This is a genomic window from Aeromonas sp. S18(2024) (assembly GCF_041402525.1).
In the GTDB taxonomy this organism is placed as follows: Bacteria; Pseudomonadota; Gammaproteobacteria; order Enterobacterales; family Aeromonadaceae; genus Aeromonas; species Aeromonas enteropelogenes.
In genome coordinates this window covers 623,804-668,225 of sequence record NZ_JBGLQV010000002.1, presented here as the reverse complement: position 1 = coordinate 668,225, position 44,422 = coordinate 623,804, and the positions used below count along the sequence as shown (strand labels likewise).

34 protein-coding genes and 1 rRNA gene (1 of these 35 only partly in view) are annotated in these 44,422 nt (G+C 60.9%); 18 read left to right on the top strand and 17 right to left on the bottom strand.

The window, feature by feature from the left end; genetic code table 11:
- The first annotated feature begins 126 nt into the window (after positions 1–126).
- The 3 genes from rrf (at position 127) to ACB034_RS06235 (ending at position 3,222) form a co-directional block, all read left to right on the top strand.
- A 5S ribosomal RNA gene (gene rrf, locus ACB034_RS06245) occupies positions 127–241 on the top strand.
- A gap of 190 nt (positions 242–431) precedes the next feature.
- Entirely contained in the window at positions 432–935 is a 504-nt protein-coding gene (locus ACB034_RS06240; protein ID WP_371172356.1) for an NUDIX domain-containing protein, read from the top strand.
- A gap of 127 nt (positions 936–1,062) precedes the next feature.
- Positions 1,063–3,222, top strand: coding sequence for an AsmA family protein (locus ACB034_RS06235; RefSeq protein WP_371172355.1), 2,160 nt, complete (start codon positions 1,063–1,065; stop codon positions 3,220–3,222).
- 109 nt (positions 3,223–3,331) lie between these two features.
- Here the strand turns inward: ACB034_RS06235 and glnE are convergent, their stop codons facing one another.
- From glnE to ACB034_RS06205, 6 genes are all read right to left on the bottom strand, one after another.
- A complete protein-coding gene (gene glnE, locus ACB034_RS06230) occupies positions 3,332–6,211 on the bottom strand; it encodes a bifunctional [glutamate--ammonia ligase]-adenylyl-L-tyrosine phosphorylase/[glutamate--ammonia-ligase] adenylyltransferase (RefSeq protein WP_371172354.1) in 2,880 nt (959 codons plus the stop codon).
- Positions 6,212–6,355: 144 nt separating this feature from the next.
- Positions 6,356–6,802, bottom strand: coding sequence for a GNAT family N-acetyltransferase (locus ACB034_RS06225; RefSeq protein WP_216993785.1), 447 nt, complete (start codon positions 6,800–6,802; stop codon positions 6,356–6,358).
- A gap of 155 nt (positions 6,803–6,957) precedes the next feature.
- The gene (locus ACB034_RS06220; protein ID WP_216993786.1) at positions 6,958–8,313 is read right to left on the bottom strand and encodes an NCS2 family permease; all 1,356 of its coding nucleotides are present in this window, start codon (positions 8,311–8,313) and stop codon (positions 6,958–6,960) included.
- Positions 8,314–8,578: 265 nt separating this feature from the next.
- Positions 8,579–8,914, bottom strand: coding sequence for a hypothetical protein (locus ACB034_RS06215; RefSeq protein WP_026456972.1), 336 nt, complete (start codon positions 8,912–8,914; stop codon positions 8,579–8,581).
- A gap of 93 nt (positions 8,915–9,007) precedes the next feature.
- The gene (gene ettA, locus ACB034_RS06210) at positions 9,008–10,675 is read right to left on the bottom strand and encodes an energy-dependent translational throttle protein EttA (RefSeq protein ID WP_026456971.1); all 1,668 of its coding nucleotides are present in this window, start codon (positions 10,673–10,675) and stop codon (positions 9,008–9,010) included.
- Between the two features lie 313 nt (positions 10,676–10,988).
- Positions 10,989–11,837, bottom strand: coding sequence for a lytic transglycosylase domain-containing protein (locus ACB034_RS06205; RefSeq protein WP_371172353.1), 849 nt, complete (start codon positions 11,835–11,837; stop codon positions 10,989–10,991).
- A 356-nt stretch (positions 11,838–12,193) separates the two neighbouring features.
- Here ACB034_RS06205 and ACB034_RS06200 point away from each other — a divergent pair, with 356 nt between their 5' ends.
- The 3 genes from ACB034_RS06200 to ACB034_RS06190 are packed head-to-tail and all read left to right on the top strand — an operon-like array spanning position 12,194 to position 14,992.
- Positions 12,194–12,934 carry a glycosyltransferase family 2 protein gene (locus tag ACB034_RS06200; RefSeq protein WP_223378947.1) on the top strand — a complete coding sequence of 247 codons (741 nt, stop codon included), beginning with the start codon at positions 12,194–12,196 and terminating at the stop codon, positions 12,932–12,934.
- A complete protein-coding gene (locus ACB034_RS06195; RefSeq protein WP_042028163.1) occupies positions 12,934–13,296 on the top strand; it encodes a lipid-A-disaccharide synthase N-terminal domain-containing protein in 363 nt (120 codons plus the stop codon). Before ACB034_RS06200 ends, ACB034_RS06195 begins: the two co-directional genes overlap by 1 nt.
- Positions 13,286–14,992, top strand: a complete 1,707-nt coding sequence (locus ACB034_RS06190; RefSeq protein WP_371172352.1) for an ArnT family glycosyltransferase — start codon at positions 13,286–13,288, stop codon at positions 14,990–14,992. The genes ACB034_RS06195 and ACB034_RS06190 overlap by 11 nt, the downstream gene beginning before the upstream one ends.
- 59 nt (positions 14,993–15,051) lie before the next feature.
- On the opposite strand, the gene ACB034_RS06185 is transcribed toward ACB034_RS06190, so the two are convergent.
- Both ACB034_RS06185 and ACB034_RS06180 read right to left on the bottom strand, forming a co-directional pair.
- Positions 15,052–16,062, bottom strand: coding sequence for an NAD-dependent epimerase (locus ACB034_RS06185; protein WP_371172351.1), 1,011 nt, complete (start codon positions 16,060–16,062; stop codon positions 15,052–15,054).
- Positions 16,059–17,420, bottom strand: coding sequence for a UDP-glucose/GDP-mannose dehydrogenase family protein (locus ACB034_RS06180; protein WP_268855183.1), 1,362 nt, complete (start codon positions 17,418–17,420; stop codon positions 16,059–16,061). The genes ACB034_RS06185 and ACB034_RS06180 overlap by 4 nt, the downstream gene beginning before the upstream one ends.
- A gap of 312 nt (positions 17,421–17,732) precedes the next feature.
- Between ACB034_RS06180 and ACB034_RS06175 the strand changes: the two genes are divergently transcribed.
- Positions 17,733–18,344 (top strand): YitT family protein, encoded by a 612-nt coding sequence (locus ACB034_RS06175; protein ID WP_371172350.1) that lies wholly within the window; start codon positions 17,733–17,735, stop codon positions 18,342–18,344.
- 69 nt (positions 18,345–18,413) lie between these two features.
- Here the strand turns inward: ACB034_RS06175 and ACB034_RS06170 are convergent, their stop codons facing one another.
- The 5 genes from ACB034_RS06170 to ACB034_RS06150 all read right to left on the bottom strand — a co-directional run bounded on the left by ACB034_RS06170 (position 18,414) and on the right by ACB034_RS06150 (position 24,577).
- Positions 18,414–19,415 carry an ABC transporter ATP-binding protein gene (locus ACB034_RS06170; protein ID WP_371172349.1) on the bottom strand — a complete coding sequence of 334 codons (1,002 nt, stop codon included), beginning with the start codon at positions 19,413–19,415 and terminating at the stop codon, positions 18,414–18,416.
- Positions 19,412–20,470, bottom strand: coding sequence for an ABC transporter ATP-binding protein (locus tag ACB034_RS06165; protein ID WP_371172348.1), 1,059 nt, complete (start codon positions 20,468–20,470; stop codon positions 19,412–19,414). The genes ACB034_RS06170 and ACB034_RS06165 overlap by 4 nt, the downstream gene beginning before the upstream one ends.
- Before the next feature lie 25 nt (positions 20,471–20,495).
- Positions 20,496–22,313: an extracellular solute-binding protein gene (locus tag ACB034_RS06160; protein WP_371172347.1), complete on the bottom strand. Its 1,818-nt coding sequence runs from the start codon at positions 22,311–22,313 to the stop codon at positions 20,496–20,498.
- 94 nt (positions 22,314–22,407) lie between these two features.
- Positions 22,408–23,451, bottom strand: a complete 1,044-nt coding sequence (locus ACB034_RS06155; RefSeq protein WP_342010292.1) for an ABC transporter permease subunit — start codon at positions 23,449–23,451, stop codon at positions 22,408–22,410.
- Between the two features lie 100 nt (positions 23,452–23,551).
- Positions 23,552–24,577, bottom strand: coding sequence for an ABC transporter permease subunit (locus tag ACB034_RS06150; protein WP_047438175.1), 1,026 nt, complete (start codon positions 24,575–24,577; stop codon positions 23,552–23,554).
- A gap of 739 nt (positions 24,578–25,316) precedes the next feature.
- Here ACB034_RS06150 and ACB034_RS06145 point away from each other — a divergent pair.
- From ACB034_RS06145 to ACB034_RS06110, 8 genes are all read left to right on the top strand, one after another.
- Positions 25,317–27,878, top strand: a complete 2,562-nt coding sequence (locus tag ACB034_RS06145) for a TonB-dependent receptor (RefSeq protein ID WP_042073331.1) — start codon at positions 25,317–25,319, stop codon at positions 27,876–27,878.
- A gap of 108 nt (positions 27,879–27,986) precedes the next feature.
- Positions 27,987–28,751, top strand: coding sequence for a DUF3450 domain-containing protein (locus ACB034_RS06140; protein ID WP_371172346.1), 765 nt, complete (start codon positions 27,987–27,989; stop codon positions 28,749–28,751).
- Positions 28,748–30,121, top strand: coding sequence for a MotA/TolQ/ExbB proton channel family protein (locus ACB034_RS06135; RefSeq protein ID WP_371172345.1), 1,374 nt, complete (start codon positions 28,748–28,750; stop codon positions 30,119–30,121). The genes ACB034_RS06140 and ACB034_RS06135 overlap by 4 nt, the downstream gene beginning before the upstream one ends.
- 10 nt (positions 30,122–30,131) lie before the next feature.
- Positions 30,132–30,659 carry a MotA/TolQ/ExbB proton channel family protein gene (locus ACB034_RS06130; RefSeq protein WP_042073327.1) on the top strand — a complete coding sequence of 176 codons (528 nt, stop codon included), beginning with the start codon at positions 30,132–30,134 and terminating at the stop codon, positions 30,657–30,659.
- 67 nt (positions 30,660–30,726) lie between these two features.
- Complete coding sequence (locus ACB034_RS06125) at positions 30,727–31,134, top strand: biopolymer transporter ExbD (protein WP_026457093.1); 408 nt, start codon at positions 30,727–30,729, stop codon at positions 31,132–31,134.
- Between the two features lie 16 nt (positions 31,135–31,150).
- Entirely contained in the window at positions 31,151–31,786 is a 636-nt protein-coding gene (locus ACB034_RS06120) for an energy transducer TonB (RefSeq protein ID WP_026457092.1), read from the top strand.
- Between the two features lie 11 nt (positions 31,787–31,797).
- Entirely contained in the window at positions 31,798–33,039 is a 1,242-nt protein-coding gene (locus ACB034_RS06115) for a lipopolysaccharide assembly protein LapB (protein ID WP_201940649.1), read from the top strand.
- 447 nt (positions 33,040–33,486) lie between these two features.
- Complete coding sequence (locus tag ACB034_RS06110) at positions 33,487–34,407, top strand: L,D-transpeptidase family protein (protein ID WP_225634154.1); 921 nt, start codon at positions 33,487–33,489, stop codon at positions 34,405–34,407.
- Positions 34,408–34,508: 101 nt separating this feature from the next.
- On the opposite strand, the gene sppA is transcribed toward ACB034_RS06110, so the two are convergent.
- Positions 34,509–36,353: a signal peptide peptidase SppA gene (gene sppA / locus ACB034_RS06105; protein WP_371172344.1), complete on the bottom strand. Its 1,845-nt coding sequence runs from the start codon at positions 36,351–36,353 to the stop codon at positions 34,509–34,511.
- A gap of 207 nt (positions 36,354–36,560) precedes the next feature.
- Here sppA and ACB034_RS06100 point away from each other — a divergent pair, with 207 nt between their 5' ends.
- Together ACB034_RS06100 and ACB034_RS06095 are read left to right on the top strand one after the other, a co-directional pair.
- Positions 36,561–38,600: an FAD-dependent oxidoreductase gene (locus ACB034_RS06100; protein WP_026457243.1), complete on the top strand. Its 2,040-nt coding sequence runs from the start codon at positions 36,561–36,563 to the stop codon at positions 38,598–38,600.
- Positions 38,601–38,706: 106 nt separating this feature from the next.
- The gene (locus tag ACB034_RS06095; protein ID WP_026457242.1) at positions 38,707–39,255 is read left to right on the top strand and encodes an NAD(P)H nitroreductase; all 549 of its coding nucleotides are present in this window, start codon (positions 38,707–38,709) and stop codon (positions 39,253–39,255) included.
- Between the two features lie 520 nt (positions 39,256–39,775).
- Here ACB034_RS06095 and prmA read toward each other — a convergent pair.
- A complete protein-coding gene (gene prmA, locus ACB034_RS06090) occupies positions 39,776–40,654 on the bottom strand; it encodes a 50S ribosomal protein L11 methyltransferase (RefSeq protein ID WP_371172343.1) in 879 nt (292 codons plus the stop codon).
- A gap of 525 nt (positions 40,655–41,179) precedes the next feature.
- Positions 41,180–42,190 carry a zinc-binding alcohol dehydrogenase family protein gene (locus ACB034_RS06085; protein WP_371172342.1) on the bottom strand — a complete coding sequence of 337 codons (1,011 nt, stop codon included), beginning with the start codon at positions 42,188–42,190 and terminating at the stop codon, positions 41,180–41,182.
- Positions 42,191–42,290: 100 nt separating this feature from the next.
- On the opposite strand from ACB034_RS06085, the gene ACB034_RS06080 reads away from it, so the two are divergent.
- Positions 42,291–43,163: a LysR family transcriptional regulator gene (locus ACB034_RS06080; protein WP_371172341.1), complete on the top strand. Its 873-nt coding sequence runs from the start codon at positions 42,291–42,293 to the stop codon at positions 43,161–43,163.
- Position 43,164: 1 nt separating this feature from the next.
- On the opposite strand, the gene ACB034_RS06075 is transcribed toward ACB034_RS06080, so the two are convergent.
- On the bottom strand, positions 43,165–44,422 hold the 3' portion of the coding sequence (locus ACB034_RS06075) for a PTS transporter subunit EIIC (protein WP_042028143.1). The gene runs 173 nt beyond the window's last position; only the last 1,258 of its 1,431 coding nucleotides appear in the window; its start codon lies off the right edge, out of view — the gene reads right to left on this strand; its stop codon occupies positions 43,165–43,167.

The window sequence follows — 44,422 nt, the reverse complement described above, 5'->3', positions numbered from 1 at the left end:
CTTAACCATACAACACCCAAGAAGTGTTTCTGGCCTTGTAGCGAATGAACGAACTACGAATTCAGTGATAGCGACTAGCCATGAGCAACATCGTTATTCACGTCAGCTTTCTGGATTAAGAATTTGCCTGGCGGCCATAGCGCCGTGGAACCACCTGATCCCATGCCGAACTCAGAAGTGAAACGCGGTAGCGCCGATGGTAGTGTGGCATTCGCCATGCGAGAGTAGGACACTGCCAGGCACCCAACACGAAAACCCCGCTCACTGAGCGGGGTTTTTTATTGCGTGAAATTCAACGTTTTGTTTGTATTTTGGCCAGCTCTAACCTCTGTTATTCCCTTCTTCCCCCCTCTCCACCTGAACCTTGCCATGTTGTTCATACAGCCCTATCTGGAGCGTACAATAGGGTTTTATCCAAATGGAGACGTTCCATGTTTTGCCCCCGATGCGGTAAAGAGAGCCTGCTTGCCAAGAGCAACAAGGAGTTCCGTTGTGACTGTGGCTTCCACTTCTTTCAGAATGTGGCTGCGGCCGTGATGGTCGCCCTGTGTTGGCAAGATGAAGTGCTGGTTGCAGTGAGGGCTCGCAACCCTGGCAAGGGGCTGCTGGATCTGCCGGGCGGATTTGTCGATCCCGGCGAGTCGCTGGAAGCTGCCCTCGTTCGCGAGTTGCAGGAGGAGCTGGGCCTGGATGTTTCAGCTTGCCCCGTTCGTTATCTGGGCTCGTTTGCCAATACCTATCCCTATGACGGCATCACCTATCACACCTGCGATACCGCATTTGCCATCAATCTAACCGAGAAGCCCGATCTTAGTGCTGCGGACGACGTGGCCGATTGTCAGTGGGTGAAACTCGGCGCTCTTACCCCTTCCTGTTTTGCATTCGCGTCAACTCGCATCGCCATTACCCTGCTGACACAGCAATTATCTTCATAATTCAGAATTGCTTGTGTCGGGTGCGACTATCCCTGTCTCCTGATTTGGCTGTTTTGGGAGACTGTCCCCATCTGCGGGGTTTCGGGTGATATAGTCTCACTCAAGATCCGTATTCAAGGAGTTTGTCGTGAAGAAGATCATCTACATCCTGTTGGGGTTGGTGCTGGCCGCAGTGATCGCGATTACTGCGCTGATCAGCCTGATCGATCCCAACCAGTTCAAACCCCAGCTGACGGAGCAGGTAAGAAAGGTCACTGGTCGTGAGTTGGTGATGGCGGGGAATATCGACTGGCGCTTCTGGCCGAGTCTTGGCCTGTCACTCGAAAAAGTGGCTCTGCGCAATCCGGCAGGCTTTGCCGAGCCTGATCTGATCCGCTTCGAGCAGGGGAGTGCATCAGTTGCCCTGTTGCCGCTGCTTTCCCATCGGTTGGAGATAGGCGAGGTGACGCTGGCTGGTGCCCATCTGTTTATCCAGACGAAAGCGGATGGCAGTTCCAACCTGAGCGGCCTGCTCTCGGACAAGTCATCTGCCGAGCCTGCAACGGCGGAAGATGCCAAGGCGCCGGCCCGTGAACCTCAGGGGGCGCCAGCAGAGAGCAAGCCCTGGCAGATCAAGCTGAAAGGGGTGGTACTTGAACAGGCCAGTGCCCTGGTGCAGGACGATCGCAACGGTATTGTTTCTCGCCTCGACAGGCTCGATCTCGATCTCGGCCAGCTGGCCATGGGTCAGTGGGTGCCGGTCACCTTCGCCGCCAAAGGGGCTCAAGGCCAGCTGGCCTTTGATCTGAAGGGACAGGGGGAGGTCAAGCTGGCACAAAATGCGTTGGCCAGCGAATTGAAAGGGGTGGTTGTGGGCGGATCGCTCAAGCAGCCCTCCCGGCAGCTGGATAACTTCACCCTGAAGGCCGATCGCCTGGCGCTGGGGGAGTGGAGCAGCCTTGCTCTGAGCCTGCAAGGTGCCCAGGGAGAAGGCGAGCAACCGGCGCTGGCCGGTTCGCTCGAGGGAACGCTCAAGGCCAGGGTTGACCAGGATCTTAAACTGGCTGAGGTCTCCGATGTGGTGCTCAGTGCCACATTGAATGGCAATACGCTGCCGCACCCACAGATGAACCTCAAGCTGGCCGGGTTTGCCCGTGCCGAACTGGAGGCTAAGAAAGTCACCCTGAGCAAGCTGGTGATGAGTGCCGATGATACCCTGCTGACTGGCGAAGGTGCGGTGCAGCTTGGGGCTGTGCCCAAAGTGGAATTCGATCTCAAGGGGGAGAAGCTGGATCTCGACAGCTGGCTTGGCACATCGGCAAGCGCTGCGGCGCCGGCTCCTACCACACCGGCGAGTGCCGGCAACAAGGCGGCAGAACCAACCAAGGTGACTCGCGCTCTTTCGGCAGTTGAACCTAATCTGGATGTCCTCAAGGCAATCGATGCCATTGGACGGTTGCAGCTGGGCAGCTTGCGGGTGAGAGGGCTGGATCTGAGCCAGCTCGATATGCAGTTGGCGCTGGCGAACGGTCAGCTTACCCTCAAGCAGTTCAGCGCCGGCGTAGCTGGCGGCAAGGTGACGGCGAGTGGCGTGCTCGATGCGCGTCAGCAGCCAGCCCGTTACCAGGTGAGCAAACGGGTGCAGGGAGTAAATGTGCACTCGCTATTGCAGACCCTGGCGCAGAATGACTTGCTGGAAGGGCGGGGCGATCTCGATGTGCAGGTGCAGGGACAAGGCCTGTCAGAGCAGGCACTACGCAGTCGGATGCAGGGCAAGATAACCCTGGCGTTGCACGATGGGGCCCTGCATGGCATCAACCTGGCAGAGATGATCCGCGAGGCGCGGGCTACCTTGACCGGCAAGGGGACGGATCAGGTCAAAGAGGGACGCAAGACCGACTTCAGTGCCCTGACAGCCAGCTTCCAACTGGCAAACGGGGTGGCGCGCAGCGACGATATCCAGCTATTTGCCCCCGCACTGCGGGTTCATGGCCAGGGGCAAACGGCACTGGTGCCCGAGACACTCGACTTCCTGTTCCTGACCTCCATCGTCGAGAGCAGCAAGGGGCAGGGCGGCAAGGGAGTCGATGAGCTGAAGGACATCACCATACCGGTGCGCATCGGTGGCCAGTGGCAGGCACCGACCTATCGGCTGGACGTGAAGGCGCTGCTCAGCAACAACAAGATCCTCGAGGAGAAGGCACGCAAGGAAGCCGAGCGCGGCCTCAAGAAGCTGCTGGGTGACAAGGCCGACAACGAAGGGGTTAAGGGAGTGGCCGATCAACTGCTCAAAGGGTTGTTCAAATAACCCGTCGCTTCTCGTCCCTCTAATACAAAGAGCCCGCATTGTGCGGGCTCTTTTACTATATGCAAGTTGGGAAGAGTCGTGGGCTAGCCTCGAGACCGATGATCCTTTCTTATTCTTTTTCACTGAGCAGCTGTTGCCAGACTGCCAGCACATGGCTGCGTTCACTCTGCAGACGATCGTCGCCCACCTTGCGGGAGACCTCGGAGAGGTTGAGGCGATGGCCGAGGTTGCGGATCTCCAGATAGGCGTGCTTGAGCCCTTCCGCCTGCTCCAGGGTCAGCACCCCCGCCAGCACGCACTCGTCGAAGATGCGCACGTTATCGGACCAGCGGGTGAGCGCCTCGGGCTCGCCACAGGCGTGGGCCAGCACCAGATACTGGGCGATAAACTCGATGTCCACCATGCCGCCGGGGGATTGCTTGAGATCGAACTCGCCAGCACCGGCCTTGAGCAGGTGGTCCCGCATCTTCTGGCGCATCTCGCGCACCTCGCGGGCCAGGGTCGGCAGCTCCCGCTCTTTGGCCAGCACGGCGCGGCGGATGCGGGCAAACTCGGCGATCACCGCCTCATCGCCATAGATGGGACGGGCCCGCACCAGCGCCTGATGCTCCCAGGTCCAGGCCTCGTTTTGCTGGTATTGCTCATAGGCGGAGAGTGACGAAACCAGCAGCCCGGAGTCGCCGGAGGGGCGCAGCCGCATGTCGATCTCATACAGGATGCCGGACGGGGTGCGGGTGCTGAACAGGTGCAGGATCCGCTGGGCCAGACGCAGGTAGAACTGGCGGCTGTCGATGGGCTTGCGCCCGTCGGTGTAGCCGTTGGGGTCACCGCCGTGCAGGAACACCAGATCGAGATCCGAACCGTAGCCGAGTTCGATACCGCCCAGCTTGCCGTAGGCCACCACGGCAAAGCCGCGCTGGCCGCTCACCGCCACCTCGGGTGGCACCCCGTAGCGCTCGCTCATCTGGGCCCAGGCCTGATTGACCACCTCCTCGGTGATCGCCTCCGCCAGCCAGGTGAGGTGGTCACTCACCTTCATCAGCGGCAGGGCGCCGGCGATGTCGGCCGCCACGATACGCAGCAGCTGCACCTGCTTGAACTGGCGCAGCGCCTCCATCTGCTGCTCCACGTCCTCTTCGGGGATACGCAGCAGGAACTGGCGCAACTGGGGCTTGTACTGATCGAGCGGGGTGGGGTGATAGAGGTGCTGGGGATCCAGCAGCTCGTCCAGCAAAATCGGGTAGCGGGCCAGCTGCTCGCTCACCAGATGGCTGGCGTCGCACAGCCGCACCAGCTGGCGCAGGGCGCCCGGATTTTCCGCCAGCAGTTGCAGATAGGCGCTGCGGGTGAAGATGCGGGTCAACAGCTCGCACACCCGCTCGAACAGGCGGGCGGGTTGCTCACTGGCCACCACCAGCCGCAGCAGCTCCGGCATCAGCCAGTCCAGCGCGATGCGCCCCTGCGGCCCCACCTGCCGGCGCTTGTACTCCTCCTTGAAGCGCAGCAGGGCGGTGCAGAGGGGGGCGGGCTCGGCCACGCCCTGTGCGGTCAGCAGTTTCTCCAGCTCGGCTGCGTCGAGCTCGGTGCGCCACAGATCGAGCCAGAGCTGCTCCAGATGGGCGGGTGCCTCTTTCTCTTCCCCCACCACGGCGGCAAACTGCTGATGGACGGCGGCCATCTCCTCGTCCAGATGAGCCATGAAGGCGCCCCAGTCGGTAAAGTCGAGAGCGGCGACGAGCCGCTGGCGATCCCGCTCTTCGGTGGGCAGGGTCTGGGTCTGCTGATCGCCGATCTCCTGCAATATGTTCTCGACCCGGCGCAGGAAACGATAGGCCTCCAGCAGGCGGTCGCAGTGGTCGGCTTCGAGGGCGCCGCACCGGGCAATGGCGGCCAGCGCTTCCGGCAGATGGCGCACCCGCAGCGCAGGTTCACGACCGCCGCGAATAAGCTGCAGCGCCTGGGCGATAAACTCCACTTCGCGAATGCCGCCGGCCCCCAGCTTGATGTTGCCCTCGAGCCCCTTGCGGCGGACCTCGGCGGCGATCATCGCCTTCATCTGACGCAGGCCGTCTATGACGCCAAAGTCGATATAGCGGCGAAACACGAAGGGGCGCAGCATCTCGGCGAGATCGACCGCATGTTCGCACTGGGGTCCCAGTACCCGCGCCTTGACCATGGCGTAGCGCTCCCAGTTGCGGCCGTGGTGCTGGTAGTAATCCTCCATGGCGGCAAAGGAGATGGCGAGCGGCCCGGCGTCGCCAAAGGGGCGCAGCCGCATGTCGACCCGGAACACCTGGCCATCCTGGGTCGGTTGATGCAGGGCGTTGATGATGCGCTGGCCCAGCTTGATAAAGAACTGCTGGTTGGCGAGCTCCCGCCGCCCGCCGACCGTGTAGCCGTTCTCGGGGAAAGTGAAGATAAGGTCAATGTCGGAGCTGAAGTTGAGCTCGCCGCCCCCCAGTTTGCCCATGCCGAGGATCAGCAGCGGCTGCGGGTTGCCATCCCCGTCCATCGGGGTGCCCAGCTCGCTGCACTGCTTGGCGTAGAGCCAGTCACGGGCTGCGCAGATCAGGGCGTCGGCCAGTTTGGTGAGGTGGATAAAGCTCTCTTCAACCTCGGCATGCCCCAGCAGTTCGCGCCAGGCGATGACCAGCATGCGACTGCGGCGGAACTGACGCAGGGTGCGCTTGAGCGCCTCCTCGTCAACGACTTCAGCCAGCAGAGCAGTCAGATCGCGCTGGTAGGCCGGCCAGCGCTCGGTCTGCTCCAGCTCTCCCGAGGCGAGGATCTGCGCCAGCAGCTCGGGTTGTTTGATCAGTGAGTCGGCGACAAAATCGGAGAGACCGAGCAGGGTGAGCAGGACCTGCCGGGTTGCCTCGGGCAGGTCGCCGTAGTCTGGCGCCAGTTCGAGCAGTCGCTGCCATTGGCGCTGGGCCTGCGCTTGTAGCAAGGGGGAAAGAGCGGAGAAAGAGGGAGAGTGCTGGGCCACGGTTGCCATCCTTGTGGTTGACGAAGCTGCTGGGTGAAAACGCTGGCTGCCAATCTAGCACTGTCGCGCCCCCACGTCACAGCGCAGGGGCGAGAAGCATGATCCGGCGAAAATAATCAGCCGCCAGCAGAGGGAGCCCGAGATTCAGGTACGCAGGTAGATCTCGGGGTCGTAGATCTCCATCAGGCTGGCTGGTGCACTGGCGGGCACGAAGCCAAAACTGCCATAGAGGCCGTGGGCATCCCGGGTCGACAGGCTCAGACGCCGCAGCCCCTGCAGCTCGGGGTGGGCGAGGACGGCCGCTACCAGCGCCTTGCTGTAGCCCTGACCGCGATGCTCGGGCAGCACGAACACATCGGAGAGATAGCCGAAGGTGGCCTTGTCGGTGATGACCCGGGCGAAGGCCACCTGCTGGCCGCCGAGGTAGCCACCAAAACAGAGGGAGTGATTGATGGCGCGCAGCACAGTGGTCAGCGGAATGCCGGGGCTCCAGTAAGCCTCTTCTGACAAAAAACGGTGGATCAAGGGGACGTCGAGGCGTCCCTTGTCGTCGCTGACTTCGAAGGTGGATCGGGGGGATGAGTGATGCATCCTGGCTCCTTGCTGGATGGTGAACATGTTCCGTATGGAGCAACCATGTTAACAACTTTGCGCCGACGGCACAGCGTCTCCATGAGTGGCTGTGCGGTGGTAATAAAAATGGGCTCCCTGTCGGGAGCCCATTTGGTTAACCGGTTCGGTCGTTATCAGTGGCTGTCGACCCAGACGAACTTGAGCACAAACAGCAGGGCGACCACCAGCACGCAGGGGTTGATCTCGCGCCAGCGGCCGGTGCCCGCCTTCATCACGCAGTAGGAGATAAAGCCCACGGCGATCCCTTCGGTGATGGAGAAACTGAACGGCATCATGACGGCGGTCATGAAGGCCGGGACCGCTTCGGTCAAGTCTTCCCACTTCACCCGGGTCAGCTCGGAGCACATCAGCACGCCCACATAGATAAGGGCACCGGCGGCGGCATAAGCCGGCACCATGGCGGCGATGGGGGAGAAGAAGATAGCCAGCAGGAACAGGATGCCGGCTACGATGGCGGTCAGGCCGGTACGGCCACCGACCGCGACGCCGGAGCTGCTCTCGATATACGCCGTTACGGAGGAGGTGCCCATAAAGGCGCCGCCGACCGAGCTCACGCTATCGACCATCAGAGCCTGCTTCATACGCGGGAAGTGACCCTTGTCATCGGCCAGCTTGGCGCGGTTGGTGACGCCAATCAGGGTGCCGGAGGAGTCAAACAGGTTGACCAGCATGAAAGAGAAGATGACGCCGGCCAGACCGATATCCAGTGAGCCCATCAGATCGAGCTGGCCGAACACGGGATCAATGCTGGGGGGCATGGCGATGAAACCCTTGAAGGTCACGTCGCCAAACAGCCAGCCCAGGGTGGTGGTGACCACGATGGCGATCAGCACGGCGGAGTGCACGCCGCGGGCGGAGAAGATGCAGATGAGGAAGAAACCCAGCAGCCCCAGCAGGCAGGGCAGGGAGGTGAGGTTGCCCACAGTCACCATGGTAGCGGGGCTGGCGACCACGATCCCTGCGTTGTGCAGGCCGAGCAGGGCGATCAGAAGGCCGATACCGGCAGTGATGCCGACCCGCAGGGTGAGCGGAATGTTGGCGATGAGCCAGTAGCGCACCCGCAGCAGGGTGAGGATCAATAGACCCATGGCGCCCCAGAAGATGGTACCCATACCGACCTGCCAGGAGTAACCCATGCCGGCTACTACCACGAAGGCGAAGAAGGCGTTGAGTCCCATGGCGGGAGCCAGAGCGATGGGCAGGTTGGCCAGCAGGCCCATCAGGATGCTGCCGATACCGGCGATAAGGCAGGTGGTAACGAACACCGCCTGGGTGTCCATGCCGGCCGCGGAGAGGATCTGCGGGTTGACGAACACGATATAGACCATGGTCAGGAAGGTGGTGATCCCGGCGATGACCTCGGTGCGGGCTGTGGTGCCATGGCCTTGCAGGGCAAACAGGCGCTCAAGCAATCCTTGCCCGGCGATCTGATTGGTCGCCTGCCCTGTGGCGTTGTGTGGTTGGTTCATGTGAATTCCAATAGGTGACGTGAAATAAGCAGCAAGGGAGCCGGTGGACCCATTCATGCGGGGTAAATGCCCCCAGCAGATGGTGGCTAAATGACCAGACTCGACTTGATACCGTGACGGCGCGCACATTTTTACACAGGCGGGGGCGTTTACAAACCCCGGATCTGCGAGGCGGATCAATGAATAGAGTAAAAATTCAAACGTTTGCTATTTGAGCAATAAAAAAGGTCCTCGATAGAGAACCTTTCTTTGTCAAAACCGAGGTTCAGAGAGTCTTGAAGTAGCGTTCCACCAGTTGGGCAAGCACGGAGTCGAGCCGCTCCTGCACTTCCCCCAGCTCCCGATCGAAACGGCGCAGAAACAGGCTGGCCTGCTCCTCGCTCAGCTTGCGACCGGCGATGAAGAACTCCTGTTCTGGCAACTGCTTGTCATAACGGGGAAGCAGTACCCAGCTCACCAGTTCGGGCTCTACGGCCTCGAAGATCTTGGCGGCGGCGGCACAGAAGGTTTCGATGTGCGCCTTGCCATCCGGCCCGAGGCAGCCGGGTTCGACCCGGATCTGAATGGTGAGCTTCTTCTCTGTGGTGGGCTGGGTCGTCATTTCGCAAAATCCATGCAAGGTCGTTCGTTCTGGATTGTAAGCCATAAGGCACAAGAAAGGGGAGCCGAGGCTCCCCTTGTCGCATTTGCCGGTTTACTTGGCGATACGCTTGTATTTCGCACGGTGCGGCTGGATGGCCTCGGCGCCGTAGGTCTTCTTCTTCCACTCTTCGTATTCGGTGAAGTTGCCCTCGAAGAATTCGATCTTGCCCTCGTCCTGGTAGTCCAGGATGTGGGTGGCGATCCGGTCGAGGAACCAGCGGTCGTGGGAGATGACCATGGCACAACCCGGGAACTCCAGCAGGGCGTTCTCCAGGGCACGCAAGGTTTCGATATCCAGATCGTTGGTCGGTTCGTCGAGCAGCAGCACGTTGCCGCCGGTCTGCAGCAGCTTGGCCAGATGCAGACGACCGCGTTCACCACCGGAGAGCTCGCCGACCCGCTTCTGCTGATCGGAGCCCTTGAAGTTGAAGCGGCCGATGTAGGCGCGGCTCGGGAACTCATAGCTACCGATGCGCAGGATGTCCTGACCGTCGGCGACCTCTTCGAACACCGTCTTCTTGTCATCCATGCTGTCACGGAACTGATCGACCGAGGCCAGTACCACGGTATCGCCCAGGGTGATGGAGCCGGAATCCGGCTGCTCCTGGCCCGACATCATGCGGAACAGGGTCGACTTACCGGCACCGTTCGGGCCGATGATGCCGACGATGGCCCCCTTGGGAATGGCAAACGACAGATCGTCGATCAGTACGCGATCCCCGTAGGATTTGCGCAGGTTGGCCACTTCCACCACCTTGTCGCCGAGGCGCGGTCCGGGCGGAATGAACAGCTCGTTGGTCTCGTTGCGCTTCTGGTAGTCGTTGGTGTTGAGCTCCTCGAAGCGAGCCATACGGGCCTTGGATTTGGCCTGACGACCTTTCGGGTTCTGGCGAACCCACTCCAGTTCCTTCTCGATGGACTTGCGACGGGCCGCTTCGGCACTCGCTTCCTGGGCCAGACGGGCATCTTTCTGCTCCAGCCAGGAGGAGTAGTTGCCTTCCCACGGAATACCCTCGCCACGGTCCAGCTCCAGGATCCAGCCAGCCACGTTGTCGAGGAAGTAACGGTCGTGGGTGATGGCCACGACGGTACCCTCGTAGTCGTGCAGGAAGCGCTCCAGCCAGGCCACGGATTCGGCGTCCAGGTGGTTGGTCGGTTCGTCCAGCAGCAGCATGTCCGGTTTTTCCAGCAGCAGGCGGCACAGGGCCACGCGGCGACGCTCACCACCGGAGAGGTGCTTGATCTGGGCATCCCATGCCGGCAGACGCAGGGCATCGGCCGCGCGCTCCAGCTGGTTTTCCAGGTTGTGGCCGCCCTGGGCCTGGATGATGGCTTCCAGTTCGCCCTGCTCGCGGGCCAGCTTGTCAAAATCCGCATCCGGATCGGCGTAGGCCGCATAGACCTCGTCGAGGCGGGCCATGGCGCGTTTCACTTCGCCGACGGCCTCTTCCACCGCTTCGCGCACGGTCTGCTCCGGCTCCAGCTTCGGTTCCTGGGGCAGGTAGCCGATCTTGATGCCGGGCTGCGGGCGGGCTTCCCCTTCGATCTCGGTATCCAGCCCGGCCATGATGCGCAGCAGGGTGGATTTACCGGCGCCATTCAGACCCAAAACGCCGATCTTGGCGCCCGGGAAGAAACTCAGGGAGATGTTCTTGAGGATATGACGCTTGGGCGGCACTACCTTGCCGACCCGGTTCATGGTGTAAATAAATTGAGCCATTGGCTAATTCTCTTCTTTTTCAGCGAGTTAATGTTTTTGCATCAACAGGCTGAGGTCGTGGTGGGGCCAGGTCGGCACAGGCCAACCGGGTTCCAAAAAACCCGTCGATTGTAAACCAACGAACAAGGGGGGGCAAAGCGGGCGACCGGTTGCTCATCCTCCGTCAAGAAGGGGTGGGCGAGATGAGATAGAGGGGAGGGGCGAATGGGGCTGTGACCGGCAAAATCCCCGGAAAAATCGTCTTAATTTTTCCTTAAGTTAGTGACGATAGGGTGGGACCGGGCTGGTTTTTTGATGTGTTGCCGACCCCTTGTCAGCGTAGGGATGGCTTGGTTTCTGCCGTTTGCTGGTGCCCTGAATAGTAGAGCACCCGCTGCACGTAATCCTGGGTCTCCTGATAGGGGGGGATGCCGCCGTAGCGGGCCACCGCCTTCTCGCCGGCATTGTAGGCGGCACTGATCCTGATCCAGTCCGGGCCGAACTGTTTCTCCAGCCATTTCAGGTACACCATGGCGCCGCGGATGTTTTGTTCCGCATCGAACGGGCGGGTGACACCGAAACGCTGCTGGGTCGCGGGGATGAGTTGCATGACCCCTTGCGCCTGTTTGGGAGAGACGGCAAAGCGGTCGAGGTTGGATTCGGCGATGGCGATGGCCAGGGCCAGCTTGGGATCGACCTGATGGCGCTCGGCGGCCTGCCGGACCATGTTGGCCAGTTTCTGCTTGCTCGCAGATTGTCGGGCCAGATATTTGTCCTGATCGAAGGGGGTAGCGGGCTGTACCCAGGGAACACCGGCAGGGCTGCTGCCCACACCGCAGTTGCCCAGAGGGGCATTGCCTACACGAGTGTTGTAATAGCGAGCGGCTTGCTGGTTGCCAAGACGCATGGCCATGGCGAGATAGGCGTTGGCCTGCCTTGCACTGCGGATACCTTGTGGCCCGCGGGCCAGCAGGCGGCCGATGCGAAAATAGGCCTCCGGATTGCCCAGTCTGGCGGCATTGCAATAGTAGGCAATGGCTTGTCTCGGGTTGCTGCGCTCGATGGCTGCGCCCTGGCGGATGGCACTCATCGCCTTGGGCGCCTGGCGAAATGATTCGGCCTGGGCCGATGCCGTGATCAGCAAGAGCAGGAGACTCCACCCCCAGGTGCCGAATCTCTGCATGACGAGTTCCTCATATTCTTCGTATTCGGAAGATATAGGTTCTACAAAGGAAGGTTGCCAGCCAGATGATGGAACATGTGGTTATGTGTTCGCCCGTTAGAGATGAAAACGGTATGGAACTTTATGTCAGGAAGCCAACCCCCTTCCTGCCGACATGAGCAGACACAGAGAGTTTATCCCCGGGGTATGACGGATGGTTTTGTCTACGTTAGTTGATGCATAAATCAATTCCAGGATGATAGACTGGCTTCACATTAACGTAACATCCTGTATTTATTTGGGATAATTACCATCCCCATTTTTTCATGATGCGATCAAGTGGACTGATTGCGTCTCTCTATAGTCGGGAAGCTCATATGGGTTATTCAATCGATGTATCAGTCGTCGTGCCAGCCAAAGATGAACGGGACAATCTGGCTCCCCTTATCGGCGAAATCGATGCCGCGCTTGGCGGGAAGTACGATTACGAATTGGTCTACGTGGATGACGGGAGCGAAGACGACAGCTACGCCATCCTGTGCGAGCTGAAGACGCGTTTTCCCAGGTTGCGGGTGGTGCGTCACGAGCGGGCCGTCGGCCAGAGCATGGCGGTGCTCAGTGGCGTGCGTCATGGCCGTGGCGAGTGGCTGGTGGTGCTCGATGGGGATGGCCAGAATGATCCCGCCGACATTCCCGCCATGCTGGAAGAGGCCAAGCGCCGTTTTGCAGCAGACCGGAAGGAGGTGGGGCTCATCGGCCATCGCGTCAATCGCCGCGATGACTGGGTGAAGCGACTCTCTTCCAAACTGGCCAACGGTTTTCGCGACCTCTTGCTGCGCGACGGCATCCCGGATACCGGCTGTGGACTCAAGGTGGTGCGGCGCGACTGGTATCTGCGTCTGCCCGGCTTCAACCATATGCACCGCTATATTCCGGCTCTGATCCAGGCACAGGGCGGTCGCATGTCCCCCTGGCCGGTCAATCACAGGCCCAGACAGGCGGGGGTATCCAAATACGGAGTCTGGAATCGCCTCTGGGTCGGGCTGGTGGACGTGGTCGGCGTCTGGTGGCTGCAGCGGCGATCCAAGGTCGTCGAGGTAAGGGAGATGCTCGATTGATGGACGCCCTGCTCTCGCTCCCCCTGCACTGGCTCGACTGGACCGGCCTGCATGTGACCGGCTGGAAGCTCATCGGCTACACGGGGGCGCTCATGTTCGGGGGGCGCTGGCTGGTGCAATTCATTGCCTCCAGGCGGGCCGGTCGGCCTGTGATCCCCCGCCTGTTCTGGTACATGAGTGTGCTCGGCAGCCTGATGACGCTGAGCTACTTCCTCTTCTCCCCCAAGCAGGACTCCGTCGGCGTACTGCAAAATCTCTTCCCCACCTTTACTGCCCTCTACAGCCTCTATCTGGATATTCAGCATCGCGGCTGGAAGCGGGACAAACTCATCCATGACAGCGAGATCCGCCATGGTAAATGATCGTACCCTGCTCAATCAGAGCTCCCTTGGCTGGCTGCTGCTGATAGCCCTGGTCGTGCTTGGCACAGGACTCGGGCTGCGCGATCCCTGGCCGGCCGACGAACCCCGCTTCGCCCTGGTGGCCAAGGAGATGGTGGAGAGCGGCCAGTGGCTGTTCCCGATGCGCGGCGGCGAGATTTATCCGGACAAGCCTCCCATGTTCATGTGGGGGATCGCCATCGCCTATCTGCTGACCGGTTCCATCAAGGTGGCCTTTCTGCTGCCCTCATTGCTGGCGGGTCTGCTGACCCTGGTGCTGGTATGGGATCTGGGCCGCCGGCTGTGGACGCCCCAGGTCGGTTTTCTGGCCGGTTTGCTGCTGCTCTTTACCGTCCAGTTCACCCTGCAGGCCAAGACGGCCCAGATCGATGCGCTGGTCACCTTCTTCATCACCCTGGGCCTTTACAGTTTTATACGCTTCCTGTTGTGTGGCGGGGGCTGGCGCTGGTACTGGCTCGGCTGGTTTGCCGCCGGCCTTGGCATCATCACCAAGGGGGTGGGCCTGTTGGCACTGCTGGTGCTGATCCCGGCGATCTGGACCCATTGGGATAAAATTCGCACGGCATCCCGCAGTGACTGGTTCAAGGGACTGGCGGGGCCGCTGTGCATGCTGCTGGCCATTGGCCTGTGGTTGGTGCCCATGCTGATTGCCGTGGCCCAGAGCGGCGACCCCATACTGCAGGCGTATCGGGACAACATACTGCTGCGCCAGACGGTGACCCGTTATGCCAACTCCTGGCATCACGTCAAACCCTTCTGGTACTACCTCACCTCGGTGATCCCGCCGTTCTGGCTGCCGCTCACCCTGCTGCTGCCCTGGCTGGTGGTGGAGTGGCGCAGAGCCATTGGGGGGCGGGACAAACGCATCATATTGCTGCTCGGTTACCTGGTGCTGGTGGTGATCTTCTTCTCGGTTTCACCCGGCAAGCGCGGCGTCTATGTGACGCCTGGCACGCCGGCTTTGGCACTGTTGAGCGCCCCCTTCATCGCAGCCCTGCTGGCCAGGCGCTGGCCAGGCCGCCTGCTGTCAGGGCTTGGCTGGTTGCTGGGCATCGTCTGCCTCGGTGGGGCGGTTGCGCTGGAGTTCAGTGCCAAGCTGGCCAGCCGGGTGAGCGAACTGGGGCCGGCCCCCTGGCTCCCCCTGCTGGTGATGGGGGGCGTGTTGTTGCTCGTCAACGCCTTGCTGCGCCGAGCACCGCTCACCGCCATTCTGGCCACCCTTGCCTGTGGCTGGCTCATCTACTCCACCTGGATCTGTACGCGCCTCAACGACATGCGCACGCCGCAAACCGTGATGGCGCTGGCAGCGGAGCGGGTACCGGCGGGCAACGAGTTGCTGTTGACCGGTTTCAAGGAGCAGCACCTGCTGTTTACCCGGCAGCCGCTGCGACACTACAGCTACCAGATGCCGGATGATGCGCAGGCCCGCGAGGCGGCGGCCTGGGTGGCTGCCGCGCCCGGACGCTGGGTGCTGGGTGCGGCCGATCTGCTGGAGCGCTGTTTTGACCCCGCACGCATGGAGAATCTCGGCAATCGTCACCGCACCAACTGGTTGCTGACCAATGCCGAGGCCATCAAGCCTGCCTGTCAGGGGCTCAGACCCGAGATAGAACCATTTAGCTATGTGCCAGGCCCCAAGGAGGGGAACCTGAACTAGACAAGAGGGGCTGCCATTTGGCAGCCCCTCTTTCGTTGTCAGGCCAGATAGCGGCTCGCTCAGACCCCGTAGTACCCCTTGTACCACCCGACGAAACGGGTGACCCCTTGCGTCAGCCCCACTTTGGGCCGGTAGCCGGTTGCCTCGAACAGCGCCTCGGTATCGGCCCAGGTGGCGAGTACATCGCCAGGCTGCATGGGGCAGAGGTTGCGAATGGCCTGCTTGCCGAGGGCTGTTTCGATGGCCTCCACGAAGTCGACCAGACGCACCGGGCTGCCGTTGCCGATGTTGAACAGCCGATAGGGGGCCGAGCTTGACTCGGTCTGCCCGTGCCAGGCGGGGTTCGCCACCGGGGGGCGATCCGCGATCCGTATCACCCCCTCGACGATGTCGTCGATATAGGTGAAGTCCCGGCTGAGCTGGCCCTGGTTGTAGATGTCGATGGGTTCATCGTTCAGGATGGCCCGCACGAACTTGAACAGGGCCATGTCGGGGCGCCCCCAGGGGCCGTAAACGGTGAAGAAACGCAGCCCTGTGGTCGGTAAACCGTAGAGGTGGGAGTAGGAGTGGGCCATCAGCTCATTGGCCTTCTTGCTCGCCGCATAGAGGGAGACGGGATGATCCACCCCGTCCGAGGTCTTGAACGGCATCTGCTCGTTGAGGCCGTAAACCGAGCTGGAGGAGGCATAGACCAGGTGCCCGACCCCATGATGGCGGCACCCCTCGAGGATGGTGAGGGTCCCGTTGAGATTGCTGTCGGCATAGGCGAAGGGGTTGTCCAGCGAGTAGCGTACCCCGGCCTGGGCGCCAAGATGGATCACCCGATCGAACTGCTCCCGGACACTCTCGCGGGCAAAGAACGCCGCCATGGCTTGCCTGTCCGCGAGATCGCCGCGCTCGAAGCGAAAACCGGGCAGCGGCAGGAGCTGCGCCAGCCGCGCCTCTTTCAGGCTCACCTCGTAGTAGTCATTGAGATTGTCGAGGCCGACGACCTGATGCCCTTCGTGACAGAGCCTTTGCGCCACATGAAAACCGATAAAGCCGGCGGCGCCGGTGACCAGGTACTTCATTGTGCTTTCTCCAGCGCGTGCGCTTTTTCCAGGCTGTCGCCACGGCCGATGGCGTAATAGGTGAAGCCACGCTGGTGCAGGCGGGCCGGATCATAGAGGTTGCGGCCATCGAGGATGACGGGTTGTTTCAGTGTGCGCTTGATAAGCTCGAAGTCGGGGGCACGGAACTGTTGCCACTCGGTGCAGATGAGCAGGGCATCGGCGCCCTTGAGAGCCGCCTCCTGGGTGCCGCACAGGGTCAGATCGTCGCGCAGGCCGTAGAGGTGCTGGGCCTCTTTCATCGCCTCGGGGTCAAACGCCTGCACCTTGCCGCCGGCGGCCCAGATGGCCTCCATCAACACCCGGCTCGGCGCTTCGCGCATGTCATCGGTATTGGGTTTAAAAGCCAGCCCCCACAGGGCGAAGGTGTGCCCCGTCAGGTCGTTGCCAAAGTGCTTAAGCAGGCGCTCGATGAGTTTGTGTTTCTGCCTGTCGTTGACCTTCTCCACCGAGCGCAGCAGGGGCACGTCGCAGCCACTTTCGCTGGCGGTATGGATCAGCGCTTTCACATCCTTGGGGAAGCAGGATCCGCCGTAGCCGCAACCCGGGTAGATGAAGTGGTAGCCGATGCGCGGGTCGGCGCCGATCCCCTTGCGCACCTCCTCGATGTCGGCACCGAGGCGCTCCGCCAGCCCGGCCATCTCGTTCATGAAGGAGATCTTGGTGGCCAGCATGGCGTTGGCGGCGTACTTGGTGAGCTCGGCGCTGCGGGCATCCATCTGGATGATGCGATCATGGTTGCGGTTGAAGGGGGCGTAGAGCTCCTCCAGCAGGGACATGGCGTGATCCGAGTCGGTGCCGATGATGATGCGATCCGGGCGCAGGCAGTCGGCCACCGCCGCCCCCTCCTTGAGAAACTCGGGGTTGGAGACCACCTCGATGGGCAGAGCAACACCCCGCTCCTTGAGGATGCCGTCGATATGCTGGCGCACCCTGGCGGCCGTGCCGACCGGCACCGTGCTCTTGTTGATCACCACCTTGCCCGCCTGCATCAGACGGCCTATGGTGCCGGCCACCGCCAGCACGTGCTGAAGATCGGCAGAACCGTCTTCGTCAGGCGGGGTGCCGACCGCGATGAAGATGAGCTCGGCAAAGGCCACCCCTTCGGCCACGTCCGTGGTGAAGTGCAGGCGGCCAGCCTGATGGTTGGCCTGCACCATGGGCGCCAGTCCGGGTTCGAAGATGGGGATGATCCCCTCCTTGAGGCGTGCGACCTTGCTGTCGTCCACATCCACACAGGTGACCTGATGGCCCATCTCGGCGAGCACGGCGGCCTGAACCAGTCCCACATAACCAATCCCGAATACGACGACTCTCATCTGCGCTTTGCTCCTCGATGCAGGCAGTGACAAGCCATCCATTCTAGAGGGATCCGTTTTTTTGGGCAGTGAGTTTAGTCGTTTTTTTCAGGCTCGATTCAGTTTGGACTTACCACTGCTTTGTCTTGTTTTGGTGCAAGGATTGTAACGTTGTGCTGACGAACACCATTTTGGTGCGTTCAGGCCGCGTCTTGTGATCCGGGTCACTGAAGCCGGACACTGTCGCCCATAACGAAGCCTTGCCAACAAGGCTCGCAGCCGGTCAGCCGGCGACAGACACTCTTTACATTACTTCGCTTGGATACACAGGTTATGGACAACACCTTGATTCGCAACGCGCATCCCGTCTATGAGGATGTGCTGGCCCTGCTGACCGCGGCGGGCTTCGTCTCCCTCGGCATCTTTCTGTTCCATCAGGTTGGTCTGCTCACCGGCGGTACCGCCGGGCTGGCGCTGCTGCTGCAACAGGTGACCGGCGTCAGCTTCGGCCTGCTGTTCTTCTGCATCAACCTCCCTTTCTACGTCCTGGCCTGGCTGCGTATGGGGCCGCGTTTTACTCTCAACACCTTCGCCTCGGTGGCGGCGGTCTCCTTCATGACCGATCACCTCAACGGCGTGCTGCAGATCGGCAAGATAGAGCCCCTCTATGCGGCGCTCATCGGTGGTACCCTGATCGGCATGGGGCTGCTCATCATGTTTCGCCACAAGTCGAGCCTGGGTGGCTTCAACATACTGGCGCTGTTTGTTCAGGATCGCTTCGGTATCCGGGCCGGCAAGCTACAGATGGGGCTGGATTGCTCCATCGTCGTGACCTCCTTCTTCGTGGTGCAACCCTGGATCCTGGCGCTCTCCATCGTCGCGGCCGTTATCTGTAATCTTGTGTTGACACTCAACCACAAGCCGGGGCGCTACCAGATCGCCTGATTGGGAATGACATCAGCCATGAAACGAGGCGGCCACAGGGCCGCCTCGTTCGCTTCTGCCTTGCCTGCGTCAGCTGGCCTGATCCAGCGAGGGATCGCCGCTGGCGGAGAGCGGCGTGTGGCAGGCCACCTGGTGGGCACCGTCACCGCACAGTGCCAGTTTCGGCGCCGTGCTTCTGCACAGCTCGCTGGCATAAGGGCAGCGCTGGTGGAAGTGGCAGCCGCTCGGGGGCGAGATGGGCGAGGGCACGTCGCCGGTCAGCAGGATGCGCTGGCTGCGCCGACGGGGATCCGGCACCGGAATGGCCGAGATGAGCGCCCTGGTATAGGGGTGGCGCGGCGCCAGATAGAGTGACTGCGCCTCTGCCAGTTCGACGATCCTGCCCAGATACATGACGGCGACCCGATCCGAGATGTGTTTCACCACCGACAGGTCGTGGGCGATGAAGATGATGGCGAGGTTCATCTCCTGCTGCAAAGTGAGCAGCAGGTTGACGATCTGCGACTGCACCGAGACATCGAGGGCCGACACTGCCTCGTCACACACCAGCAGCTTGGGTTTGAGGGCGATGGCCCGGGCAATCCCGATGCGCTGGCGCTGGCCGCCGGAAAATTCGTGGGGGTAGCGATCCATTGCGCTGCCTGGCAAACCGACTTTCTCAAGCAGCTCCAGCACCCACTCGCGGCGCTGGGTAGTGTTGCCCTTGCCGTGGATGATGAAGGGCTCTTCCAGGATCTGGCCCACAGTGTGGCGGCTGTTGAGGGATTCTGCAGGATCCTGAAACACTATCTGCATCTCCTGGCGCAGGGATCGCATCTCCCTGGGGGAGAGGTGGGTGATATCCCGCCCCTCGAAGGTGATGGTGCCGGCGCTCGGCTCGAACAGCTTGAGCAGGGTGCGTCCCAGGGTGGACTTGCCACAGCCGGATTCGCCCACCAGTCCCAGCGTCTCCCCCTGTTTCAGGTCGAAGCTGATGCCATCCACCGCGTGGACCGTATATTGCTTGCGCAAAAATCCTCCCCCCAGCCGAAAGTGCTGTTTCAGATCCCGCACCGATAAAAGCGTGCTCATACGGTCAACTCCTTCCAGTAATGGCAGGCCACCCTGTGGTGGGGATTGAGCTGCTCGACCGCCGGAATGGCGCTGACGCAAAGATCGGTGGCGTGGGGGCAGCGATTGGAGAAACGACAGCCGGCTGGCATCTCGTCAAGGGCGGGCACCTGGCCCCTGATGGTTTTGAGCAGGCTCTTGGGGGCATCTTCGAGACGGGGGAGCGAGGCCATCAGGCCATGGGTATAGGGGTGGCGTGGCTGGTCAAACAGCTCGAACACGTCTGCCTGCTCCACCGCACGGCCGGCGTACATCACCACCACTTCATCGCACAGCTCCGCCACCACCCCGAGATCGTGGGTGATGAAGATGATGGCCATGCCGGTCTGGGCCTGCAACTCCTTCATCAGCTCCAGGATCTGGGCCTGGATGGTGACATCGAGCGCCGTGGTCGGCTCATCGCAGATAAGCAGGGAAGGCTCGCAGGCCAGCGCCATGGCGATCATCACCCGCTGGCGCATGCCGCCGGAGAGGTTGTGGGGATAAACGGCAAAGCGCTGGGCCGGTTCCGGGATCCCCACCTTCTGCAGCATGGCGATGGCCGCCTCCCTGCGCTGGGCCTTGTTGTAGTCGGGGCGGTGGAGACGAAACACCTCCATCAGCTGATCCCCGACCGTCTGCACTGGGTTGAGCGCCGTCATCGGCTCCTGAAAGATCATCGAGATGCGGTTGCCACGCACCCTGTACATCTGATCCGGCGCCAGAGTGAGCAGCTCCTCCCCCTGAAAGCGGATGGAGCCCGCCACCACCTGGCCGTGGGGCTTGGGCAGCAGTCCCATGATGGCGAGCGAGGTGACGCTCTTGCCGCAGCCGGACTCGCCGACGATCCCCAGGGTCTGGCCCGGAGCAACCTGGAAGCTGACCCCGTCGAGCACCTTGATCTTGCCGTCGTCGACGGCGAACTCCACCTCGAGATCGCGCACCTCAAGAATCGGGGTCTTGTTCTGGCCGTTCTCAACGGCACCCTCCACCACCTTATCCCGAACGTCAAGAATGGAGGCCTGTGTGTTGGGCATGACTGCTGCTCCCTTCTCTGCGGCATCAATGACGAGCATAGGTCTTGTCGGTCTGCGTAATGGGGGTCAGCGCCTCCCCTGCCTCCCTGGCTTTCTGGGTCTCTTCCTTCACCTTGGGATCGAGCCAGAGCAGGCCGCCACTGCTGTGGGGATAGCCATCCATGGGCCAGTAGAGCAGATCAGGTGTGTTTCGGGTGGCCGGCACCTCGGGCAGCATCACATAACGCCAGCTGCTGGCCCGCACATAGTTGAGCTGGACCCCGGGCACGAAGATGGCGAGATCATAGATGCGCTGCTGGATCTGGCGGGAGATCTCCGCACGCTTGCCCATGTCGAATTCGACGTTATAGGCGTCGATAAGGTTATCCAGCTCCTTGTCGGCCACGTTGAACAGGTTGTTGGTCTGCGGCTTGTTGGCGTTGGCCGAGTGGAACGACTCCCAATATTGCGGATAGAGACCCCCGCCAGCCCAGCCCATCCAGGCCGCCTCGTGTTTCTTCTCCAGCATCACCTTGAAGCCGGTGGCACCATCCACCAGGTTGAGCTCCAGATCCAGCCCCGCCTTCTTGGCCTCTTCCTTCAGCACGGTCAGCCGCTTGGAGTGCTCCTGACTGGTGTAGGTGACGGCCAGGGTCAGCCGCTCCCCCTTGTCGTTTTGCAGGATGCCGTCCGGCCCCGGCTTGCTATAGCCCCCCTTGGCGAAGTAGTCGCGTGCCTTGGCGATGTCATAGGTCCGCTCCGGCAGCGTCATGTTGGTAAATTCGCCAAAGCCCGAGCCGAAGGTGGTGGCCCGGTTGTAGTCGCCCCGCAGCACGGTTTCGATCATCTTGTCGATGTTGAAGGCGTGCTGGATGCCGAGCCGCACATTGATGTCCGCCAGCTTGGGCGTGCTGATGTTGAGGTGAACTCCCTGCCCGCCCTGCTTGGTGTCGGTCATGGCCATCACCTTTTGCACGTACCCCTTCTTGTACTCGGGGGTGACGGCCTTCTCGTGCCACCAGTTCGGCAGGATCATCTCGAAGGTGTCTATCTCCCCTTTCAGGAAGTGGCGAAAGGCGATATTGCGATCCCGGATCACCTGCACCTTGATGGTGTCGAGGTTGAATCTGTGCTGGTTGTAGCGATCGTCCTTTGCCCACCACTCCTTCTGCTTGCTGAAGGTGATGGATTTACCCTTCTTCACGTCGGTCATCACGTAAGGGCCCGTGGTGGGCACCACGGCCCAGTTGTACTGCTTCACCCAATTGGGGCCGAGCTTGTAGTAGTGCTTGGGCTGGGGCCACAGCTCTGTGGTGTTGAGGAGATCCAGCCTGGCCTTGCGGCTGCCCGCCTTCACCAGGATGGTGTGGTCGTCGATCTTCTCCACCGCCACCACCTCGGTGGTGTAGTAGTTGTTGAACCAGGGGCCCTTGATGTCCTTGGAACGCATCATCTCGTAGCCGAAGGTGTAGTCATCGGCGGTGACGGGCTTGCCGTCCGACCATTTGGCGCGCGGATCCAGCTTGAAGTAGACGGTCTGGCTGTCCGGCGCGATGGCCCAGGCGCTCGCGAGGGACGGGATGGGGTTGCCGGTATTGGGGTGGAAGCTGATGAGCCTCAGCTGGTTGTCCAAGATGAAGGAGCGAAACGCGCCGTTGGAGTCGGGCCCGACGGTGCGAAACGTCAGCGGAAAGCTATCGACAAACATGGTGATGCTGCCGCCTGGCAGCGCCTTGGGGGAGGCGAACACGGGATCCGTGTCGTTGGTCTCCCACTTGAGATCCGCAGGCAGGCTGGCCGCCCAGCCCCAGGATCCGTTCCCCAGCAGAAAAAGTGCACCTATCCATTTGATTTTATTGTTCATGTTTGACTTCCTGGTCATTCCCCACTGCGGGGGCTTGATTGATAACGAGTTAATCCATGTGACCCGTGGCCGCCCGCTGTGGCGGCTCGTCCTGTCACTGATAACGGGTAAATTTGCGCGGATCGAACGCCTCGCGAATGGCCTCGCCGATAAAGGAGACCATGATCAGCACCAGGCTCACCGCCGCCACCACCGAGCTCACGATCCAGATAGCGTCCAGGTTGTTGATGCCCTGGGAGAGCAGCTCCCCCCAGCTCGGGGTCGGTGGTGCCAGGCCAAAGCCCAGATAGTCCAGCGCCGTCAGGGTGGAGATATTGCCCACTACGGCAAAGGGCGCCAGGGTGACGATCATCATCAGGGTATTGGGCAGGATGTGGTGGAAGATGATCCGCCCCGTGCTCGCCCCCTGGGCCCGCGCCGCCATCACATAGTCCCGCGCCCGCTCCTTGTAGGTGAGGGTGCGCATGTACCAGGTGATGCCCATCCAGCCGAACAGCACGTTGATGGCGACAAACAGGCCGAAGTTCGGTTTGGCCAGCGACACCAGGATCATGATGACGTAGAGGAAGGGCACCTGGGACCAGATCTCGATAAAGCGCTGCAGCACCAGGTCAAAGCGTCCGCCGAGGAAACCCATCATGCAGCCGATGGTGACCCCGATGGCGTAGCTGGCCACCAGGGCGATGAAGGCAAAGCCGATGGCGATGCGAAAGCCGTAGACCAGCCGTGCCAGCACGTCGCGGCCGCTGGTGTCGGTGCCGAGGAAGTGACGATCGGCCGTGCTCGGGGCATAGGGCGGGTAGGCATCCTCCTTGAAGTCCTGTTCGTAAGGATTCCAGGGCACCAGCGGTAGCAGCACCCAGTCCCCTTTTCCTTCCTGCACGAACTTGGTCTGCAACTGGCGGTAGTTGGTCTCGTACTCGTAATCGAGCCCGAAGTGCTGACCCGGGATCACGTCGCCATAGGTGGGGAAGTAAAGCTGGCCCTGATAGCTCACCATCAGCGCCCGGCTGTTGACCAGCAGCTCCGCCAGCAGGGAGAGCACCACCAGGGTGGTGAAGATGATAAAGGAGTAGTAGCCGCGTTTTATCGATTTGAAACGCTTAAGTTTTTTCAAGGTGACAGGGTTCATGCTCACTCTCCAAACCGCACGCGGGGATCGACCAGGGCGACACAGATGTCGGAGACGATATGGGCTGACATCAGCATCGGCATGGCAACAGAGTTCTGGCTCATGATTACTCTCCAAACCGCACGCGGGGATCGACCAGAGCGACACAAATGTCGGAGACGATATTGCCCACCAGCATCAGCATGGAGGTGATGGCCAGTATGCCCATCACTGTGGGGTAATCCCGCTCGACGATCGCCTCGTAACCGAGCAGGCCGATGCCGTCGATGTTGAAGATGGTCTCGATGAGGAAGGAGCCCCCGAAAAAGACGGTGAGCACTGACCCCAGGTGACTGGCGATGGGGATCAGGCTGTTGCGCATGGCGTGATCGGTGACCGCCTTGCGAAATGGCAGTCCTTTGGCCACGGCGGTGCGCACGTAATCCGCCGACAGGTTCTCCATCAGGCTGTTCTTCATGGTCATGGTGAGGATGGCGAAATCCCCGATGGCGTAGGCGATGAGCGGCAGCAGGGCGTGGGCGAAGACGGTGCGGATCTGATCCCAGCTGCTCTCCATGTATTCAAAATCGTCCCCCGGGAAGCCCCCCATGGGCAGCCACTCAAGATGGAAGGCGAAGACGGTGATGAGAAAGATCCCCACCACGTAGGCAGGTAATGCATAAGCCATGTAGATGAGCATGGAACTTAACGAATCGAAGCGGCTGTTGTGCCTGAGCGCCTTGGCCACCCCGAGCGGGATGGAGACGGCGTAGCTCAGCAAGAAGGTCGCCAGTCCGAAGAAGGCGGTGACCGGTAGCCGCTCCTTGATGAGATCCCACACCGGCTCGTAGTAACGGGTCGACTCCCCCAGATCCAGCACCACCAGCTTCTGCAGCCACTCCCAATAGGCAACCAGCATGGGCTTGTCGAGTCCGTAGAACGCCTTGAGTTCCTCGATCTGTTCGTCAGAGAGCGCCTGGGCCCCCTTGCTGCCACTGGAGCGACCGCTTTCGTTCTGCGACACCTGTGCCTGCAGCAACATGCGTTCGACCGGGCCGCCCGGCACGAAACGGGTGATGGTGAAGACGAGCAGGGTGATACCGAGGAACGTCGGGATGATCAAAAGCATCCGGCGTAGAAAGTACGACAGCATGATGGAACCTCGTCCTTGTTGTTCTTTTTTGTGGCTAGTCACATCCGGTGGCCAGCCTGTCCTTCCTGGCATTACGCGCTGGATCGCCTGACAAATAGCAGACAATCCGCTCGGCCACTGTAAAAGCTCTGAAACAAAAATCAAGTACAAGGAAATGCAAAACCGGGACAAATGAGATGCAGAGACAAAAACGGGCGGGAAACGGCACTTTTTATCTGGAAATATAAAATCGACATAAAACGCTGCGTCTCAATATTTTTTGAAATTTTATAAACAGTCGTTTCAATACATGTAGTTTGATTTTATCTTTTTGATTTTTAATGTTTTTATATTTTGATGCGTTACTTTGTAAACGATACCAGCAATATTGTTATATCTCTGATACCAGCCAGGACGGCCGTTTGGCAACCTGTCTTGTGATGGAGTTTAATCCTGATTAATTCGATAGTTTCAAAACAAAATATATAGCGACAGCATGTTGTTCAATAAGTTCATGAAACTTCAATTTAACGCCAAATACGCATTTTAACAAAATATTTACATTGTTTTTTTAACTAATACCAGAATGATTCACTAAAAAAATCCCGTTTAAATAAGATACCTGTCTTATTGCTGGGTTTTCTTTCGTGTCTCCCACCTCCATTGACGTCACCTGTCAAAGATTGATAAGCCTTACGCACTGCTCCAAAGAGGGCGGTATCAGGAAGCAAACAATAAACAACCAGGAAGGATATAAGCGATGCTTAGGAAGAGCAGGATCTCTGCTGCGATTGCGTTCGCCTTGGCGAGCCTTGCAGCGGCCCCGTCCGTATCTGCCGAAGAGGGGCAGAACGTTGAAAAACTGCAGAAAATCAAAGTCACTGGCTCCCGTATTTCCCGTGTCGATGTCGAAGGTGCCACCCCGGTTGTCTCCGTCAGCAAGGCCCAGATAGAACAGTCCGGTCAGCAGACCGTGGCGGATTATCTGAAGCAGGCCTCCTACAACTCCTTTGGTGGATACTCTCCCTCGTCTGGTGACTCCTATCAGTCCCAGGGCACTGTCGGTCTGCGTGGCCTGGGCTCTACCCGTACTCTGGTGTTGCTCAATGGCAAGCGGATCGCCGGTTCACCGACCATGGGCGGTACTTCCATCAACCTCAACACCATTCCCATGGCGGCCGTCGAGCGGGTTGAAGTGAACCTGGACGGCGGCTCGGCGCTCTATGGCTCCGATGCCATCGGTGGCGTCATCAACGTGATCCTCAAAGAGGGTTTCGACGGCCTGATGTTCCAGGGGCGTTTCGGCTCACCGACCGAAGAGGGTGGTGATGAGCAGAGCGGCTCCATCGTCAGCGGCATCACGGGGGAGAAAGGCTCCCTGATGATGGTCTACGAGCACGATGTGAAGGACGTGATCTACTACCGTGATCGTGACTATCTGGCATTGCAGGGCGCCTCGGCCCCCAGCCTCTATGGCCGCAATATCAAGGGCGTAGATGCAGCGACCGGCAAGACGGTCACCCGTACCCTGGACGGGATCGATTGTGAAAGCACTGGTGCCGGTTTTGTGACCAAGGGCACGGCCTGTCGCTTCGACTTTGCCCAGGTTGCCGCCAAGACGGCGTCCCGTACCCGTGACACCGTCTATGTGAACGGTCGTTACCATATCAACGACAACGTGGACTTCGTTCCCCAGATGATTGGCTCCCGTGTCACCAGCTTTGGTCGTTTTGCGCCGGCTGCGGGCGTCTTCTCGGTCAACGGCGGCACTACTGGCGGCGATGCCGTGCTGGCAGACAATGGTTTCAACACCGGTGTGGGTGAAAAAGCCACCGTTTACTACCGCTTCAACAACGTGGGTCCCCGTGACAATGACGTGACCGACCTGACCGGCTCCATGAACCTGGGCTTCGAGGGCGTACTGCCGACCGAAGCGGTAGGGGATGTGGAGTGGAACGCCGGTTACATGTACTCCAAGACCGACAACAAGAGCTCGGGTAGCGGTTACGTGCTGGAGCCTGCGGTCCAGACCCAGGTCAACAGCGGCAATTTCGTCAATGGCAGCTTCTCTGACAGCGCGACCAACGATCTCTCCTACGACACCAGCCGCACCTCCAAGATGGATTTCTTCCAGTGGTACGGTGGTCTGGGCTGGGAGATGGGCGAACTGCCCGCCGGTCCCGTGAGCTGGTATCTGGGGGCCGAGTATAACGACTGGGTCTACTCCGATACCTATGACAGCCAGTCCGAGGCGGGCAACGTCCTGGGCTCCTCCGGCAACTCGGGTTCCGGGGTGCGCGATGTGTTTGCCACCTATATCGAAACCCTGATCCCCATCACCGAGCAGATCGAGCTGAACCTGGCCGGTCGCTATGACAAGTACAGCGACTTTGGCAGCGCCTTCTCGCCCAAGGCCAGCCTGCGCTATCAGCCGCTCGACAACCTGATGTTCAGAACCTCCTGGTCCCAGTCTTTCCGGGCACCCGGACTGGATGATCTGTATGCGGCAGACTCTTTCTCTGCTGACTTTGCCAAGGATTATGTGGGTTGCCAGGCCAATAATGTCGCCAACTGCCCCGAGTCGCAGTACGACACCACCCGCCAGGCCAACAAGCAGCTGAAAGAAGAGACGGCCGACACCTTTACCATTGGTGCCGCCTACAGCCCGCTGGACAACCTGAACCTCTCGCTGGATTACTACTACATCAAGATTGATGACGTGATCCAGCTGGCCACCACTCAGACCCAGTTCTATCAGGAGCTCAACACCGGCAGCAACCCGAACGTCGTTCGCGATGCCAATGGCGATGTCGAGATGGTCTATGCCGGCATGGTCAACCTGGGTCAGCTCAAGACCAGCGGTCTCGACTTCAAGGCGGATTACAAGTACGACTTCAACGTCTTCACCATGCGTTATGACTTCGGCGGGACTTACATCCTGAAGTACGAAGAGGGTCTGTTCGCCGGTGGCCCCATGATCGACAAGAAGGGTTGGAACGAGCGGCCCGAGCTGCGCTTCAACTCCGGGATCGGTGCCACCTTCCCGCAGTGGTGGAATCTTGATGCCTACCTGAGCGCCAACTACATCGACTCCCAGAGTCAGGATTATGTCGACGGTCAGGAAGAGGGTCACATCGCTTCCAACACTGTCTGGAACCTGAACGTGGCGGTCGATACCAGCTGGAACGCCAAGATCCAGGCCGGTGTGAAGAACATGTTCAACCGCGAACCTTCCCTGTCGAGCGACGGCTTCACCTACACCGAAGACCTCTACAGCATCGATGGTCGCATCTACTACATCGACTACACCCAGAAGTTCTAATCAACCCCGTTGATACAACATCTCAGCCGGCCCGGTCGGGCCGGCTGTGCCCAACGTCCAAGGAAGTTACGGAGATAGGGTAATCCTATGAAGACAAGGACCATTACAATGAAGAAAGCGCTCCTTGGCAGCCTGGTATCGGCCGCCTTGTTGACCAGCTTCAATCTGGGTGCCGCCACCGCCGGACAGGCCGTGGACGCTCAAGCCGCCACCGACAACGCATCCAAAGTTTCCCAGCAGAAGATCGACAACTACGCCGAGTCCGCCGAGTCCGCACTGGCTCAATACAAGGCGGCCCTGCGCCAGGTCGACAGCCTGCGCACCTACAACGAGCAGGTCGCCAAGATGGTCGAGTCCCAGAGCAGCGAGCTGGCCTCGATGCAAAAGCAGATCGCCCAGATCGACCAGACCAGCACCGAAGTGGTGCCCCTGATGCTCAAGATGATCGACTCCCTCGAACAGTTCGTCTCCCTGGATCTGCCGTTCCAGAAGGTCGAGCGTGAAGACAGGGTCGCCGCCCTGACCGACCTGATGAACCGGGCCGACGTCACCATCTCAGAGAAGTACCGCAAGATCCTGGAGGCCTACCAGATCGAGGAGAGCTTCAGCCGCACCATCGAGGCCTACAAGGCGAGCCTGGACAAGGATGGTAGCGAGAAGACCTACGAGTTCCTGCGCGTCGGTCGCATCGCCCTCCTTTATCAGTCTCCGGATGGCCAGGAAACCGGCATGTGGAACAAGCAGACCCGTCAATGGGAAGAGTTGCCCCAAGAGTATCGCAGTGCGGTTGAACATGGCTTGCGTATTGCCAAGAAGCAGGCGCCTCCTGCGCTTATCAAGCTGCCGGTTCACACTGCGGAGAAAGCATCATGAAAGGAATCAAACTTGCCATCGCCTCCCTGATTGCGGGAGCCACCCTGATCACATTGCCGGTGACTGCCGTCGAAAAGCCGGTGGATCTCAATGCGCTGCTGAACCAGGTGAAAGCCTCCAGCTTAAGCGAATCCCAGCTCAACAAGGAGCGGGAAGCCCGCTTCCTGGCTGACAAGAACGAGCAGGCCGCCCTGCTGGCCAAGGCCAAGGCGGAGCTGGCAGCCGAGACAGCCAAGGGCGAACAGCTCAAGGCGACCTTTGATGCCAACGACAAGCAGCTGACCGAACTGACCGAGACCCTGCGCCAGCGCTCCGGCAACATGGGCGAGATGTTCGGCGTACTGCGCCAGTTCGCCGGCGAGTTCAAGGGGATCTTCAACGCCTCCGCCCGCCGGGTGGAACATCCGGAGCAGGCGGTACTGCTGACCCGTCTGGCCGAGAGCAAGGAGCTTCCCTCCAGCGATGATCTGGAAGCCTTCTGGACCACCACTCTCGGCCGCATGGTCGATGGCGGCAAGGTGAGCCAGATCCCGGCGACCGTGGTTTACGGCGAGGGCAATCAGGCCGAGAAGACGGTCACCCAGATCGGCGAGTTCAACACTGTCTCCGAAGGCAACTACCTGACCTTCGTGCCGGAAACCGGCAAGTTCGAGCAACTCTCCCGCCAACCGGAGAAGAGCGTGCTGGCACCGCTCGCCGAGTTTGAAGCGGGTGGTGAAGGGGTCAAGCCTGTCTTTATCGACCCGTCCCGTGGCGTGATCCTCTCCCTGCTGGTGCAGTCGCCGACCCTGAAGGAGCGTATCGATCAGGGTGGCACTGTGGGTTATGTGATCCTCGCACTCGGGGTCATCGGTACCTTGCTGGCCATCTTCTGTGGCATCCGCCTTTCGCTGATCGGCTCTTCCATGCGCAAGCAGCTGAAATCCGATCAGGTGATCAAGGGCAACCCCATCGGTGACATGCTGGGGGCCTATCAGGCGCACCGTGGTGACAACATCGAGGATCTGGAGTCCAAGCTCGACGAGATCATCCTGCGCAACGTACCCAAGTTCGAGAAGGGCATCAGCATCATCAAGCTGATCGCCTCGGTCGCTCCGCTGCTGGGTCTGCTGGGTACCGTAGTCGGGATGATCGCCACCTTCCAGGCCATCACCTTGTTCGGTACCGGCGATCCCAAGCTGATGGCCGGCGGTATTTCCGAAGCCCTGGTGACCACCATGCAGGGTCTGGTCGTGGCCGTGCCCATGCTGTTCCTCTACACCCTGGTGCAGACCCAGAGCCGTCGCCTGATCCAGGTACTGGAAGAGCAGAGTGCCGGTTTCGTCGCCCGTTATCAGGAGCGTCTGCACTCTGCCAAGGCAGCAGCCTAAGGAGTCATCCATGTGGTTCTGGTTGATTGAAGAAGTCGAGTCGGTCCGCCGGTTTCTGGGATTGGGGGGCGACGTGCTGGTCGCCCTGTTCTTCCTGACCCTGATGATGTGGGCCCTGTTGCTGGAGCGCTGGTTCTACTTCATCGCCGTCTACCCCAAGCAGGTGAAGCAGACCAAGGCGACCTGGCTGGCCCGCAGCGATCACCTCTCCTGGTCTGCCAGGCAGATCCGGCGCGAGCTGGTCTCAAGGGTGGCCATGGCGGTGGACAAGGGGATGCCGATCATCAAGGTGCTGATCGCCCTCTGTCCGCTGATGGGGCTGCTCGGCACCGTGGTCGGCATGGTCCAGGTGTTCGACACCCTGGCCGTGACCGGTACCGGTTCGCCGCGCGCCATGGCCTCGGGGATCTCCAAGGCTACGGTGCCGACCATGGCGGGCATGGTTGCCGCCCTTTCCGGTCTGTTTTTTGTAAACCAGCTCGATCACAAGGCCAAGCTGGCGGTCGAGAAGCTGGAAGACAACCTGAAACACGGTTGATGCAGGATGCACGCCTCCGGTCAGGCCGGACCTGTCGGAGGCTCAGAACAAGCAAGGAGTTTTTGCCATGAGAAAACGTCACAGCGACAGCGGTGCTGACGAGGCGGCCATCGATCTGACCCCCATGCTGGACATAGTGTTCATCATGCTGATCTTCTTCATCGTGACCACCTCGTTCGTCAAGGAGTCCGGTGTCGAGATCAACCGTCCCAGTGCCAACACGGCCGAGACGGTGAAGAAGGGCAACATCATGGTTGCGGTACGGGAAAATGGCCAGGTCTGGGTCGACAAGCGAGTGGTGGAAGTTGGTGCTGTGCGCGCAAACATCGAGCGGCTGCGGGCGGAGAACCCGGAGAGCGCCGTGGTGATCCAGGCCGACAGCGAATCCCGTTCCGGTCTGGTGGTGCAGGTCATGGATCAGATCCGCATGGCCGGTGTCCAGAACATCTCCATCGCTGCCGACAAGAGCAGCTGATGCCGGAGAGAGACCTATGAGATACCTGATATCGTTGGCGGTCTCCTGTGTGGTGGTGTTCTTTCTGTTTTTGGGAATGAACAAGCTGATCACACCGGATCACCGGGAGTTGACGGAGAAGGATGACGTCACCATGACCGACTTCATCCGCATCAAGCCCGATGAGACCCTGCAAGAGAAACAGAGGGAGCTGCCCAAACCGCCGCCCCCGAAGCGTCCGCCCCCCCCGCCTGAAATGGAGGTGGCAAGCACGGACAGACCGAAGATGGAGAGCGCGCCCATGGACATGCCCAAGCTCGACATCCCGGTCAACATCGGCGGCGGCAATGCCCTCGGTGCCTACAGCACGGGCGGCGGTGGTGGCGGGATCGGTGGCAACAACGGTGCCATTCCCCTGGCAACGTTCGAACCCATGATGCCCCGCAAGGCGGCGCTGGCCGGGCTCGCTTCCGGCAAGGTGCTGGTGGAGTTCACCGTGACCGAGCGCGGCACCGTCAGCAACGTGCGGATCGTGAAGGAAGAGCCGCGCAGCTATGACCTTGGCAAGGAGGCGCGCAAGACCATCGCCAAGTGGACGTTCAAACCGGCCATGGTGGATGGCAAGCCGCAGGCTTCCCGGATGCAGCAAGAAATCGAGTTCGCGGTCAACTAAGGAAGGTGGCGATGAACAAGTTACACAAGATGATCCTCGCCCCGGTCGCCATGGCGGTGCTGCTCAGCACCGCCAGTTGGGCCGCCGAGCAGCCGACCCTGTCGGATCGAGCCTATCGTGCGGTCAACAAGGCGCAGGAGCTGATCACCGAGAAACGCTATGGCGATGCCAATGCCAAGTTGCAGGAGGCCTTGTCCGGTACCGGTGAGCGGGTCTACGACAAGGGGGTTATTCTGCAAACCCTCGGCTTCGTGGCCGCGCAGCAGGAGAAGTATGGTCAGGCGACCAAATACTTCGCCGATGCCATCGCCACCGGCGGCCTGCCGCCCGTGGTGGCCCAGCAGGTGCGCTACAACCTGGCCCAGCTTTATATGGCTGAGGGCAACTTTCAGGGTTCGGTAAAGACCATGAAGGAGTGGTTTGCCAACCAGGGCAAGGATGACAAGCCAAACGCCCACGCCTACATCACCCTGGCCAACGCCCATGTGCAGCTCAAGCAGTACCGGGAGGCGATCCCTGCGGTGGATCAGGCGATCAGGCTGTCGGCGGGCAAGGCACCGGAGTCCTGGTACCTGCTCAAGATGGGGGCCCACTACGAGCTCAAGCAGTACAAGCCAGCCACCGAGGTGCTGACTACCCTGGTCAACATGTTCCCGGAGAAGAAGAAGTACTGGACCCAGCTGTCGGCCATGCACATGCAGGCGGGCAATGATGGCAAGGCGCTGGCGGCGCTGGAGTCGGCCTACAACCTCGGCATGCTGACCGAGGCAACCGAGCTGCAGCGGCTGGCCAATTACCTGGCCTTTGTCGGCATTCCCCATCGCGCCGCCCGGGTGATGGAGAAGGGGATGAAGGAGGGGGCGATTGAGGCGAGCGCCGGCAACTACAAGACGCTGGCCAACTACTGGCATCAGGCCAAGGAGCTGGATCCGGCCATCGATACGCTGGCCAAGAGCTACCGGTTGGCCCCCAGCGCCGAGCTGCAGTTGAAAATGGCGCGCATGATGATCCAGAGCAAGCGCTATCAGGACTTGGTAGCACTGGCTGCCAAACCTGCGGCGAATGCCAGTGGCGAGCAGCGCGCCGATCTGAAGTTCCTGAGCGGGATTGCCTATTTCGAGCAGCAAAAACCGAAAGAGGCGCTCAATGCCTTCACCCAGGCAGCCCAGAATGGCAATGTCAGCGGCCGCGCCTCTCCCTGGATTACTTTCCTCAAGGAGCAGACCGGTGCCACGGACGCCACGGTGCAGTAGTGAGCGTGACACAGCAATACCAATGACAACACAACCCGTAGTCCCTTTTATGGTTGCCTGGTGGCTCCATTGACCGCTCCTCGGAGCGGTTTTTTTATGGTCGCTGGTTGCTGGCCCGAGACTGGCTGGCCATATGGCGTGCAGCCCGTTAGCCGATGAGGATGGATTGCGGCAACGGGAGCGTACAACACTGGGAGGGGCAATTCAGGCTGTTCATCTTTTGCTCATGGTGGCGTGGGCACTCTGGCAGGGGAGAGGATCTCCCCCGATGGCGGTCTGTCGGCTGATTTTGATGGTAAAAGCGTTACGTCGAAGTTGAAATTTTGGCCGACACAGGAAAGAATGCGCGCTCGGTTATTGGCCTGTGGTGCAGGTTGACCCGCCACCGGCAGACCGAGGATGACAGGGCCGTCGGCCCATTGGTACAGGAAACCATACAGGAATTTTATGAATCCCCTTCGCACTGCCGCTTCGGCCCTTTTATGCACACTCGCACTGGTCAGCCAACAGGCCGCCGCCGTCGAGTACCGTCTGCCTGCGGCCAACAGCCGTCTGATCGGCGAGAACCAGGAATATGTGGTGCCCGCGGACAACCGTCCGCTGGAGCAGATCGCCTCTGACTTCCAGTTGGGTCTGACCAACATCATGGAAGCCAACCCCGGGGTCGATCCCTACCTGCCCAAGGCAGGCAGCACCCTGATCATTCCCCATCAGCTGATCCTGCCCAATGCACCCCGCGAAGGGATCGTCATCAACGTGGCCGAGATGCGCCTCTATTACTACCCGAAAGGCAAGAACGTGGTGCAGGTGCTGCCCATCGGCATCGGCCAGCTGGGGGTTAACACCCCGGAGAACTGGATCACCAAGGTGGAGCGCAAGCGCGCCAACCCGACCTGGACCCCGACCGAGAACATCCGTCGCCGCTACGCCGCCCAGGGCAAGACCCTGCCTGCGGTCTGGCCGGCCGGTCCTGACAACCCCATGGGTCTGCACGCCCTCTATATCGGCAACCTCTACGCCATCCACGGCACCAATGCCACCTTCGGCATCGGTCTGCGGGTGAGCAGCGGCTGCGTCCGTCTGCGCGCCGACGATATCAAATACCTGTTCGACCACGTGCCGGTCGGCACCCGCGTCCAGTTCGTCAACCAGCCGGTCAAGACCACGGTCGAGCCGGATGGCGGTCGCTACATGGAAGTGCACGAGCCGCTGTCGCGCACCGAGGAGGAGTTCAACTCCACCGCCGCCGTGCCGCTGCCCATGACCCCGGCCACTACCCGCTTCATCGCCCACGCCGACTCTGACTCCAATGTGGTCAAGCAGGTGCTGGAGCAGCGCAGCGGCATGCCGACCCGCCTCAATCCCTGATGAGTTCTGTGCCTTTCAAGAAGGCCCAGGCAGGCTAACGAAAACGGCGACCAGATGGTCGCCGTTTTTTATGGCTGGCGTCTGAGCGCCATCAATTGGGGTTACTGCACGCAGACCGGGCAGAAGGCGTAGGTGCCCTGCGGATCGTTGAAGCGGGTGAGGGGATCCAGGTTACGCTTCACCTCCACCATGGCCTTGCCAAATCCGGCTGGCAGCCAGCTTTGCAGGTACGGTGCCAGCGCCTGGGCGCTGCTGTCGAACAGCTGGCGCAGGAACTTGTCCCTGGCTGACTCTTCCTGCTCGATGGGGCTTACCTGCCACTCCTTGAGATTGGCGAGGTCGGCGGCGGCCTTGAGGGCATCGTCGAGGTTGCCGAACTCGTCCACCAGACCCAGTGCCTTGGCATCCTCACCGGTCCAGACTCGCCCTTCGGCGGCTTTTTCTGCCTCTTCCGGGCTCAGACCGCGCCCCTTGCCCACCAGATCGACGAAGCGCTGGTAGGTATCCTCCACACTCAGCTGGATGGCCTGGCTGACGTGCTCGGGCAGGGCTCGGGTCAGACCGACGCCGACGTAATCCGTGGTGCCGACGCCATCGGTATGCACCCCGTACTGGGAGAGTGCCTTGTCGATGGTGGCAAACATGCCGAACACCCCGATGGAGCCGGTGAGGGTGGTGGGGGAGGCGAAGATCTTGTCCGCATCGGCGGAGATCCAGTAGCCACCGGAGGCGGCGTAGCTGCCCATGGAGATCACTACCGGCTTGCCAGCCTGTTTCAGGGCCAGCAATTCGGCGCGGATCTGCTCGGCGGCGAAGGCGCTGCCGCCGGGGCTGTCGACCCGCAATACCACGGCCTTCACTTTGTCATCGCGGCGGGCATCGGCCAGCAACTCGGAGAGGCTGTCCCCACCTATGGTGCCGGCGGGTTGCATGCCGTCCATGATGGCGCCGCTGGCGACGATGAGGCCTACTTCGTCCTTGCCGCTCTGGGGATATTGCTCGGGAATGGCGGCCAGATACTCCTTGAGGCCGACCCCTTTCCAGCCGTGATCCTCGTCTTCTCCCACCTCCTTGATCACCGCCTGGGTCATCTCGTCACGGGTGGCGAGCTGATCCACCAGGCCGTTGTCGAGGGCGTAGTTGGCGGCGTTGCCACCGGCCTTGCGCAGCAGTTCGAGGAAGCGCTCTTTGCCCGGAGCCACGATCTCCGAGTCTATCTCCCGCTGGTTGGCCACGTCGGCAACATAGGATTGCCACAGCTGATCCAGCCAGCGCTGGTTCGCCTCCTTGCTCTCGGGGGACATGTCATCCCGGGTGTAGGGTTCGACGAAGGATTTGTAGGTACCGACCTTGAACACATGGGGGGTGATGTTGAGTTTCTCCAGCGCCGACTTGAAGTAGGTCTGGTAGACGCCCAGGCCCTCGATCACCACGGCGCCACTCTGGTTGAGCAGCACGTGGTCGGCGTGAGCCGCCAGCAGGTATTGCCCCTGGGTATAGAAGTCGGCCATGGCGATGACCGGCTTGCCGCTCTCCTTGAAGGCATCGATGGCGCTTGCCACCTCCTGCAATTTGGAGAAGCTGGCGCCCTGCAGTCCCTGTGGCTTGATCACCAGCGCCTTGATGCGATCGTCATCCTTGGCGTTGTGAATGGCCCACAGCAGATCGGAGAGCACGATCTCGCTCGGCTGCTCGTCGCTGCTGTCCATCTGGCGCAGCAGCTGCACAGTGGGGTCTGTCTGGGAACGCTGCTCGACCAGCACGCCGTTGAGGTTGAGAGTGAGCGCCCCTTCGATGGGGGCCACCGGAGCCTCTTTCTGGCCGAAGCTGACGACGATGACCAGCACGACCAGCAGAAACAGCAGATTGACCAGCATCAGGCGGGTGAAGTTGAGCAGACGCCACAGGCTGCGGAACAACCAGCCCAGGCCTTTGAAAATAGACATAGTCGCGTTATCGCCCTGTTAATGGGGGAGGAGGGGCCATTATTAACCAGTTGGGGGCGAAATTGCCATTTCCGGCTGGTGGATCCGGCGCCCGGGATTCAGGACACGGCTGTGCGCTGAAAAATTGTCCAAACATTTGTTTGAAAAAGAATTTTCGATTCTTTACTCTAGCTCCACATTGATAACAAAAAATTAACTGGAGGCCCTGTGAGTCGTTATCCAACCCTGCTGACCCCGCTCGATCTCGGCTTTACCCAATTGCGCAACAGGGTATTGATGGGTTCGATGCACACCGGCCTCGAAGAGGAGAAAGGGGGCTTTGACAAGCTGGCCGCCTTCTATGGCGAACGCGCCCGTGGCGGGGTCGGCCTCATCGTGACCGGCGGTATCGCCCCCAACCTGCGTGGGCGCCTGGTGCCTCACGGTTCCCAGCTGAGCTTTCCCTGGCAGGTTGCCAAACACAAGAAGGTGACCCGGGCGGTCCATCAGGAGGGGGGCAAGATAGCGCTGCAGATCCTCCATGCCGGCCGTTACGCCTATCACCCCTTCAGCCTGGCACCGAGTGCCCTCAAGGCTCCCATCTCCCCGTTCAAGCCGCGCGCCATGAGCGAGCGGCAGATCCGCGGCACCATCCGCGACTTCGCCGCCACCGCCGCGCTCGCCAGGGCGGCAGGTTATGACGGGGTCGAGGTGATGGGATCGGAAGGCTATCTCATCAACCAGTTCATTTGCGAGCGCACCAACAAGCGTACCGATGGCTGGGGTGGCAGCAGCGAAAACCGGATGCGTTTCCCGGTGGAGATAGTGCGTGCCATCCGCGAGCGGGTCGGCCCGGATTTCATCATTATCTTCCGCCTCTCCATGCTGGATCTGGTGGAGCAGGGCTCGACCCTGGAAGAGGTTATAGCCCTCGGTCAGGCGCTGGAGCAGGTGGGGGTGACCCTGATCAACACCGGCATCGGCTGGCACGAGGCGCGGGTGCCCACCATCGCCACCAGCGTGCCGCGCGGCGCCTTCAGCTGGGTGACGGCGGAGCTCAAGAAACATCTGAGAGTGCCGCTTATCACCACCAACCGCATCAACACCCCGGAGGTGGCCGAACGCATCCTTGCGCAGGGGGACGCGGATATGGTCTCCATGGCGCGCCCCTTCCTGGCCGATCCCGAGTTCGTCATCAAGGCCGCCGAAGACAGAGCAGACGAGATCAACACCTGCATCGCCTGCAACCAGGCCTGCCTCGACCACATCTTCAAGCAGAAGCGCGCCTCCTGCCTGGTCAATCCGCGCGCTTGTTTCGAGACCGAGCTCACTTTCGGCCGGGTGCCCCAGCCCAAGAAGCTGGCGGTGGTGGGAGCCGGCCCAGCGGGCCTGGCGTTTGCCTGTTACGCCGCCGAGCGCGGCCATCAGGTGAGCCTGTTCGATCAGGCGAGCGAGATAGGCGGCCAGTTCAACTTCGCCAAGCAGATCCCGGGCAAGGAGGAGTTTCACGAGACCCTGCGTTATTTTGCCAAACGGCTGGAGAAGTGCGGCGTCGAGCTTTATCTCGGCCAGCGCCAGAGCGCCGAGAGCCTCTTGGGCGGCGGCTTTGACGAGGTGATCCTCGCCACCGGCATTCGTCCGCGCACCCCCAATATTCCGGGCATCGAGCATCCCAAGGTGCTGAGCTACCTGGACGTGCTGCGCGATCACAAGCCGGTGGGTGAGAAGGTGGCGGTGATCGGTGCCGGCGGCATCGGTTTCGATGTGGCCGAATACCTGGTGGAGAAAAGGGAAGTGCAGAAATCCGACGGGGACGGGGATCTTCGTCGTGACCACTGGCTCAAGGAGTGGGGCATCGACAAGCAGCTTGCCGAGCGCGGTGGCTTGACGACCCCGGAAGTCGACGCCCCCGAGCGCCAGATCTGGCTGCTCCAGCGCAAGGAGAGCAAGGTGGGTGACGGCCTTGGCAAGACCACCGGCTGGATCCACCGCACCGTCTTGAAGAACCGCAAGGTGCAGATGCTCTCCGGGGTGCAGTACCTGCGTATCGACGACGAGGGTCTCCATATTCAGGTGGGTGACAAGCAGCAGTGTCTGCCGGTGGATCAGGTGATCATCTGTGCCGGACAGGAGCCGCTCAAGGAGCTGCAAGTCGGCCTGCAGGCCGCCGGCAAACCGGTACACATCATAGGCGGCGCCGATGTGGCGGCGGAGCTCGATGCCAAGCGGGCGATCCGTCAGGGGGCGGAGCTGGCTGCCGTCATCTAGGTAGCAGGCACTTTGGTCACGTCATAAACCCCTGAGCATCAGGGGTTTTCTTCATTCGGCGCTGTGCTAAGGTAGCGCCATCATAGCCCCAGACAAGGAACTGCCCATGGATGCCCTTACCCTGTTGCTCAATCGCCACTCCTGTGGCCGTCTGGCCGAGCCGGCTCCCGCCGGCGAGGTGCTCGACAATATTCTCAAGGCCGGGCTGCGGGCGCCGGATCACGGTACCCTAACCCCCTGGCAGTTCATCCTGTTTGAAGGGGAAGGGCGCGAGCGGCTCGGTACCCTGCTGGGAGAGGCTGCCCGCCGCCGGGGTGAAGATGAAGAGAGCATCAGGAAGTGTCAGGAGGCGCCGCTGAGGGCCCCGCTGGTGGTTGCCGTCGCGACCCGTTATCAGGAACACCCCAAGGTGCCGAAACTGGAGCAGGAGCTCTCCGCCGGTTGCGCCCTGATGGCGATGCAGATGGCGGCTCAGGCGCAGGGATTCAACGGCATCTGGCGCTCCGGCTGGTTCATCTTCGATGAGCAGATCAACCAGGGATTGGGGCTGGGGGCAGAGGATCAGCTGGTGGGCTTCCTCTATCTCGGCACTCCCATGCTGGAGGCGCGCAAGCTGCGTGAATTACCCCTCGGCGAGTATGTCCGCCGTTTCTGAGTCGCTGACTCTGCTTCGATAGTCTCGGACAAAGCCCTGATCCATCAGGGCTTTTTTTGGCAAACTCCGGATAGTAACCAGAGTGGCCACTGAAAATAAATGGGGGCAGATCGGGATGACGGGCCGTAGCAGGGAATTTTTTAAATAGTGAGATACGCCTCTCAATCCTGGTGTATTTAGCTATGTAAAACGTTTGCGCATCCATTAATATCCCCCTGCCAGTTTAGAAGGGCATCCCTTCTAATTTTTCTGCGATGAGAGTCGCAATTCCGTAGCACCTTTTTAAACAGCCCAACGTCCTCGTGACATTGGGCTTTATTTTTATGGTGTTTTCAGCCGTGTTCTGGCAATTCTCATGGCCTGATATCCGCCTCTCTCCACGCCATCTGCGCGATGAAGTTTTTCCCTGGTCCTGGTGTGTGAAGCAGCATTGCGAGTGGATAAACGGGGCGAGCAGGCGAGCAAATAGAACAAGGGCACCCGAAGGTGCCCTTGTCGTCGTCATGCTGCCTTTTCGCTATCAGCCGTGTTTGCGGCCGGATAGGCGGCACCACTCCTCTTTCACCGCTGTCGGGTCCATCTTGAACCACTGGCCGTAGATGGTTTCCAGCTCGGAGGCCTGGCTCTCCAGCACGCCGGAGAGGGCCATCAGGCTGTCCGGTTTGCCCAGACCCGCGATCAACGGGGCCAGCTCACGCAGCGGGCCGGCCAGGATGTTGGCGACCACCACGTCGGCCAGCAGCCCTTCCGGCTGCTCGGCGGGCAGGTAGAGCTCGATCTGGCCTGCTACGCCGTTGCGCTCGGCGTTGTCACGGCTGGCCTGGATCGCCTGCGGATCGATGTCGATGCCGATCACCCGGGCGGCGCCGAGTTTCAGGGCGGCGATGCCGAGAATGCCGGAACCGCAGCCAAAATCCACCACGGTTTTGCTGGCCAGATCCAGCCCGTCCAGCCACTGCAGGCAGAGGGCCGTGGTGGGGTGGGTACCGGTACCGAACGCCAGACCCGGATCCAGCATGACGTTGACCGCCTCGGGGTCCGGCACATCGCGCCAGCTCGGGCAGATCCACAGCCGCTCGCCAAACTGCATAGGGTGGAAGTGATCCATCCACTCGCGTACCCAGTCTTTGTCTTCCAGCTGCTCGACCTTGTAGCCGACGTTCTCGCCGAAGATCTGCTGGAAGAAGGCGATGGTGGGGGCCGGATCGGTTTCGGCGTCGAACAGACCCATCACCTCGGTCTCGCCCCACAGCGGGGTTTCGCCGGGCATGGGTTCATAGACAGGCACATCCTTGGCATCCATAAAGGTCACCGCCTGGGCACCACGCCCCAGCAGCATGTTGCTCACCTTGTCTGCGGTCTTGGCAGTGGCGTTGATTCGAATTTGTATCCAGGGCATGGCGTCGACTCTTCATAAATGTGAAACCGCGGGATTCTACCATCATGGGGCTTTGCTGTCGTGGTTTGCCCATGGGGTGTGGTGGAGCATGGCAACTTTGCCGAGTTGGCATGGTTAATGTATTCCCCAATGGGTGACGGGAAGCAACCTGTTCCCGCTGAATGCTTTGCTCTAGGAAAGTTCCGTCATTGCTTGGCCACCTTCGGGTGGCTTTTTTTTTGTTTCAAACCGATGGCGTGAGAGTGGCATGGGGCTTTGAATAGTCGGAGAGAGGGAAAAGTCTGCAATAAACGGCGTTTTGGCACACAAGCTGCAAAAGCCAATCTGTCCTGCAAAGGATGTGTGTGTGATTGTTACCCCAATGTTCAGGTATTTAGGGCCATTCCGACGGAATGGCCCCTTTTTTATGTCATCTCTTCAATCATGTCGCGCCTGATTGCCGGGCAACCGACCGGCCCTGTGCCTTGATGGGGCTTGCCGTTGGTGAAAATACCCCAGCTTGGTGCATTTTTTACCTCCAAGGGATTAGAAGCCGCTCATATCGATCACCAGCTTGCCCATCATGCGGCCGGCTTCCAGCTCGGCATGGGCCCGGGCCAGGGTGGCCGGTGTCAGTTCGGGCAGCGTGCGGGTCAGAGTGCTCTTCAGCACGCCCTGATCCACCAGGGTAGCAACCTGTTGCAGCAGCCTGTGCTGCTCGATCATGTCCGGGGTCTGGAACAGGGAACGGGTAAACATGAACTCCTGACTGAAGGTGACGCTCTTGCTCTTGAGCAGGGAGAGATCCCAGGGATCTTTCGATTCGGCAATGGTACAGATGTGACCGAACGGGCGAATGAGCGTTGCCATGGCCTGCCAGTGCTGCTCGGTGGCATTGGTACAGAAGATGGCGTCTACCTGATCGATGCCAAGGTCGGCCAGATCCGATGACAGGCTATGATGACTCACCACCTGATGGGCCCCCATCTGCTGGCACCAGTCGCGAGTCTCGGGGCGGGAGGCGGTAGTGATCACTTCCATGCCGGTGAGCTGGCGGGCCAGCTGAATGGCGATGGAACCCACCCCGCCAGCGCCGCCGATGATGAGCAGCCGGCCTGTGCTCTCGCGAGTGAGGCCAAGGCGCTCGAACAGGGCCTCCCAGGCGGTGATGGCGGTCAGCGGCAGGGCGGCGGCCTCCACGTCGCTCAGAGTTGTGGGGGCGAGGGCAGCGATGCGTTCATCCACCAGTTGCAGAGCGCTATTGCTGCCGGGGCGGCTGATGTCACCGGCGTACCAGACTCTGTCGCCCGCCTTGAACAGGGTTACCTCGCTGCCGACGGCGACAACCTCGCCCACGGCATCCCAACCCAGCACGCGGGGGCTGCTCTCTACTTTCTCCTTGGGGGCGCGCACCTTGGTGTCGACCGGGTTGACGGAGGTGGCGTTGACTCGCACCAGCAGGTCGCGTGGGCCCGGCGTCGGGGCGGGCAGATTGGCCTCGATGAAGCAGTGGGGGTGATCGCTTGGCAGGTAGTGAGTCAGGGCGATGGCTTTCATGGCAGTTCCTTTCAAATCGGTTGGAGGGGGATTGCCAGCCACTCTAGTCTGTCTGATTATTCGGATTAAGATGGGTAATTTGTAAAGACTGTTTGAATATATGAACAATGTCGAACTGGAATTGATGGGGCTGTTTGCCACCGTGGTGGAACAGGGCAGCTTTACCCGGGCGGCCGAGCTGCTCGGCATGCCAAAGTCCTCGGTGAGCCAGAAGATCTCGCGGCTTGAGTCACAGCTTGGGGTGCGGTTGCTTCAGCGCACCACCCGCAGGCTCAGCCTGACCCCTCAGGGTGAGATCTATGTAGAACACTGCCGCGGATTGCTGACCCTGGCCCGCAGCGCCAATCTGGCGATGGCGCGGCTTCGCAGCGCTCCCGCCGGCCGGGTGCGGATCACTGCGCCCGAGGCGACCGGCACCTTGCTGCTTGGCCCTATCCTGGCCGAGTTTCGCGCCCTCTATCCCGAGGTGGTGCTGGAGCTGACCCTGAGTGACGATCAGCTGGATCTGGTGGGGGAGGGGTACGATCTGGCGCTGCGGGCGGCGCCGCTCAAGGATTCCAGCCTCATCTGCCGGCGCATCGGCGAGGTGGCACGTTATCTGGTGGCCTCTCCCGGTTATCTGGCGCAGCACGGCATGCCGCAGCGGCTGGCCGAGCTGGCGCACCATGTCTGTCTGGTTCACACCGCTCTTCCGGTGTGGCCGTTGCAGGAGGGGGGCTGGCGACCGCAGGGAGCTTGTGTCAGCAACAGCCTGCTGGCGCTGCGGGAGCTGGCGCTTCATGACGGGGGAATCGCCCTGTTGCCGCAGCATGTCTGCGAGAGCGGGCTGGCCAGCGGGAAATTGCAGAAGATCCTGCCCATGATCCCCATCCCGACCAATCCGTTTTACCTCATCTACCCGAGCCGGGAACACCTGGCGCCCGCCCTGCGCAGCCTGATGGATTTCGTGGCCGAGCGTCTGCCGTTCGCCTGAGTTACCAGCCGCTCTGGCTGGCTGACTCCTGATTGGGCTTGAGGCCGATGGGCACGGACTGGCGTTCGGCCATCATGCGGATCTGCCCCTCTATCAGGTTGGCGCTGGGGCCCAGCACCAGCACCAGTTGATGATCGTTGAGCTGGATCCAGGAGAGGCAACCGAGCTCGAGAAAGCGGGATTGATCCACCAGCTCGATGTCGCGCACCCGCAGGCTGAGGCGGGTCAGGCAGACGCTCATGGCCTGCAGGTTGTCCATGCCTCCCAGCACCTTGAGATACTGGATCGCCAACATCTGGGGATCGGAGGGGGCCACGCTCGCGAGGCGCGAATGCTCCCTGGCGATGGGCTTGCTCGGCATGCTGAGGGGCGAGCGTTCCAGTAACTGGTAAAACAGCAGGGTGTAGGCGACGAAGAACAGGATGCCGACCGGGATCAGCCAGAAGCTGTGTTCGCCCGTCTGATAGCTCAGCACCAGATCCAGCAGGCCGGCGGAGAAGTAACTGCCCACCTTGATGCCGAGGCTGCTGCACACTGCCAGCGACAGCCCGGTCATCAGGGCGTGGGCCAGAAACAGCCAGGGGGCGGTGAAGGCAAACAGAAACTCGATGGGCTCGGTGATCCCCACCAGCGCCGAGGTGAGCGCCAGGGTGAGCAGCAGGCCACCCTGCGGCAGCCGCCGCATCCGCTGGCGATGGAGCCAGATGGCGAAACAGGCACCCGGCAGACCGAACATGATGATGGGATAGAGCCCCGCCACATACCCTTCGTGCAGCGGCTGGGCACTGGCCAGTGCTTGCAGGTTGCTCTCGCCAAGGCCGATCACGCTGCCCAGCACCTGATGCAGGCCGAGCGGGATCAGCAGCCGGTTGAGGGTGCCGTAACAGAAGGCCCCGAGTGGCGTGGTGAGCAGCTCGGAGGTGAGCAGGGTGAGGCCACGTTCCAGCGGTGGCCACAAGAGTGATAGCGGCAGGGCGATAAGCAGGCAGGCCAGCGCCGAGCAGAGCAGGCTGGGGAATTCACCCCGGGCGAAGCGTAGCCAGCCAGGCCGTGTTTGTTGCTGACGGACCCAGGGATAGATGATGGCGGTGGTCAGCCCCGCCAGCAGGCCGCAGATCATGTCCGCATGAAGATTCGGGGCCAGGGTGTTGAAGGCGGTACTGAGCAGCAGGAAGTTGACCGCCCCGGCCAGCGCCTGGGTGCCTTCCCCCTGCCGGCTCAGGCCAAAGGCGATGGCCACTGCGTAAATGAGTGGCATC

Bases quoted from the DNA above. Each gene is read 5' to 3' on its own strand.
- ACB034_RS06240 (WP_371172356.1), top strand. From the start codon at position 432: ATGTTTTGCCCCCGATGCGGTAAAGAGAGCCTGCTTGCCAAGAGCAAC.
- ACB034_RS06225 (WP_216993785.1), bottom strand. From the start codon at position 6,802: ATGCATCACTCATCCCCCCGATCCACCTTCGAAGTCAGCGACGACAAG.
- ACB034_RS06220 (WP_216993786.1), bottom strand. From the start codon at position 8,313: ATGAACCAACCACACAACGCCACAGGGCAGGCGACCAATCAGATCGCC.
- ACB034_RS06215 (WP_026456972.1), bottom strand. From the start codon at position 8,914: ATGACGACCCAGCCCACCACAGAGAAGAAGCTCACCATTCAGATCCGG.
- ettA (WP_026456971.1), bottom strand. From the start codon at position 10,675: ATGGCTCAATTTATTTACACCATGAACCGGGTCGGCAAGGTAGTGCCG.
- ACB034_RS06205 (WP_371172353.1), bottom strand. From the start codon at position 11,837: ATGCAGAGATTCGGCACCTGGGGGTGGAGTCTCCTGCTCTTGCTGATC.
- ACB034_RS06200 (WP_223378947.1), top strand. From the start codon at position 12,194: ATGGGTTATTCAATCGATGTATCAGTCGTCGTGCCAGCCAAAGATGAA.
- ACB034_RS06195 (WP_042028163.1), top strand. From the start codon at position 12,934: ATGGACGCCCTGCTCTCGCTCCCCCTGCACTGGCTCGACTGGACCGGC.
- ACB034_RS06190 (WP_371172352.1), top strand. From the start codon at position 13,286: ATGGTAAATGATCGTACCCTGCTCAATCAGAGCTCCCTTGGCTGGCTG.
- ACB034_RS06185 (WP_371172351.1), bottom strand. From the start codon at position 16,062: ATGAAGTACCTGGTCACCGGCGCCGCCGGCTTTATCGGTTTTCATGTG.
- ACB034_RS06180 (WP_268855183.1), bottom strand. From the start codon at position 17,420: ATGAGAGTCGTCGTATTCGGGATTGGTTATGTGGGACTGGTTCAGGCC.
- ACB034_RS06175 (WP_371172350.1), top strand. From the start codon at position 17,733: ATGGACAACACCTTGATTCGCAACGCGCATCCCGTCTATGAGGATGTG.
- ACB034_RS06170 (WP_371172349.1), bottom strand. From the start codon at position 19,415: ATGAGCACGCTTTTATCGGTGCGGGATCTGAAACAGCACTTTCGGCTG.
- ACB034_RS06165 (WP_371172348.1), bottom strand. From the start codon at position 20,470: ATGCCCAACACACAGGCCTCCATTCTTGACGTTCGGGATAAGGTGGTG.
- ACB034_RS06160 (WP_371172347.1), bottom strand. From the start codon at position 22,313: ATGAACAATAAAATCAAATGGATAGGTGCACTTTTTCTGCTGGGGAAC.
- ACB034_RS06150 (WP_047438175.1), bottom strand. From the start codon at position 24,577: ATGCTGTCGTACTTTCTACGCCGGATGCTTTTGATCATCCCGACGTTC.
- ACB034_RS06145 (WP_042073331.1), top strand. From the start codon at position 25,317: ATGCTTAGGAAGAGCAGGATCTCTGCTGCGATTGCGTTCGCCTTGGCG.
- ACB034_RS06140 (WP_371172346.1), top strand. From the start codon at position 27,987: ATGAAGAAAGCGCTCCTTGGCAGCCTGGTATCGGCCGCCTTGTTGACC.
- ACB034_RS06135 (WP_371172345.1), top strand. From the start codon at position 28,748: ATGAAAGGAATCAAACTTGCCATCGCCTCCCTGATTGCGGGAGCCACC.
- ACB034_RS06130 (WP_042073327.1), top strand. From the start codon at position 30,132: ATGTGGTTCTGGTTGATTGAAGAAGTCGAGTCGGTCCGCCGGTTTCTG.
- ACB034_RS06125 (WP_026457093.1), top strand. From the start codon at position 30,727: ATGAGAAAACGTCACAGCGACAGCGGTGCTGACGAGGCGGCCATCGAT.
- ACB034_RS06120 (WP_026457092.1), top strand. From the start codon at position 31,151: ATGAGATACCTGATATCGTTGGCGGTCTCCTGTGTGGTGGTGTTCTTT.
- ACB034_RS06115 (WP_201940649.1), top strand. From the start codon at position 31,798: ATGAACAAGTTACACAAGATGATCCTCGCCCCGGTCGCCATGGCGGTG.
- ACB034_RS06110 (WP_225634154.1), top strand. From the start codon at position 33,487: ATGAATCCCCTTCGCACTGCCGCTTCGGCCCTTTTATGCACACTCGCA.
- sppA (WP_371172344.1), bottom strand. From the start codon at position 36,353: ATGTCTATTTTCAAAGGCCTGGGCTGGTTGTTCCGCAGCCTGTGGCGT.
- ACB034_RS06095 (WP_026457242.1), top strand. From the start codon at position 38,707: ATGGATGCCCTTACCCTGTTGCTCAATCGCCACTCCTGTGGCCGTCTG.
- prmA (WP_371172343.1), bottom strand. From the start codon at position 40,654: ATGCCCTGGATACAAATTCGAATCAACGCCACTGCCAAGACCGCAGAC.
- ACB034_RS06085 (WP_371172342.1), bottom strand. From the start codon at position 42,190: ATGAAAGCCATCGCCCTGACTCACTACCTGCCAAGCGATCACCCCCAC.
- ACB034_RS06080 (WP_371172341.1), top strand. From the start codon at position 42,291: ATGAACAATGTCGAACTGGAATTGATGGGGCTGTTTGCCACCGTGGTG.